This is a genomic window from Gilliamella sp. Pra-s52, assembly GCF_009795805.1.
In the GTDB taxonomy this organism is placed as follows: domain Bacteria; phylum Pseudomonadota; class Gammaproteobacteria; order Enterobacterales; family Orbaceae; genus Gilliamella.
This window is the reverse complement of the sequence record NZ_WTEY01000003.1, coordinates 115344-173014: the sequence shown is the minus strand read 5'-3', so window position 1 is coordinate 173014 and position 57671 is coordinate 115344. Positions and strand designations below refer to the sequence as shown.

43 protein-coding genes and 1 pseudogene (2 of these 44 cut by a window edge) are annotated in these 57671 nt (G+C 35.5%); 30 read left to right on the top strand and 14 right to left on the bottom strand.

All coding sequences use genetic code 11. From position 1 onward, the window contains the following. A protein-coding gene (locus GQ594_RS04555; RefSeq protein ID WP_160411608.1) for a YggT family protein crosses the window boundary here: on the bottom strand, positions 1–27 show its 5' end (the start). It extends 531 nt beyond the left edge of the window; 27 of the gene's 558 nt are visible here — the first part of the coding sequence; the start codon lies at positions 25–27; its stop codon lies off the left edge, out of view. Between the two features lie 36 nt (positions 28–63). After that, on the bottom strand, positions 64–765 hold the full coding sequence (locus GQ594_RS04550) for a YggS family pyridoxal phosphate-dependent enzyme (protein WP_160401202.1): 702 nt from the start codon (positions 763–765) through the stop codon (positions 64–66). Between the two features lie 37 nt (positions 766–802). Here GQ594_RS04550 and GQ594_RS04545 point away from each other — a divergent pair, with 37 nt between their 5' ends. The 4 genes from GQ594_RS04545 (at position 803) to GQ594_RS04530 (ending at position 3646) form a co-directional block, all read left to right on the top strand. After that, positions 803–1744, top strand: coding sequence for a type IV pilus twitching motility protein PilT (locus GQ594_RS04545; RefSeq protein WP_160411609.1), 942 nt, complete (start codon positions 803–805; stop codon positions 1742–1744). Between the two features lie 117 nt (positions 1745–1861). Next, positions 1862–2671 (top strand): pyrroline-5-carboxylate reductase, encoded by an 810-nt coding sequence (gene proC / locus GQ594_RS04540; protein WP_160411610.1) that lies wholly within the window; start codon positions 1862–1864, stop codon positions 2669–2671. 299 nt (positions 2672–2970) lie between these two features. Next, the gene (cspE, locus tag GQ594_RS04535; RefSeq protein WP_034909833.1) at positions 2971–3180 is read left to right on the top strand and encodes a transcription antiterminator/RNA stability regulator CspE; all 210 of its coding nucleotides are present in this window, start codon (positions 2971–2973) and stop codon (positions 3178–3180) included. A 175-nt stretch (positions 3181–3355) separates the two neighbouring features. After that, positions 3356–3646 carry a DUF5339 domain-containing protein gene (locus GQ594_RS04530; RefSeq protein WP_160411611.1) on the top strand — a complete coding sequence of 97 codons (291 nt, stop codon included), beginning with the start codon at positions 3356–3358 and terminating at the stop codon, positions 3644–3646. Positions 3647–3662: 16 nt separating this feature from the next. Here the strand turns inward: GQ594_RS04530 and GQ594_RS04525 are convergent, their stop codons facing one another. From GQ594_RS04525 to GQ594_RS04515, 3 genes are all read right to left on the bottom strand, one after another. Then, a complete protein-coding gene (locus tag GQ594_RS04525; protein ID WP_202112469.1) occupies positions 3663–4145 on the bottom strand; it encodes a thermonuclease family protein in 483 nt (160 codons plus the stop codon). Between the two features lie 190 nt (positions 4146–4335). Further along, a complete protein-coding gene (gene fabA, locus GQ594_RS04520) occupies positions 4336–4857 on the bottom strand; it encodes a bifunctional 3-hydroxydecanoyl-ACP dehydratase/trans-2-decenoyl-ACP isomerase (protein ID WP_034909831.1) in 522 nt (173 codons plus the stop codon). A 107-nt stretch (positions 4858–4964) separates the two neighbouring features. Continuing rightward, positions 4965–6542: an AAA family ATPase gene (locus tag GQ594_RS04515; protein ID WP_442903577.1), complete on the bottom strand. Its 1578-nt coding sequence runs from the start codon at positions 6540–6542 to the stop codon at positions 4965–4967. Positions 6543–6928: 386 nt separating this feature from the next. Here GQ594_RS04515 and GQ594_RS04510 point away from each other — a divergent pair, with 386 nt between their 5' ends. Beyond that, complete coding sequence (locus tag GQ594_RS04510; protein ID WP_160401208.1) at positions 6929–8701, top strand: DUF3413 domain-containing protein; 1773 nt, start codon at positions 6929–6931, stop codon at positions 8699–8701. A gap of 36 nt (positions 8702–8737) precedes the next feature. Here the strand turns inward: GQ594_RS04510 and lipA are convergent, their stop codons facing one another. Both lipA and lipB read right to left on the bottom strand, forming a co-directional pair. Further along, complete coding sequence (lipA, locus tag GQ594_RS04505) at positions 8738–9697, bottom strand: lipoyl synthase (RefSeq protein WP_160411612.1); 960 nt, start codon at positions 9695–9697, stop codon at positions 8738–8740. A gap of 10 nt (positions 9698–9707) precedes the next feature. Then, positions 9708–10328: a lipoyl(octanoyl) transferase LipB gene (gene lipB, locus GQ594_RS04500; protein ID WP_160401210.1), complete on the bottom strand. Its 621-nt coding sequence runs from the start codon at positions 10326–10328 to the stop codon at positions 9708–9710. Positions 10329–10703: 375 nt separating this feature from the next. On the opposite strand from lipB, the gene aceE reads away from it, so the two are divergent. The 8 genes from aceE (at position 10704) to GQ594_RS04460 (ending at position 24171) form a co-directional block, all read left to right on the top strand. Further along, the gene (aceE, locus tag GQ594_RS04495; RefSeq protein WP_160401211.1) at positions 10704–13370 is read left to right on the top strand and encodes a pyruvate dehydrogenase (acetyl-transferring), homodimeric type; all 2667 of its coding nucleotides are present in this window, start codon (positions 10704–10706) and stop codon (positions 13368–13370) included. 12 nt (positions 13371–13382) lie between these two features. After that, entirely contained in the window at positions 13383–14987 is a 1605-nt protein-coding gene (gene aceF / locus GQ594_RS04490) for a pyruvate dehydrogenase complex dihydrolipoyllysine-residue acetyltransferase (protein WP_160411613.1), read from the top strand. A gap of 11 nt (positions 14988–14998) precedes the next feature. After that, positions 14999–16423 (top strand): dihydrolipoyl dehydrogenase, encoded by a 1425-nt coding sequence (gene lpdA, locus GQ594_RS04485; protein WP_160411614.1) that lies wholly within the window; start codon positions 14999–15001, stop codon positions 16421–16423. A gap of 220 nt (positions 16424–16643) precedes the next feature. Further along, positions 16644–17729, top strand: a complete 1086-nt coding sequence (gene prfA / locus GQ594_RS04480; protein WP_160411615.1) for a peptide chain release factor 1 — start codon at positions 16644–16646, stop codon at positions 17727–17729. Beyond that, positions 17726–18562: a peptide chain release factor N(5)-glutamine methyltransferase gene (gene prmC, locus GQ594_RS04475; RefSeq protein WP_160401222.1), complete on the top strand. Its 837-nt coding sequence runs from the start codon at positions 17726–17728 to the stop codon at positions 18560–18562. The genes prfA and prmC overlap by 4 nt, the downstream gene beginning before the upstream one ends. Positions 18563–18578: 16 nt before the next feature. After that, complete coding sequence (gene kdsA, locus GQ594_RS04470) at positions 18579–19433, top strand: 3-deoxy-8-phosphooctulonate synthase (RefSeq protein WP_160411708.1); 855 nt, start codon at positions 18579–18581, stop codon at positions 19431–19433. A gap of 628 nt (positions 19434–20061) precedes the next feature. Further along, complete coding sequence (locus tag GQ594_RS04465) at positions 20062–21483, top strand: OprD family outer membrane porin (RefSeq protein WP_160411616.1); 1422 nt, start codon at positions 20062–20064, stop codon at positions 21481–21483. 9 nt (positions 21484–21492) lie between these two features. Beyond that, on the top strand, positions 21493–24171 hold the full coding sequence (locus GQ594_RS04460) for a beta-N-acetylhexosaminidase (RefSeq protein WP_160411617.1): 2679 nt from the start codon (positions 21493–21495) through the stop codon (positions 24169–24171). A 71-nt stretch (positions 24172–24242) separates the two neighbouring features. Here GQ594_RS04460 and rraB read toward each other — a convergent pair whose 3' ends face one another. Further along, positions 24243–24638, bottom strand: coding sequence for a ribonuclease E inhibitor RraB (gene rraB, locus GQ594_RS04455; protein WP_160411618.1), 396 nt, complete (start codon positions 24636–24638; stop codon positions 24243–24245). Positions 24639–24708: 70 nt separating this feature from the next. On the opposite strand from rraB, the gene rnm reads away from it, so the two are divergent. The 4 genes from rnm to GQ594_RS04435 all read left to right on the top strand — a co-directional run bounded on the left by rnm (position 24709) and on the right by GQ594_RS04435 (position 29003). Next, a complete protein-coding gene (rnm, locus tag GQ594_RS04450) occupies positions 24709–25539 on the top strand; it encodes an RNase RNM (RefSeq protein ID WP_202112471.1) in 831 nt (276 codons plus the stop codon). A 105-nt stretch (positions 25540–25644) separates the two neighbouring features. Continuing rightward, positions 25645–26265, top strand: a complete 621-nt coding sequence (locus tag GQ594_RS04445; RefSeq protein ID WP_160401224.1) for an L-threonylcarbamoyladenylate synthase — start codon at positions 25645–25647, stop codon at positions 26263–26265. An 80-nt stretch (positions 26266–26345) separates the two neighbouring features. Next, positions 26346–27362, top strand: coding sequence for a 23S rRNA pseudouridine(2605) synthase RluB (gene rluB, locus GQ594_RS04440; protein WP_160401225.1), 1017 nt, complete (start codon positions 26346–26348; stop codon positions 27360–27362). 252 nt (positions 27363–27614) lie between these two features. Continuing rightward, positions 27615–29003 (top strand): hypothetical protein, encoded by a 1389-nt coding sequence (locus tag GQ594_RS04435; protein ID WP_160411619.1) that lies wholly within the window; start codon positions 27615–27617, stop codon positions 29001–29003. A 957-nt stretch (positions 29004–29960) separates the two neighbouring features. Here the strand turns inward: GQ594_RS04435 and GQ594_RS04430 are convergent. From GQ594_RS04430 to argS, 3 genes are all read right to left on the bottom strand, one after another. Then, positions 29961–30977 (bottom strand): amidohydrolase family protein, encoded by a 1017-nt coding sequence (locus GQ594_RS04430; protein ID WP_202112472.1) that lies wholly within the window; start codon positions 30975–30977, stop codon positions 29961–29963. 429 nt (positions 30978–31406) lie between these two features. Then, entirely contained in the window at positions 31407–33746 is a 2340-nt protein-coding gene (pbpC, locus tag GQ594_RS04425; protein WP_160411620.1) for a penicillin-binding protein 1C, read from the bottom strand. 103 nt (positions 33747–33849) lie between these two features. Continuing rightward, entirely contained in the window at positions 33850–35583 is a 1734-nt protein-coding gene (argS, locus tag GQ594_RS04420) for an arginine--tRNA ligase (RefSeq protein WP_160401230.1), read from the bottom strand. A gap of 465 nt (positions 35584–36048) precedes the next feature. Here argS and GQ594_RS04415 point away from each other — a divergent pair, with 465 nt between their 5' ends. From GQ594_RS04415 to pmrB, 8 genes are all read left to right on the top strand, one after another. Further along, complete coding sequence (locus GQ594_RS04415; RefSeq protein ID WP_160411621.1) at positions 36049–41205, top strand: alpha-2-macroglobulin family protein; 5157 nt, start codon at positions 36049–36051, stop codon at positions 41203–41205. Positions 41206–41305: 100 nt separating this feature from the next. After that, positions 41306–43603, top strand: coding sequence for a penicillin-binding protein 1C (pbpC, locus tag GQ594_RS04410; RefSeq protein WP_160411622.1), 2298 nt, complete (start codon positions 41306–41308; stop codon positions 43601–43603). A 14-nt stretch (positions 43604–43617) separates the two neighbouring features. After that, on the top strand, positions 43618–44040 hold the full coding sequence (gene ndk / locus GQ594_RS04405) for a nucleoside-diphosphate kinase (protein WP_160400014.1): 423 nt from the start codon (positions 43618–43620) through the stop codon (positions 44038–44040). A gap of 104 nt (positions 44041–44144) precedes the next feature. Beyond that, entirely contained in the window at positions 44145–44978 is an 834-nt protein-coding gene (locus tag GQ594_RS04400) for an ABC transporter substrate-binding protein (protein ID WP_442903526.1), read from the top strand. 5 nt (positions 44979–44983) lie between these two features. After that, positions 44984–45709: an amino acid ABC transporter permease gene (locus GQ594_RS04395; RefSeq protein WP_160411624.1), complete on the top strand. Its 726-nt coding sequence runs from the start codon at positions 44984–44986 to the stop codon at positions 45707–45709. Between the two features lie 6 nt (positions 45710–45715). Further along, the gene (locus GQ594_RS04390) at positions 45716–46399 is read left to right on the top strand and encodes an amino acid ABC transporter permease (RefSeq protein ID WP_160400011.1); all 684 of its coding nucleotides are present in this window, start codon (positions 45716–45718) and stop codon (positions 46397–46399) included. 144 nt (positions 46400–46543) lie between these two features. Beyond that, positions 46544–47206, top strand: coding sequence for a two-component system response regulator PmrA (gene pmrA / locus GQ594_RS04385; RefSeq protein ID WP_160411625.1), 663 nt, complete (start codon positions 46544–46546; stop codon positions 47204–47206). A gap of 116 nt (positions 47207–47322) precedes the next feature. Continuing rightward, complete coding sequence (gene pmrB / locus GQ594_RS04380) at positions 47323–48354, top strand: two-component system sensor histidine kinase PmrB (RefSeq protein ID WP_237398470.1); 1032 nt, start codon at positions 47323–47325, stop codon at positions 48352–48354. Here the strand turns inward: pmrB and GQ594_RS04375 are convergent. Next, entirely contained in the window at positions 48323–48943 is a 621-nt protein-coding gene (locus GQ594_RS04375) for a YrbL family protein (RefSeq protein ID WP_160411626.1), read from the bottom strand. The two genes, pmrB and GQ594_RS04375, sit on opposite strands and share 32 nt — an antisense overlap. Positions 48944–49220: 277 nt before the next feature. Between GQ594_RS04375 and rplM the strand changes: the two genes are divergently transcribed. Next, positions 49221–49649, top strand: a complete 429-nt coding sequence (gene rplM / locus GQ594_RS04370) for a 50S ribosomal protein L13 (RefSeq protein ID WP_065566227.1) — start codon at positions 49221–49223, stop codon at positions 49647–49649. A gap of 11 nt (positions 49650–49660) precedes the next feature. Further along, complete coding sequence (gene rpsI / locus GQ594_RS04365; protein WP_160411627.1) at positions 49661–50053, top strand: 30S ribosomal protein S9; 393 nt, start codon at positions 49661–49663, stop codon at positions 50051–50053. A 1521-nt stretch (positions 50054–51574) separates the two neighbouring features. On the opposite strand, the gene GQ594_RS04360 is transcribed toward rpsI, so the two are convergent. Both GQ594_RS04360 and GQ594_RS04355 read right to left on the bottom strand, forming a co-directional pair. Beyond that, positions 51575–53878 carry a TonB-dependent receptor domain-containing protein gene (locus tag GQ594_RS04360; RefSeq protein ID WP_160411628.1) on the bottom strand — a complete coding sequence of 768 codons (2304 nt, stop codon included), beginning with the start codon at positions 53876–53878 and terminating at the stop codon, positions 51575–51577. A 106-nt stretch (positions 53879–53984) separates the two neighbouring features. Next, the gene (locus GQ594_RS04355; RefSeq protein WP_160411629.1) at positions 53985–54833 is read right to left on the bottom strand and encodes a heme/hemin ABC transporter substrate-binding protein; all 849 of its coding nucleotides are present in this window, start codon (positions 54831–54833) and stop codon (positions 53985–53987) included. A 269-nt stretch (positions 54834–55102) separates the two neighbouring features. On the opposite strand from GQ594_RS04355, the pseudogene hutW reads away from it, so the two are divergent. The 3 genes and pseudogenes from hutW to GQ594_RS04340 form a co-directional block, all read left to right on the top strand. Next, positions 55103–56407 (top strand): annotated as a pseudogene (gene hutW / locus GQ594_RS04350) (heme anaerobic degradation radical SAM methyltransferase ChuW/HutW); the annotation flags it as partial. 134 nt (positions 56408–56541) lie between these two features. Beyond that, entirely contained in the window at positions 56542–57042 is a 501-nt protein-coding gene (hutX, locus tag GQ594_RS04345) for a heme utilization cystosolic carrier protein HutX (RefSeq protein WP_160411631.1), read from the top strand. An 18-nt stretch (positions 57043–57060) separates the two neighbouring features. Next, a protein-coding gene (locus tag GQ594_RS04340; protein ID WP_160411632.1) for an NAD(P)H-binding protein crosses the window boundary here: on the top strand, positions 57061–57671 show its 5' portion. Its footprint extends 28 nt past the window's final position; the window shows 611 of its 639 coding nt (coding positions 1–611); it begins with the start codon at positions 57061–57063; its stop codon lies beyond the right edge, outside the window.

Genomic DNA, 57671 nt, shown 5'->3' with positions numbered 1-57671 from the left:
TTTTCCTAAAAAATAAAGCGATGCCATTTAAGACTCCTTAAAATAAACTATCTAGGCAATATATCACAAATACTGTCTTGCTCCAAAAATTGCCGTGCCAATGCGAACCATTGTGCTACCAGCAATAATCGCTGCTTGCATGTCGTTACTCATGCCCATAGATAATGTGTCCATAAATGGATAATCGGCTTGTAAAGAATGTAGTAGTTCCTGCATTTTAATAAAGACATGTAATTGTTTGTCAAAATCATTTTCAATTTCAGGAATGGCCATTAAACCACGCAAATTCAAATTGGGTAGTGTAAGGATTTGCTTAGCCAAATCTGCTACTTCGTTAGGTAAAATCCCTGATTTACTTGCTTCTTGGCTAATATTGACCTGAATTAATACATTTAATTTAGCCATTGATGTAGGGCGTTGGTCATTTAAGCGTTTAGCAATTTTAAAACGATCAATGGTATGCATCCAATCGAAGTGTTCGGCGACTAATTTACTTTTGTTCGATTGTAATGGACCAATAAAATGCCACGTTAATGGCGTGTTGGGATGGGTTTGTTTAAAGTGCAGGATCTTTTCAACACCTTCTTGAACATAGTTTTCACCAAAAGAAAGTTGACCGGCATCTATTGCTTGTTTGATTAAGGTCACGGGTTTTGTTTTACTGACCGCAATAAGTTCGATTGTATTGGGATCTCTTTCGCATTTTTCGGTTATTTTTTGAATTGTGCTTCTGATAGTAAGTAAATTGTCACGTACTGTATTCATGTTAATTCCCAATTAATAAACCAATAGGTCAAATGTAATGTTAAATTCAATGTTGTCGCTTAGTGTAACGCAAAAAGCGTCCGATTTGCACCTTTCAAGTGGTGAAGTTGCACGCATTCGCATTAATGGACAATTACAGTGTTTATCAAATGAAAAGTTATCACCTTTAGCGTTAGAAACTGAATTATTAACGTTACTCAATCAATCACAAAAAATACAATTACAACAAGAAAAACAAATTGATTTAGCCTATCAATCTCCTGAAATAGGGCGTTTTAGAGTCAATATTTTTTATCAACAACGTGGTATTTCGGCTGTGTTTCGAATCATTAAAAATGATATTCCAGAACTGGCTGAAATAGGTGCTCCTGAGGTTTTCAAAAAGCTAATAATGCATGAAAGTGGTATTATTTTAGTGACAGGCGCCACAGGAAGTGGTAAATCGACGACACTTGCATCATTAATTGAGTACATTAATTTGACTCAATCTAAACACATTATTACTTTAGAAGATCCTATTGAATTTATTTATCACAATCAATATTCACTAATTCAACAAAGGGAACTTACAACTTTTGATCATGCACTTGATAGCCTTTTAAGGCAAGATCCTGACATAATCTTGCTTGGAGAATTACGTAATAAAAAAGCTATTCAAACCGCATTAACAGTAGCTGAAACAGGGCACTTAGTTTTTGCTACTTTACATACAAGTTCTGCCATTCAGACCATTAATCGTATTATTGATGTATTTGAAGAGAGTTCACGAAATTTTGTTCGCACCCAATTATCTCGTAGTTTAAAGGCAATAATAAGTCAAAAACTAGTCACCACTGAAAATGAACGTAAAGCTTTATTTGAAGTGCTTATCAATACTCCAGCTGTAAGTAATTTAATCAATGAAGGTAAAATTAAGCAGATTTTATCCCTTATGCAGACAGGACAGCAATATGGAATGCAAGTGATGCCAGAAAATTAACATAATTTATTATTTTTATAGCACTTGATGTTGAGTTTTTTTAATACAAAATTTTGAGATTTCTATTTAAAATCATTTATAATCTTTTAAATAGTCTTTCTTAAAAGAGGGTAATAAATGGAACAACGAATTGGTTTTATCGGTTTAGGCAATATGGGTAATGCGATATTACAAGGTATTTTAGCAAGTAATATTGTATCTGGAACACAAATGTATGTTTATGACCCTCATCCTGATAAAGGTCAAGTTCTTAATCAAAATTATTCTATTCATAATCTTGATTCTGCAAGAGATGTTGCTCGTGAGTCGGATATTGTTTTTATTGCCGTTAAACCTAATGCGATTGTGGATGTACTTAGTGATATTCAAAAAGAATTAAAAAAGAACACTATCGTTATTTCAATTGCAGCCGGTGTTACTATTAAAACAATTGCAAAATGTGTTGGTTATGAGCAAAAAATTGTTCGTGTTATGCCAAATACCCCCGCGCTTGTTAATGCAGCTATGTGTTCAATTACACCGAATACTGAAGTTAACGATGAGGAATTGTCTGTCGTTCAACAGTTATTAAATTGTATTGGTGAAACAGAAGTTGTGCCTGAGTATTTAATTGATGCTGTTATTGGTGCTAGTGGATCTTCTCCAGCTTTTGTTTTTATGTTTATTGAAGCACTTGCTGATGGTGCAGTAAAAGGGGGATTATCCAGAAAACAAGCTTATAAGTTTGCTGCACAAGCTGTTTTGGGATCGGCAAAACTATTATTAGAAACAGGTAAGCACCCAGGCGAGTTAAAAGATATGGTCTGTTCTCCTGCTGGTACAACTATTGAAGGCGTTCATGCGCTAGAAGAAAATGGATTTAGAGCAGCTGTGATTGATGCAGTTGAAGCTACGATAAAAAAATCGAAACAAATGGCAGAAAGCTAATATAAGTTTATAACGTTATCCCATTGAATAAACAAACTATAATTTTTTTATGTTCGTTTCTTAAATAAATCTTTCAAAAGATTGCTTGCATTAGTGATCTTTTTATGCGTAAATAGTCATAAGCATATGACATGCGGATTTATTTTATAACATTTAGATATATGTAGTTTGTAGTTTACTCGTCTTTGGAATTAGTTTTCTTTAGTATCTTCTTCTTAGTGTTAATAAGTAATCTAGGTTTTATGTTTTTGAATATAGCCCTTAGTGGCTGAGATTAATTTATTTATAGGAAGATTATTATGTCTAAGAAAACTGGTCAAGTTAAATGGTTCAACGAAAGTAAAGGTTTTGGTTTTATTTCTCCTGCTGATGGTAGCAAAGATGTATTTGTACACTTTTCTGCAATTTCAGGCGATGGTTTTAAAACCTTAGGTGAAGGTCAACAAGTAGAATTTTCTATTCAAGATAGTCCACGTGGTCCCGCGGCTGCTGATGTTACCATTATCTAAAATTTAGACTTTATTTGTTGATTAATACCCTATCAGTAAGTAGTTACTGGTAGGGTATTTTTGTATATAGACTTGCCACTTTAAATTTTTTATTATACTTTGGCTATTTTTAGCATTAATTATCATTTTTTATGATATTTCTAATAAATTTATGATGTAAGGAAAGAAAAGTAAAATGAAAAAATTATTATTATCTGTTGTGTTATTAGGTTTCTCTACCATTTCTATGGCGGAGGATTTATCTGAATCATGTAAAACCTATTTTGATAAAGTTGATAGTTTAGTTAAAGCTATTCCTGAAGGTTCTCTAACGAAGCAACAATCTGATATGATAGGTATGATTAAACAAAACTTAGAAATGGGAAAACAACAAATTTCCTCAATGCCTGAAGACAAACAAGAGTCAGCTTGTAAACAAGGTATGGGTTTGCTTAAACAACTTGAAGCTTCAATTCCTAAAAAATAAGTACTTCTGAACGTGATTATTGTTTATTGTGACGATAATCCCATGGGGCTATTGGATGTTTATCTTTCCATAGCCCTTTTTTGTTTTGTTTAGCAATTTCTTCTAGTTTTACCATTGCTTTGTTGTTAGCTGTGTTGTGATAACGATAGGCCCAAGCATAACCATCTTCGACCATCTTGGCATTGATATTGACTTTATTTAAGAAAATAGTACCTAAGGCTCTTTTATAGATATCTTTTTTATTTTCTTTAACGAACACGTTTTTCCCTGCAATGAGTAAGGCTAAGTGTTTTCGCGATGCATTGCCATAAGCTTGACTGCGTTCAGGTGCATCGATATCAAGTAAACGAACGCGGATTTTTTGTTTTGTGAAGGTTAGAATATCGACGGTATCGCCGTCAATGACTTTGACAACTTTACCGCTGAAATCAGCGTAAGCTAATGTGTTTGATAAACAAAATAAAATAATACAAACAAATAGATGTTTTATGTGATTCATTATTAATTAAGGAAAAAATGAAATTTGTAGCATTATACATTGGTTATTGAAATTCAGTAAGCTGCGATGCTCTTTTTAATTGACAATTAATGAGTTATTTCACAATTGTTCATGTTTTGAATATGATAAAAAAATCCATGATATGCAGCTTCACTCATATAGAGTAAAGCTGACAAAAGAGAACGTTAAATTAAAATGCGTTGGTATCTTGGAATAGACCTACTTTTAAATCGGACGCTTGGTAAATGAGTTTGCCATCAACAAAAACCTCACCATCACCAATTCCCATAATTAATTTACGATTAATTACACGTTTAAAATGGATTTTATAAGTCACTTTTTTATTGGTTGGTAATACTTGCCCTGTAAATTTTACTTCACCAACACCTAAAGCACGACCTTTACCTTTACCACCAATCCAGCCTAAATAGAAGCCAACTAGTTGCCACATGGCATCAAGTCCTAGGCAACCAGGCATAACAGGATCATTTTTGAAATGACATTTAAAAAACCATAAATCAGGATTAATATCAAGCTCCGCTTCGACAAATCCTTTACCAAAATTACCACCATTCTCATTCATTTCGATAATACGATCCATCATTAACATTAAATCAGACGGTAATGGTGGTCCATCATGACCAAATAGTTCATTATTTCCTGATTTAATTAAATCTGCTTTATCGTATGATGATTTACGTTCAAATGTCATAAAAAAACCTTTTATTTAATATAAATTAAAACATATTTTAAAAATTGAAAGTTGCCTAGTTATTTTTATTTTTAATAAAATTTGGGTTTAGAGTTTATTGGGTATTGTTACTTTTTGCAATATTTTTGCCATTTACTTAGCCAACTATCTTGTTTTTTATCTTGTAATAATACTGATTGCATACGAGCATGTATTAACTGGTAAAGATTAATACTGCTTTTATCTTTGTAAGGAATGCCTGTCAGTAAATAAAGCGCATCAGCAATATGTTCAACTGTCCATACCGAAAACTTTTCTTGTTTGATTGCTTCAATGACTTCATCACTTAAGCTTAAGTGACGTTGGTTGGTAGCAGGAATGATTACACCTTGTTGTCCCGTTAACCCTTGATACTTACAAACAGCAAAAAATCCTTCAATTTTTTCGTTCACACCACCAATTGATTGAACATGCCCGAACTGATCTACTGAACCAGTAACAGCTAATTGTTGATCGATTGGCTGTTGGGATAATGCACTAATGATAGCGCAAAGTCCTGCAAGTGAAGCACTATCGCCATCAATTTCATTGTAGGATTGTTCAAACACCAAAGAAGTTGAAAAAGGTAATTGGTGATTAATCGCAAATTCAGACATAATAAATGCCTGCATTATCATCATCCCTTTTGAATGAATGTTACCTGCTAGTTCTGTTTTTCGTTCAATATCAATTAGTTCTCCATCACCAAAATGAATAAGACAACTTAACCGTGTTGGTTCTCCAATAGCTTTTGGATACCCTGGATATTCAATGACTGATAATCCATTTATTTGGCCAACAACTTGATCTTTAGTATTAATCATTATTTGATGACTGAAGATTTCATCGAGTAGTCTTTCTTTCAAATAATCTTCATGCCACGATTTTTGTTTTATCGCTTCTTCGACCGCTGATTGGTCAATAGTGTTTTTTTTTGTAAAGTGAGCCGCATTGACTAATAGCGAATTCAACCAATCAACTGAAAGCGGTAAGTAATATTGATCACCGGTATAACGTGTTGCTTCTTTGTGAATTTTTTCAAACGCTAATGTGTCAATATTAGGTAATTGTTGTTTGTTTGCGATAAAGTTTAAATAATTAAACCATTGCTTAATTTGCGATGCTGATGTGACTTGTAATTCATTTTCAAATTCAGCATAAATAGACGTTGAATAAAATTCAGGCTCAAAATCTTGTAATTCAGCTAAACTTAGCCTGTCCCCAACCAATACTATGCGCAAGTCAAGAGGCATTGGTGGAATCGACAAAGGTAAAGGATGAGATTCATCTGTTGAAACCCACTCAAACTCTTGTTTTATTACCATTTGTTTTAGTCTTGTCCATAGTAAAGGTTGGCTCAGTAGAGAGCGAAGACCCAAAATTAAAATGCCACCATTAGCCTGATGAACAAGTCCTGCTTGTAATTTTATAGGGTTACTTTCTGGTTGTCTAACACAGCCAAAAAGCTTTTCAGCATCCACAGAAGATGCAAATAAACAATTGTCTTGAGCAGCAAAATTATCTTGTTTACTTTTTGCTTTGGTAAGTGTAATTTTGTTTTCACTAAAAAAATAACTGTAACCTAATTGTGATGAAGGCAAATTACATTTAATAGCTTGCTGTAATAGATCAAAAAAAAGCTCACTTTCAGGTGCTTTAAGCAACATAAAGCGTGGGCTATAGTATTTTCTTTTGTTGGGGCATAACAGTGACAAGGCAGATGCAACACGTGGTTGCCACATGAGTAAATGTTCTGACTTTTTTTCCTCTAATGTTTTTGAAGTATTAGTTTGGTTTTTCAGTTCAGAAATATATGATAAATCAGGTTGGATCTGTTGTACGTTGAGTTGTGTAATTGCCAAAATTATTGTCTTTTTTGTTAGCTTATTTTCATCTTTAAATTATAACAAGTATCGATTGTATCGCCAACAGATTACCAAAATCTTTATGCTAACGAATAAAAAAATTACAGAAAGATTTTTTAAAATCGGGTAAACTAAGTCACAATTTGCTGTTTGTTTTACTTCATTACGACCATTATCAACAATTAAATATGCTCAAAATCAAAAATACTTACTTCAAAGACGATCGTGCCTCACAAATTGTTAGCTGGGGTCACTGGTTTACGTTGTTTAATATTTTTGTTGTCATTTTACTTGGTAGTCAATATTTACTTATTGCCGATTGGCCTCGTACCTTTATGGGGCGATTTTATGCAATTATTAGTGCTATTGGTCATTTTAGTTATTTAACTTTTGTTGGTTATTTAATTTTAATTTTTCCGTTAAGCTTTTTTATTCATTCTTCTCGATGGCAAAGGATTATTGCGACATTTTTTGCAACAGTAGGGCTTTCGTTACTGATTATTGATATTCAAGTTTTTTCTCATTTTAGGATGCATCTTAATTTATCAATTTGGCAATTGTTTTCATCACAAAAAGTTTCTTATTTGAGTACAGTATTTATTGCTATACCATTTATTTTATTGATTGAGATCTTATTTTCAGCCTGGAGCTGGAAAAAACTACGTAGTTTAAGTAAACGTAAACGCTACGCTAAACCAGTCGTTATAATTTTTATTGTTTGCTTCATTACTTCTCATTTGATTCATATCTGGGCGGATGCTAATTTTTATCGACCAATTACTATGCAGCGTTCAAGCCTTCCGCTTTCTTATCCTTTAACCGCTCGTCACTTTCTTGAGCGTTATGGTTTCATGAAAGAAAATGATTATCACGATCGTATTACTCAAGAAGGAAATCCGTTTGCAATGACAATTGAGTATCCTTTGGGGCGCATTGTTTATGATCAACCACCAATAAAAAATAACGTATTAATGATTGTTATTGATGGATGGAATACTAATTTATTAACTAAACATATGTCGTGGCTTAATGAGTTTTCTCAAGATAACATTGTTTTTATTAATCACTATGGTGCAAGTAATCAATCTTATTTGAATGATTTTTCACTGTTTTATGGATTGGATCCGAATTACTACAACAGTATTCTCGTCGGGCATAAACCGTCTGTATTGTTCGATGTTGTTACTAACCAGCAATATAATTTGGGATTATTTTCAGCAGATGGTTTTGCAGAACCATTATATCGTTCTGCATTATTATCTAATTTTTCAATACCAGAACCTAAAAAACAATCTAATAAAAAAATAACCGAAAACTGGATGGCATGGCATGAAGAACAGAATAAGCTTGATAATCATGCACCTTTGTTTTCTATAATCCAATATTCATTAGGTAATATAAACAAAAAAGTTTCGATATCTGAACTACAATCTGATGCTAAAAAGCTAGATCAGTATATTGAATCATTAATTGCTTATTTAAAATTATCTAATGCTTATAATAATACGGTTATTATTATTACTGGAACGAATGATATTAAAATTGATGAAGCAAAAAAATTAGCATTACGCAATGTAGGTAATGATTTTAATCGAGCATCATTAAAAGTACCTTTAATTATGTCATGGCCAAATAAAGGGAAAGCCCAGATAACAGAAGTAACTTCGCAAACTGATATTATGCGTACATTAATGCAAGATGTATTTTATGTTACTACACCGCCAAAACAGTATAGCCAAGGTAGAAATCTATTTAATCTTAATTCTAGACAATGGTTAGTTGCAGGTAGTGAAAATACTATTGCTGCACTGTATGATGATAAAACAGTAGTTTTAGATGCTTTTGGGCGTTCTAAAATTTATGATCTTAATGGTAAATTACGAAAAGGCGAAAAAATTAGCTTACCGATTTTTTTACAAATCGTTACCGAAAATCGCCGTTTTATGGTAGTAGATAATTGATTTAATTTTTGAACGGAATAATAAAAGAGGTGAAGATTACTTCACCTCTTTGCCCATTGCCTGTAAATCAGCATGATAAGATGAACGCACAAATGGTCCACAAGCGGCATGAGTGAATCCCATATTTAACGCCGTTTGCTTCAATTCTTCAAACTCTTGTGGTGAAACATAACGCTCCACTGGTAAGTGATATTTACTTGGTTGTAAATATTGACCAAGTGTCAACATAGTAACACCATGATTGCGCAGATCTTTTAACACTTGAACTAATTCTTGATTGGTTTCACCAAGTCCTACCATTAAACCAGATTTTGTAGGAATTTCTGGATGTTGTTCTTTAAACGCTGCCAATAATTTAAGTGATCCTTCATAGCTAGCGCCAGGACGGATTCTCTTATATAAGCGAGGTATATTTTCTAAATTATGATTAAATACATCAGGTGGATTATCACTTAAAACTTCAATTGCTTCATGAATACAACCACGGAAGTCAGGCGTTAATGTTTCAACCTTTATATTTGGGTTTAATGCTCTTATTTCTCGAGTACAATTAGCAAAATGGCTAGCTCCACCATCTTTTAAATCATCTCTATCAACCGAGGTAATAACAACATACCGTAATTTCATTTCTTGAATGGTTTGTGCTAGTTTAATTGGTTCTTTGCTGTCTGGTGGTAATGGCCTACCATGTGCGACATCGCAAAAAGGGCAGCGGCGGGTACAAATGTCGCCCAAAATCATAAAAGTAGCTGTACCGTGATTAAAACATTCAGCTAAATTAGGACAAGAAGCTTCTTCACAAACTGAATGTAATCCATGTTTGCGCATAGTATTTTTAATGTGCGCAATATTATCAGAGTGAGCAGATAATTTAATTCGCATCCATTCTGGTTTTTTTAGTGGCGCTGCATCTTCTAATGTTATTGTTGGAATTAAGCGTGTTTTATCTGCATCGCGATATTTTGTGCTTCTGATTATTGTTTCATTATTTTGCATAATTAGTATCTTACCTTTGAGGTAACTGTTTAATAAAGTTATTAGTTAATAGTTGTTTTATCTCTTTATGGTTAATTTTAGAGACATATTCTTTCAGTTGAGTCATTTGTAATCCGGAATAGCCACAAGGGTTAATGTTATTAAAAGGGGAAAGGTCCATATCAACATTAAATGCAAGTCCATGTAAAGTGCAACCTCGACTGATATGCAAACCAAGTGAGCAAATTTTTTTTTGGTTGATATAAACACCCGGTGCATCAGGTTTTGCATGAGCTATAATACCATAATGGAGCAATGTTTGAATGACACTATTTTCTAAATAACTAACTACATCTCGGATACCTATTTTAAGTCTTTTTAAATCAAATAAAATATACATGATTTGTTGACCTGGAGCATGATAAGTAATTTGTCCACCGCGATCGGTTTGAATAACGGGAATATTCGTCTGATTTAATATATGTTCAGCTTTACCAACTTTACCTTGTGTAAATACAGGTTCATGTTCGACTAACCAGATTTCATCAAAGGAATTCTCATTGCGTTGTTTCGTAAAGTTATGCATAGCTTGATAGGTGTACGCATATGGTTTAATTTTTAAGTCTTTGATTATGATATTATTAATGATCATAGTTTTTTTTGTTATCTTCAAGTAGTATTACCGTAATTTTTACAGTTATATAACAGATTTTATAATAACTTGACAACTTGTAGTTATTCTCAGTATAGCTATTAAAAATAATATTTATATTTACTATTAAGTTAAATGTTGTTATTTATCAAATAAATAATGTTAATTTAATTATTAGTATTGAAATAGTTGATTAATTTGATAGGAATTAACATTCTTTTCAAAGAGGCAGTTTGCTTTACTTTTTTTTTATAAATGGCAGACTGATACGAATAAAGCTCCATAATGCAGAGTTTTAGCTTGTTTAGTTATGTTTTTCAATTTAATTAAGGATAGCAAATACTGCATTTTTCTAAACAAAAAAGAGGTTTTTATATGTCAGACATGCAAATGAATGATATCGATCCCATTGAAACTCAAGATTGGCTTAAAAGTGTTGAGTCAATTATTCGCGAAGAGGGAATCGAACGTGCGCAGTATATTATTGAACAAATAGTCAATAAAGCGAGAGATGGTGGTGTGCCACTACTTTTTGGTTCTTCAACAAGTAATTATATAAATACTATCCCAGTAGAAGAACAACCTGCTTATCCTGGCGATTGGGAAATAGAAAGACGCATTCGTTCAATTGTTCGTTGGAATGCAATTATGATGGTACTAAGGGCTTCAAAAAAAGATCTAGAACTTGGTGGGCACATGGCATCGTTCCAGTCTGCTGCTACATTTTATGAAGTTTGTTTTAACCACTTTTTCCGTGCTCGCAATGAAAAAGATGGTGGTGACTTAGTTTACTTCCAAGGGCATATTTCACCGGGTATCTATTCGAGAGCTTTTATTGAAGGTCGTTTAACTGAAGAACAACTCGATAATTTCCGTCAAGAAGTGCATGGCAAAGGGTTATCATCTTATCCTCACCCTAAATTAATGCCTGAATTTTGGCAATTTCCAACTGTTTCTATGGGGTTAGGTCCTGTTAGTGCTATTTACCAAGCACGATTCTTAAAATACTTAAATCATCGTGGTCTTAAAGATACCTCTGAACAAACTGTTTACGCTTTCTTAGGCGATGGCGAGATGGATGAGCCAGAATCAAAAGGGGCAATTACTGTTGCAACACGTGAAAAACTCGATAATTTAGTGTTTGTTATCAACTGTAACTTACAACGATTAGATGGTCCAGTAACCGGTAATGGTAAAATAATTAATGAATTAGAAGGCGTTTTTGGAGGAGCTGGTTGGAATGTCATCAAAGTTCTTTGGGGTGACCGTTGGGATAAACTCCTTCAAAAGGATAAGTCTGGTAAATTAATCCGATTGATGAATGAAACGCTTGATGGTGACTATCAAACCTTAAAATCTAAAGATGGTGCTTATGTTCGTGAGCATTTCTTTGGTAAATATCCTGAAACAGCAGAATTAGTTAAAGACATGTCTGACGAAGAAATCTTTAGATTAAACCGTGGTGGTCAAGATCCTGCTAAAATGTTTGCTGCATTTCAACGTGCAAAAGAAACAAAAGATCGTCCAACAGTTATTTTAGCTCACACCATTAAAGGTTATGGTATGGGTGAAGCTGCTGAAGCGAAAAATATTGCACACCAAGTGAAAAAAATGAATATGGATGGTGTGCGTCATGTGCGTGATTTCTTCAATATTCCAGTAACCGATGAAGCGCTTGAAAAATTGCCTTACATCAAATTTGAAGAGCACACTCCTGAATACAAATATATTCATGAGCGCCGTAATGCCTTACATGGTTATATCCCTTCAAGATTAACTCATTTTTCAGGAAAAGTTTCTATTCCTGAATTAAGCGAATTTGCGCCATTACTTGAAGCTCAATCGAAAGAAATATCAACTACAATTGCGTTTGTTCGTGCACTTAACATTATGCTTAAGGACAAAGAATTAGCGCCAAGATTAGTGCCAATTTTAGCTGATGAAGCTCGTACTTTTGGTATGGAAGGCTTATTCCGCCAAATTGGGATTTATAACCCACATGGTCAACAATATACACCACAAGATAAAGAGCAAGTGGCTTACTATCGTGAAGACGAAAAAGGTCAAATTCTGCAGGAAGGAATCAATGAATGTGGTGCGACTGCTTCATGGTTAGCTGCAGCAACTTCATATAGCACTAACGACTTCCCAATGATCCCATTCTATATTTATTACTCTATGTTTGGTTTCCAACGTATTGGCGATTTAATGTGGGCAGCGGGTGATCAGCAAGCTCGAGGATTCATGATTGGTGGTACTTCTGGTCGTACAACACTAAATGGTGAAGGCTTACAACATCAAGATGGTCACAGCCACATTCAAGCATTAACCATCCCTAATTGTATATCATACGATCCAGCTTATGCGTATGAAGTTGCTGTGATTATGCAAGATGGTTTACGTCGTATGTATGGTGAGCAAGAAAATGTTTATTACTACATTACAACACTTAATGAAAATTATGCACAACCTGCAATGCCACAAGATGCAGAAGAAGGTATTCGTCGTGGTATTTATAAACTTGATACTGTTGAAGGTCAAAAAGGTAAACCGACGGTACAGTTATTAGGTTCTGGTTCAATTTTACGTCATGTACGTGAAGCAGCTGATATCTTAGCGAAAAACTATGGTATTAGCTCTGAAGTTTATAGCGTAACATCATTTACAGAGCTTGCTCGTGATGGACAAGATTGTGAACGTTACAATATGTTACATCCAAGTGAAACACCTAAAGTTCCTTATGTAGCTCAGATTATGAATAACAACCCTGCTGTAGTTTCAACTGATTATATGAAGCTCTTTGCTGAACAAATTCGCGGATTTGTCCCAGCTGAAAGTTACCGAGTACTTGGTACAGACGGTTTTGGTCGCAGTGATAGCCGTGAAAATTTACGTCATCATTTTGAAGTCGATGCATCTTATGTTGTTGTTGCTGCATTGGGTGAACTTGCTAAACGCGGTGATATTGACACAAGTGTTGTTGAAGAAGCGATCAAAAAGTTCGAAATCAATGCTGATAAACTTAACCCAAGAATTGCATAAGAGGTTGTCATAATGAGTATTCAAATTAAATTACCTGATATCGGTGGTGATGAAGTAGAAGTGACCGAAATTCTGGTTAATGTTGGTGATAAAGTTGAAGCAGATCAGTCAATCATGACTGTCGAAGGTGACAAAGCGTCAATGGAAATTCCAGCCCCACAAGCTGGTATTGTCAAATCCATTTCAGTAAAAATTGGTGATAAAGTCAAAACAGGTGTTGACATCATGGTCTTTGATGAAGAGGGCGGAGTTGCATCGGCTGCTCCTGCTCCAGCACAAGAAGCACCAAAATCTGAAGTAGCACCTGCGGTGGCGACAGCTAGCCAAACGGTTGATGTTAATGTACCTGATATCGGTGGTGACGAAGTTGAAGTGACCGAAATCTTGGTAAAAGTAGGTGATACTATATCTGTTGATGATTCGTTAATTACTGTTGAGGGTGATAAAGCGTCAATGGAAATTCCTGCAACTATTGCCGGTACAGTTAAAAGCATTACGGTAAAAGTGGGCGATAAAGTAAAAACAGGTTCCAAAATTATGGAATTTGAAACTGTTGCAAGTAATGCTCCTGCTACAGTTGCTAACGCAGCTCCTGCTGTGGCTGAAAAACCAGCACCAGCAGCACCTGTTACAAGTAGTAGTGCACCAGTGACAGCCGCTGTGGCAGCAACGCCAGCAGGTAACGATTTTGTCGAAAATGATGCCTATGCACATGCAACACCATCGGTTCGACGTTTAGCACGTGAATTTGGTGTTAATCTAGCTAAAGTTACTGCAACGGGGCCTAAACATCGTATCTTACGTGAAGACATTCAAACTTATGTAAAAAATGCGGTAAAACAAATTGAAAGTGGTGCTACTGGTGGTGCATTACCTGGTTTATTACCATGGCCTAAAGTTGATTTCAGTAAATTTGGTGAAGTTGAAAGCTTACCATTAACGAAGATCCAAAAAGTCTCAGGTGCCAATTTACACCGTAACTGGGTAATGATTCCGCATGTGACAGAATTTGATGAAACGGATATTACTGATTTAGAAGCATTCCGTAAGCAACAAAATGCAGAAGCAGACAAGAAGAAACTTGATCTTAAGATCACGCCACTTGTGTTTATCATGAAAGCGGTAGCAAGTGCATTAACAGCCTATCCACGCTTTAATAGCTCATTATCTGAAGATGCCCAAACCTTAATTATCAAAAAATACATTAATATTGGTGTTGCTGTTGATACACCAAATGGTCTTGTCGTGCCAGTATTTAAAGATGTTGATAAAAAGGGTATTGTTGAGCTTTCTCGTGAACTTGCTGCAATTTCTAAAAAAGCACGTGAAGGTAAATTAACTGGTAGCGATATGCAAGGTGGCTGCTTCACTATTTCTAGTCTTGGTGGTATTGGTACAACCTCATTTACACCAATTGTTAATGCGCCAGAAGTCGGTATTTTAGGTGTATCTCGCTCTAGCATGAAACCAGTTTGGAATGGTAAAGAGTTTACACCACGCTTAATGTTACCTTTATCATTATCATTTGATCACCGTGTGATTGATGGCGCTGATGGCGCGCGTTTCTTAAGCCATATTGTTAACGTCTTATCCGACTTACGTCGTTTAGTGATGTAGGAGGAAATATTATGAGTCAAGAAGTTAAAACTCAAGTTGTTGTTTTGGGTGCAGGACCAGCGGGGTATTCCGCTGCGTTCCGTGCAGCCGATCTTGGATTAGAAGTTACTCTTGTTGAACGTTATTCAACACTTGGTGGTGTTTGTTTAAATGTAGGCTGTATTCCATCAAAAGCATTGCTTCATGTTGCTAAAGTAATGGATGAAGCCAAATCATTAACCGAACATGGTATCCACTTTGGTACACCTAGATTGGAACTTGATAAAGTCCGAGGTTGGAAGGAAAAAGTTATAAGCCAGCTAACTAATGGACTTGCCGGTATGGCAAAAATGCGCAAAGTCAATGTGATTCAAGGTGAAGCTCAATTTACAGGTAGTCATACCATGGATGTGACATCTTCAAAAGGAATTACTAAAATCACCTTTGATAATGCAATTATTGCAGCGGGTTCTCGTCCAATTAAGTTGCCTTTTATTCCGCATGATGATCCTCGTATTTGGGATTCTACAGATGCCTTAGCCTTAACCACTATTCCTAAAAAATTATTATTAATGGGTGGTGGAATTATAGGTCTTGAAATGGGGACTGTATACCATGCGCTTGGTTCAGAAGTTGATGTAGTTGAAATGTTTGACCAAGTGATTCCGGCTGCCGATAAAGACGTGATTAAAGTCTTTACTAAACAGATCCAAAAGAAATTCACTTTACGATTGGAAACTAAAGTTACTACCGTTGAAGCAAAACATGATGCTATTTATGTCACCATGGAAAAGAAAGACGGTACCACCGAAACCCATACTTATGATGCGGTATTAGTGGCTATTGGTCGTACACCAAATGGTAAATTAATTAGTGCAGAAAAAGCAGGCGTTAATGTTACCGAACGCGGATTTATTGAAGTCGATAAACAGATGCGTACCAATGTTCCACATATCTATGCAATTGGAGATATTGTTGGTCAACCAATGCTTGCGCACAAAGGCGTACACGAAGGTCATGTGGCTGCCGAAGTGATTGCAGGTAAAAAACACTTCTTTGATCCAAAAACCATTCCTTCTATCGCTTATACTGAGCCCGAAGTTGCTTGGGTTGGTTTAACTGAAAAAGAAGCGAAAGAAAAAGGTATTGATTATGAAGTATCAATCTTCCCATGGGCAGCTTCAGGACGAGCTATCGCTTCTGATTGCTCTGAAGGGATGACAAAACTGATCTTCAATAAAGCAGATAATCGCCTATTAGGTGGTGCAGTTGTTGGCGCAAATGGCGGTGAATTACTTGGTGAAATCACCTTAGCTGTCGAAATGGGTTGTGATGCCGAAGATATTGCATTAACAATTCATGCTCACCCAACATTGCATGAATCAATTGGCTTAGCCTCTGAAATTTATGAAGGCTCTGTCACTGATTTACCAAATGCTAAAGCGAAGAAGAAATAGTAACAATAAATAATTTATTTACTTAATAAAATGCCGTTAGTTTAAACTAACGGCATTTTTATTAGTTATAAAATTTTCATCTTATTCAATCGTTTTATTATTGATTTCTTATGCAATGATTAGAGATAACTTTTTGATAACAAGCCTAAACTATATTTTCAAGGCAATTAAGTATATAATGCCACGCAAATTCAACTAATCTCTATAAAAATATATTTTTATGAAATCTTCAATTATCAGTAAGTTAGAAACGCTACAAGAGCGTTATGAAGAAGTTCAAGCTCTATTGTCTGATGCTTCGGTTATTGCCGATCAAAATCGCTTTCGCACTTTGTCTAAAGAATATTCACAATTAACTGGTGTAGTTAAGTGTTTTACCGATTGGAAGCAAACCCAAGAGGATATTGAAACAGCCAAAATGATGCTGTCTGACCCTGAAATGAGCGAAATGGCACAAGAAGAACTCAACGAAGCACTTAGTCGGGTTGAAGAACAAGAAACACAATTACAAGTACTATTATTACCAAAAGATCCCAATGACGATTATAACTGCTTTGTTGAAGTTAGAGCAGGAACGGGTGGTGATGAAGCGGCTATTTTTGCTGGTGACTTAGCCCGAATGTATACAAGATTTGCCGAATCACGCAATTGGCGTGTTGAAATTATGAGTGCAAATGATGGCGAACATGGCGGTTATAAAGAAGTCATTATGTTAGTAAGTGGTGATGGGGTGTATGGTCATTTGAAATTCGAATCGGGTGGACACCGAGTTCAGCGTGTGCCAGAAACCGAATCACAAGGTCGAATTCATACTTCTGCTTGTACTGTTGCTGTTTTACCAGAAGTCCCTGAAGCAGAAATGCCTGAAATCAACCCAGCTGATTTAAAAATTGATACCTATCGCTCATCTGGAGCCGGTGGTCAGCATGTTAATACAACAGATTCTGCTATTCGTATTACCCACATTCCTACGGGCATCGTTGTTGAATGTCAAGATGAGCGATCGCAACATAAAAACAGAGCTAAAGCGATGTCAGTTTTAGCCGCTCGTATTCAAGATGCGGAACTACGTAAACGCCAACAAGAAGAAGCATCTACAAGACGTAATTTATTAGGTTCGGGTGATCGTTCAGATAGAATCAGAACATATAATTATCCACAAGGTCGTGTTACTGATCATCGAATTAACCTAACGCTTTACCGTTTGGATGAAGTTATGGAAGGGAAGTTAGACATGTTGATCGAACCAATTGTACAAGAATATCAAGCCGATCAATTAGCCGCTTTATCGGAACAAGATGAATGACCTATTTACAATGGCTTAAAAGTGCATCTCAAACCTTAACAGATAGTGAAAGCCCAAAGCGAGATGCTGAAATTTTACTGAGTTTTGTTACGCAAAAAACGCGGACATTTTTAATGGCGTTCAGTGAAACATTGCTAACTGATGAAGAATTGATCGCTTTATCTGAATGTTTAGAACGCAGGAAAAATGGTGAGCCTATTGCTTATATTACTGGCGAAAAAGAGTTTTGGTCTTTGAAATTTAATGTCTCCAGTGCAACGTTAATACCTAGGCCTGATACTGAAAAATTAGTCGAACTAAGTTTAGAATATTTACCTAAAGTACCTTGTGAAGTATTGGATCTTGGTACTGGCACTGGGGCGATAGTGATTGCTATGGCAACTGAACGCCAAGACTGCTTATTTACCGCCATTGAAAAAAGTAAAGATGCTCTAATATTAGCGCAACAAAATGCAGCTCAAATAGGGGTAAATAATGTCTATTTTTTACAAGGTGATTGGTATAAACCAATAAAAAACCGTAAATTTTCAATGATTGTCAGTAATCCACCTTATATCGAACCAACTGATATTCACTTATCACAAGGTGATGTTCGTTATGAACCAAGAAGTGCATTAGTTTCAGAAGATGATGGTTTAGCTGATATAAAACTTATTGTACAAGGCGCAACTAAACACTTAAATCAATATGGTTGGTTACTAATAGAACATGGCTGGAAACAAGGCGAAGCAGTACAAACCATTTTTAAACAACACGGATTTCAATTAGTAGAAACCTTTACCGACTATAGTGGTAATGATAGAGTTACTCTTGGTCGCTGGTTTAAACCCTAACTAGGAAAATTTTATGATGCAGCAAAAAAAAGTCAATGTTGGTAATATTACGGTCGCTAACGATCTCCCATTTGTACTATTTGGTGGTATGAATGTGCTCGAATCTCGTGACTTAGCAATGAAAATCTGTGAACATTACGTGACAGTTACTAATAAACTAAATATCCCCTATATTTTTAAGGCTTCTTTTGATAAAGCTAATCGCTCATCAGTGCATTCTTATCGTGGTCCTGGTTTAGAAGAAGGTCTTAAAATCTTCCAAGAGCTTAAGCAACAGTTTGATATTAAAATTATTACCGATGTCCATACTGAAGCTCAATGTCAGCCTGTTGCTGATGTCGTAGATGTAATTCAATTACCCGCTTTTTTAGCAAGACAAACTGATTTAGTTGTCGCTATGGCTAAAACTGGAGCGGTCATTAATGTTAAAAAACCTCAATTTGTCAGCCCAGGACAAATGGGCAATATTGTCGAAAAATTTGAAGAAGCGGGTAATGATCAAATCATTCTTTGTGATCGTGGTAGTTGTTTTGGTTATGACAATTTAGTTGTGGATATGCTTGGTTTTAACATTATGAAAAAAGCAAGCAAAGGATCACCCGTTATTTTTGATGTTACTCATGCACTGCAATGTCGTGATCCTATGGGAGCCGCCTCAGGTGGCCGCCGTGGTCAAGTAACTGAACTAGCTCGTTCAGGTATGGCTGTTGGAATTGCTGGACTATTTTTAGAATCACATCCAGATCCAAATCATGCAAAATGTGACGGACCATCAGCTTTACCACTAGCAAAACTCGAACCTTTCTTAAAACAGATGAAAGCTATTGATGAGCTAGTAAAAAGCTTTGATGAAATTGATACAGAACATTAAAGCTTTTATTAAGCAATTAGCTAAAAAAATGTTATTTATTATCAATTAAACGGTATTTTTACCATATTAATAAAAAAAGAGAAAACTATATGTGGTTTCTCTTTTTTATTTGATTATGTAATTATTTTGCGTTATTAATCTATAGAAATTATTCATGTTGTTTATAGTGATTTGAGCAACGAAGGTAAAACACCTTATTAGTTTTTAACAGTATTTTAGCCATGACATGTCAAAATTTTATATTTTCCTATCACTTATTATTTTAATCTTATTTATTTTAACTAGAATATTAATATAAATATTTCTCATTTATTTTCCAAAAAGCTTGCTATGTTATTTTTTAAGATGAAAAAAGTTGTGATTTTTATCTAAAAATTTGCATAAAAATCGATTTTTTTAGTGATTTTGATCACGATTTAGATTGTTTAATTTGCTAGATAAAATATGTTTATGCATTATAAAAATGCATATTTATGTTGTATCTGAACTTAAATGTGCCACCCAAATATAGCTTAGGCTTTAAACATTTAAAATAAAAGTTAATTTTAAGTTTAATTTATTAATAAAATCATGTTGTTATGTTTTTTAAAGTTAAACAGCATAATTTCATCATTTTAGGAAAACAAATATGAATACCTATAATGCACAAATAAAACCTTGTCCATTTAATCATTTAACTAAATTGATTTTATCCTTATCCTTATCTATTTTGACTAGTGCCATTCCTGTTTATGCTACCTATGAAAATCATTTTATCGATGATTCTTCATTAACAGGTAAAGTATTTTTTTGGAATCGAGATCGTGAACGCAAAGATATTGATACACATAAGTATGAAAAAAATCTAAGACACACTTCATTCAACACTAATTTAGATTTTAAATCAGGCTATATTGCCGATAAATTAGCTATTGAACTAGGTGGTTATGGTGCTTGGGAGGTCAGTAATGGTGGTAATGGTCACCCGAATGAAATTGGATTTAGTGGCGCACATACTCGTTGGGATGAAGATTGGAAAAAAGATGTCAGTGGACTTAGCTTTTATAAAGCACAAGCTAATTTTAAAATTGATGAACTATTTTGGATAAAAGCGGGTTATATTCAGCCATCAGGACAAACGTTACTTGCTCCTCATTGGAGTTTATTACCAGGTACTTATCGTGGATTTGAAATAGGGTCAACGCTTGATTTTGATAGCTCTGGGTCATTATCAATGTCATATATGTGGAGTGATAAATATAAAGCACCTTGGTATAAACGACTTTATGAATTCAAACAATGGGGAAAAGGTAAAAAAATTGATTTTTTACACTCAGCAGGTTTGAAGTATGACTTTAAAAATAATTTAGTATTAGAAAGTGCATTTGGCCAAGCACAAAATTATATGAATCAATTTTTTGGCAAAGCGTCTTATCAAACGGATGTTTTTGATAATCCGCTAATCATGACTTATCAATTTTATGGCGCTAAAGATCAGTCTCATAAAGGCAAAGATGTGTACGATGGTTTAGCATGGTTACAAGCGGCTACATTAGGTTATCAAGTTGGTCCTGTTGGTCTTCGACTTGAAGGCGTTTCTGTTAAAGCCGAAGGCGAGCAAGGATTTTTTTTACAACGTATGACTCCTGATTATGCCTCATCAAATGGTCGCTTAGATGTGTGGTGGAATTCACGTTCTGACTTTAATGCCAATGGTGAAAAAGCAGTATTTGCTGAAGTAACTTATGATTTAAGTCATTTATCTCGTTATTTAGCAGGTTGGAAAACAGGTGCATCTTATGCATATGGTTGGGATGCAAAACCAAGTACTAATCGACAATTCAATCAAAAACAACGTTTGATTGAATCTGCGTACAATTTTGATTTGGGATATACCGTGCAAGATAGTTGGGCAAAAGATACGGCTTTCCAGTTGCACTATACCAAATATAACAATCATTCAAATATACCAAGTTGGGGCGGTGGATATGGCAATATCTTCCAAGATGAACGTGATATTAAATTCATTGTCACCATTCCATTCACTGCTTTTAGTGCTAAACAAAAATAGGTTAATATTATGAGAAAGTTTAAAATTGCTTTACTTGCCACATCTATTACGTCTTTATTAAGTATTTGTACAACCCAATGTGTATATGCTTCTCAGCAAATTGTTGATTCAATTAGTACGCAACTTAGTGTTAACTATGAAGTGGTCGACAATCAAGCCAGTTCCAACGGTGTTAATTGTTCTGCTCTAGGTGCTGATTGGGCTGCTTGTAATAAAGTCATGATTTCACTTAAAAATATAGGTTCAGCCATTAAAAATAAAGATTGGGCTATCTATTTTGATAATATTCGAATGATTTTAGATGTCAATAATGAACAGTTTAAAATTACCCACATTACTGGAGACTTGCATAAGTTAGAACCAACAGAAAAGTTCACTGGTTTCCCTGCTAATGCAACGGTGAATATTCCTATTATTGGTGAATATTGGATGGTAAGTGAAAGTGATGTTATGCCACGTTGGTATGTCACTTCAAGCGATGCTAAACCCAAAATTATTGTTAATACTAACACGGGTTCAGACAATTTATCGGCTTTTGTCGCCCCCATTAAACAACAATGGAAAAGAACCGCTGATGATCACAATATCTTAATGACCCCGACCAACCGGTTTGAGTATAACGCTGATATTAATAAATTATCTTATTCATCGTTACGAGGGCAAATTTTACCAACACCAACCAAATTCACAATAAATAAAGAAGATGTTACGATTGGTCAGCAGGGTGTCAACTTAATTCTTGATGGTTTAAATCAAGATAGTTTAGCTATTCTAAAGGGACAACTTAAAGCATTAAATATTGCTGTGACGGGAAAAGGTTATCAAATAAAAGCAACCATTGATCCTAAACAATTTGAACAAGGAAAATTTGGTGCTTATCAATTAGATATCAAAAAAGATAAGACATTAATTACTGCTTATGATGAAGCTGGAATTTTTTATGCAGTTCAATCCATTTTATCTGTTATTCCTGTAAATCATGCCAATTCAATACCAATGTTAAATGCTGCCGATTCGCCACGTTTTGCATATCGGGGGATTATGCTTGATATTGGGCGAAATTTTAAATCTAAACAAGCTATATTAAGTTTGTTAGATCAAATGGCAAAATATAAAATGAATAAATTTCATTTTCACCTAAGTGACGATGAAGGTTGGCGAATTGAAATTCCAGGATTACCAGAATTAACCGATATTGGTAGTAAACGTTGTCATGATTTGACAGAGCAAAACTGTTTATTACCGCAATTAGGTTCAGGACCTGAAAGTGATACAACAGGATCGGGTTTTTTAAGTCGTAATGATTATATTGAGATTGTCAAATATGCAAAAGCACGTTTTATTGAAGTCATACCTGAAATTGATATGCCTGCACATGCTAGAGCCGCAATTGTATCAATGGAAGCTCGTTACAAACGTCTAATGAATGAAGGAAAAGAGCAACAAGCTAATGAGTATCGTTTAGTCGATCCCACTGATACCTCCAATACTACAACAGTACAATTTTATAATCGTTTAAGCTATTTGAATCCTTGTCTTAATTCATCTAAACGCTTTGTTAATAAAGTTATCGATGAAATTGCAAAAATGCATATTGAAGCAGAACAACCACTTAATACTTGGCATTTTGGTGGTGATGAAGCTAAAAATATCCGTCTAGGCGCTGGCTATCAAGACCTACAAGCAAAAGAAAAAACCAATATTAAAGGCACGATTGATCAAAGTATTGAAGATCATCCATGGGCCAAATCACAAGCTTGTCAAAACTTTGTAGCAAAAGGCGAGGTAAAAGATATTGAACATCTACCAAGTTATTTTGCACAACAAGTCAGTACGATTATTAAAGATCACGGCATTAATCATATGCAAGCGTGGCAAGATGGCATGAAACATGCCGAAAATGCCAAATCTTTTGCAGTCGATAAAGTCACAGTTAACTTTTGGGACACCTTATATTGGGGGGGATTTGATTCCGTTAATGAATGGACAAATAAAGGTTATCAAGTGATTATCTCTAATCCAGATTATGTCTATTTAGATATGCCATACGAAGTCAATCCAAAAGAAAGCGGTTATTATTGGGCTACACGTTTTAATGATGAGCGTAAAATATTTAGCTTTGCGCCTAACAATCTCCCCCAAAATGCTGAAACATCGGTTGATCGTGATGGTAACCCATTTACGGCTAAAGGTACTATGAACTGGCCTGGTGCTTATGGACTCTCTGCACAAATTTGGACTGAAGATATTCGTAGTGATAACAAAATGCAATATATGGCTTTTCCTCGTTTGCTAGCGGTTGCTGAAAGGGCGTGGCACCAAGCTGATTGGGAAGTTGATTATCAAAAAGATCGCCAATATCAAAAAGGGGAAACACATTATGTGAATAGCAAAGTGTTAGCTGATGATTGGAATCGTTTTGCCAATTTACTTGGACAAAGAGAACTGGCTAAACTTGATCTTGCAAATATAAATTATCGATTACCTGTTCCTGGTGCAAAAATCGAAAACGGTAAATTAATTGCCAATATTGTATTCCCAGGGTTAAATATCGAATATTCAACCAATAACGGGAAAAATTGGAAACGTTATAGTGGGCCAGTAGCCATTAATAAAGGTGATACTATTTCTATTCGCAGTGTTTCGTCAGATCAAAAAAGAACAAGTCGGATAGAACAACTAAATTAAGTCTTGAAACCTTGATATTCTTATCCAGTTACTGGATAAGAATAACGCGTAAGAAAGGGAATTGATGATATTTAATGAAGCGTTTTCATTAGTTCAGTTTCATCAAAATCGTCATCATTCCCATCTTCAAAATAAGTGCCCCAACCATCATAATTGACACCAAATTGAGTAGTAAGTACGATGATTTCTGCAATTTGAGCATTTATTAGTTCAGCATTGAGTGGACTTTCGGTAACAATATCAAAAGCGATAACAACATTGCCTGTATCGTCTATATCTTCATCAGGATCGGTTGCTTCATAACCTAATTTATAGGCTTCTACTGCTACTTTTTCTAATTTATCAAAATCTTGTGATGAAACGTGGTGTTCAATGATATAAAGCGCATGAGGATCGCTACCATCTTCTAATAGTTCTTCGATAATATTGTTAGTATCTTGCTGAGCAAGACGAATTCGATCTTTCATAATATACCTTTTAGTGGTCGAGCAAATTGTATGGTATATTACACGTTTAAAAATAATTTTCGAGAAAAAAGTGATTGTTGATTTACATTCTCATACTACTGCATCCGATGGACTTTTAACGCCCAATGAACTAGTGAAAAGAGCGGTGAATAATCAAATTGAACTTTTAGCTATTACCGATCACGATTCTATTAAAGGTTTAGAAGAAGCACAACAAACCATAAATGATGAAAATCTACCACTTAAGCTAATTTGTGGTGTTGAAATATCAACCTATTGGAAATGTAATGAAATTCATATTGTTGGCTTAAATATTGATATAAAGCAACCTAAACTATTAACGCTTTTGGCATTGCAAGAACAAAAACGACTAGAACGCGCTATTGCAATTGGTCATAAATTGGCTAAAGTCAGTATTGAAAATGCCTATGAACAAGCGCAGCAATATGCTAAAGGTGATATCGTATCACGGGCGCATTTTGCTCGTTTTTTGGTTGATAAAGGCATAGTAAAAGATATCAAACAAGCGTTTAAAAAATATTTAGGCAAAAGTGGTTATGCTTATGTTGCACCTAAACATTGCACCATTGCTGAGGCCGTTGATGTTATTCATCAGGCTGGTGGAATTGCTGTATTAGCTCATCCAACGCGTTACGATTTAACGGCAACTAAGCTTAAATCATTAATTACTGAGTTTAAAAGTTATGGTGGCTCGGCTATTGAAGTATCACAAAGTCGACAAACACAAGATGATTTACGTTTTTTAGCAAAATTAGCCAATGACTTTGAATTATTAGCATCACAAGGATCGGATTTTCATGGTGTTGATACCTATTTAGATTTGGGTAAAACCACCCCTTTGCCAGGTAGTGTTACACCGGTTTGGCATGATTGGGTGTAAGCAAGCGCTTGAACATAAAAATTGCTTTATGTTTAAAGGTAACCAACATTAATAGTCTTATCAAATTGAAACTTAACATATTTTAAAGATAAAATTGAAAACATTATGAGCCAAACTTTTTATATTCATCCCGATAATCCTCAAACCCGATTATTAGAGCAAGTGGTAACCATATTAAAAGACGGAGGTGTTATCGCATTTCCCACCGATTCTGGTTATTCTCTTGGTTGTTTATTAGACAATAAGTCCGGTGTTGAGCGTATTTGTCAAATTCGTCAACTTGATAAACATCACCATTTTACCCTAATGTGCCGTGATCTTTCTGAACTATCTAGTTATGCTTTTGTAGATAACACAACTTTTCGGTTACTAAAAAATAATACTCCAGGAAAATATGTCTTTATTCTACAAGCAAGTAAAGAAGTTCCTCGACGATTAATGAATGAAAAACGTAAAACAATTGGTTTGCGTATACCTGATAATAAAATTGATTTAGCACTACTCGAATTATTAGGTCAGCCATTAATGACAACGACATTGATTTTACCTAGCGATGACCAAGCACAATCTGATCCTGAAGAAATAGAAGATAAAATAGGTCATCAACTTGATGCCATCATACATGGTGGTTATATAGGTGAACAACCGACTAGCGTGATTGACTTAACTAATCACTATCCAGAAATTATTCGTCAGGGCAGTGGAGACATCAAACCATTTGAATAATTAATTGTTTTTATTGTCGATATTTCGACAATAGTGTGAATAGATAAAATGATACCTGAGAAGGTAACAGTGAGGATAATATGAAAAATAGCAGATCGGTATTACCACAACTTGTCAAAAAGACGAATAATGTTAAGTTTAAAGCGAAAGAAAGCAAGCCTAACGAAAAACCGAAAACGCCAATTGCATCAACAGCAACACGAAAAACATCAACGCGTGATAATACCGAAAAACTACAAAAAGTATTAGCTAATTTAGGTAATGGATCACGTCGTGAAATTGAAGCCATGATTATGGCTGGTAAAATCAGTGTAGATGGTAAAATTGCCACATTAGGCGATCGAGTTGATGTTAATGCCAATCCGAAAATTCGTATCAATGGTCATCTGATTCAACTTAGAAGTAAAGAAAAAGAAATTTGTCGAGTACTAGCTTATTACAAACCAGAGGGTGAAATTTGTTCTCGCAATGATCCACAAGGAAGGGCAACTGTTTTTGAACGTTTACCTAGATTAAAAAATGCACGTTGGATTAATATTGGACGGCTTGATATTAATACTTCGGGCTTATTATTATTTACAACCGATGGGGAATTAGCCAACCGCCTAATGCATCCACGCCACGAAATTGAACGTGAATACGCAGTGCGAATATTTGGGAAAGTCACTGATCAACAAATTTTTCAGCTACGTAAAGGGGTACAACTAGAAGATGGTCCTGCATCGTTTAAATCAATAAAAGCGCAAGGGGGAGACGGAATTAATCAGTGGTTTAATGTGGTCATAACCGAAGGTCGCAACCGAGAAGTGCGCCGCATGTGGGAAGCGGTAGACGTACAGGTTAGTCGATTATTACGAATCCGCTATGGCGATATTTCGTTACCTAAAGGATTATCACGAGGTACATGGCTTGAGTTAGATATTGAATCAGTCAATTACCTACGCCAAATCGTAGGTATGCCACAACAAGAAAAAAGCTTTGTCAAAACATCATCTGACAAACGGATGCAGCGCCCTAAACGAGCTAAATTGACCAACTTATCAAAAGCTCAACGTTCAACACGTCAAGCAACTGCTAAAAAAACGACCAGAAAATAGCGTTTTCTACTCTCAATAAAATGGACTTTATTGAGAGTTTTTCGCATCATTATCTAATCTTCTATTATTTCCATAATAATCTATTAATTTTGATTTAATTGTTGTTTAGCAAAAAAAGTTAATAAATTATCTAAAATTTTTTATAAGCTAATCTGCAATCATTGTTGACTAATTTAATTAGTTACAACTAATCAAATAGTTTTATTTGCAATGAATTGGTCATTTAGTTAAAACCAACTGAAAGGAAATATTATGAGGATAGCCATAACAATTTTATTTATTTTTCTTTTAACAGCTTGTCATGTTCGTACCGCTGATGATGCGTATAAAGAAGGAAAATATTTAGAAAGTATAAATTTATTAACAAGTAGCATTGAGGAAAAAGGCGAAGCAAAATTTGATAAAGAGAAAGCTGAAAAATTACGAACGATGGTCAGTAATATTATGGCTCATTACGAAACCAATTTAGCTAGTACACCAAGCAATGATTACAAAAATCGTATTGATATTTATCAATGCTTACTTAAAATGAAAATGATGCTAAGAGATCGTTTTTATAGCCAAACAGTCAGTTTTTTCAATGATAAATACGATATCACAAACCTAGAACAAACCATTGCTAAAGAATATTATGATTATGGTAACTCCATAACTGGCAGAGATAGCCAAAGCTATCAACAAAAAGCAGAATTATATCATAGAGGTTTAGAGCTATATAATTACAAAAATATTGAAGCGTTATACAAAAATGCCAATACCAAATATATGCAACTTGCTGCTAAAGAGTATTATGATCAAGGTAAAATACTAGAAAAGCAAGGTAACTATAAAGCGGCTGCGGACGCATTTAATAATGCTTCGGCTGTATACAAACCTCTTGGTAAGTACAAAGATAGCGACAAACTTTCTATTGATAATGATAGAAAATATTCTGAACAACAAGCAGAAATGGCCTATGACCAAGCTCAACAATTAGCAAAAACAGCAACTCATCGTTATCAATTCCGAGAAGTAGCTCAATACTATGCATCAGCAGCTTCAGCTTATCGACAATATGGTTATTTTCGTGATGCAACTTCACAAGCAGAAAAGTACAAGAAAAAAGGAAAAATTAAAGTTTATTATAATTCTTCTGAATTAAGATCTTATGTATTAGATATATTAAGTAAAGATTTTATAGAATTTATTATTTACGAACCAAGTCAGGCGGATGTCACAATCCGTATCAGGACAAATGTTGAATTTTCAGATCTGGGGCAATCAATTAACAACGAAACCAAAACCGAAAAAGTATTTGATAAATATGTTGAAATTACTGACGAAAACGGCAATAAAAATCAAATCAAGACCTATAAAGATCAACCATTCAATTTAAAAACGGTGACTCACAGCAACAAACTTACCTTGACGACTGAAATTGAGGCTCATGGCGTCTATAGTTACAGTAAATCATTTAATATTGTTAAAACATCTGCAAAGCACGATTATATCTATTCTGGCAATGTACCAGCAAATTTGCGTAATCATAGTGAAGGAACATTACAAAGCAAAGATAGCTTACTTCAAGCGGCAGAAGAACAGCAATTAACAGAATTAAAGGTATATCTTGAAGATATGGTTCGAGATCTTTCATATTTATAATTACTATAAGTGACATAACTCAAACTTAATTGAATAAAAACGACTTACTCATTGACGTTCATTTTAGTCAATGGGTGTTCAATGAGTAAACTGAATTCTTATTTTTTGCTTTTCACTAAATTTGCTAGCGTGTAATGCTGATGACAGAGAGATTATAAAAATTAATAATTAGAATTTAAATCAATTAACTGTTAGGCTAAGCCAAACCAAAACGATTTTAACTGGAAGGTTTGATATGAAAAAAATTATGAATGGATAAATGAATATGTATTTAATCATTCTATATCTTACAATTATTTCAATAAACTTTTAGATTCAAAAAAAGAGAATCAAACCCTATTTGCTGTGGCATATTTAAGCGGTATTGTTAATACACTTAATCTTGAAAACATAGCAAATAAAATGGAAGGTAGACCATTAATATTTTGTTCTAACAGCTTAATTTCCGCTCCTAAGGTAAAATAGCTTGTTCGGCAATATGTAAACTCTTTTAATGGTGAAGCAGTAAAAAATTTGGAGATGATGATTTGTATTATATGGTGAGGTTCTCACTAAGATACTATTATCAATGTCCAACAAACAAAAATTAACTTATTTATAATAAAAAATTTAAGGTACAGAAAATTACGCTGTCTGTTTTTGTGTTTTAATCCTCTTTTCCCTTTTATCATAAAGAATTTTCTACTTTTGAGTAGTATTATTGAGGGGATAGTTATAGGCTATTTGTGATAAACATCTATAACTAACGATTATTTAATTAGTAAAAAGTATTTAAATAGCCTTTTAAATATTTTTCAGAAATTATGCTCAAAAAGCGGTCAGGAAAGGTGTTGATTTTATTGAAGTTTTTGTTGAATTATTAAATAAAACAATGAAATAATCAGTCACTCATCGGCATCATTTTTTCAAATAAATACCGATGAGTAACCTATTTGGTTAAGCTTACTCTAACCAAAATCAATCAATACCCAGTACCATTCGCCCATTTTTAGTTGCTACATTAACCACATTATCTAAATCGGTATAACGGCAGCCTGTCACTAATAATTTAAGTTCTTCCCACATATTACCCGTTGAAAATGGTAGCATGTAATCGCTGACATTATCCGTGCCAATAGCAACAGGAATCCCCGCAGCAGCGAGTTCATCCACTGGCGTTAGTGAGTTACGAGTAGGGCCATGCTCTTCACGGCGAGGGCTATCGATCCAAGCAAACGGACAGGCGATAACCATCATTTTGGCTTCTTGCATTTTTTTGTAAAGTTTTTGGCGGTATTCTAAACTGTGTGCAGTAATTGATATGCTATGAATCGCAACCACACGCCCATGCATACCGTGTTCAAGGGTTTTATCAGTAAGCTGTTCTGTTTCGATTTCATCTTGTGAGTTAAATTGGTCAACATGCACATGCACCATTTTGCCTAATGATTTACCAGTTTGCATTAACACGTCAAGATGTTTAAGTCCCATACCTTCGCCATGATCACGCTCATCACGGCGTGGCAAACCGCCAATAATATCAACCAAATCAGCGCCTTTATCAAACCAATAACGCGCCTCTTTATCAATAACGCCTTTAAGGGTTTGATTGACTAATTTTATGATGATGTCGTTTTTATAGGTTTCTCTAGCCCGCAATGCCCCTTTAATGGCGCGTTCTTCTGCAATGGGGTCAATATCAACAAACGATCCCATAGCGCTAACACCTTGTTCAATCATTCGCTCAACCGCCATACTAAAATGTCGATAATAATCATCTTCGCTCATCGACGCTTTGACTTTATCTAACGTATCCCATTTTTCAATTAATGATTGTTTTTGATAAACATCAAAACTATCAACCGAAATAGTAAAAGCACGATCAGCATGCATATGCGAATTAACCCAACCACCATTTTGCTTAATTTTATTGATTAAATAAGCTTTTAAACTTTGATCTCGACTGGTTAATAACATTTTTTTATTATCGGTCATAATCTGCCTCTACAATTCTGTTTTAAATAAGATGGATAAATCGTATGGTGCAGACAAAAAAAATCCCCCAAAAAAGGAGGACAAAATATAATATCAATAATTTTATTGATTAAAACGATTGATTTACTATTACTCATTGTACAAACGCCATATCGATTCAAAACTGCAGGAATTCTAACCAAAATATTGGTAATAGCAAGTACTATAATTCATAAAATATATAAATAAATGAAATAGTTAAAGTATTATTTTTTAGATTTTTCGCTTTTGAAAAACATTTTTAATCAGTTTAATGTCTATAAAAATAAGATATTTAATACTAACTAATTATTTATTAATAATAATTTATTGTCACAAAAATGAGATTACTCAATAATTTAACATTGAGCAATTAGTAACTATTCATTTATGGTCAGTTAGCATAATTTATTAATTAAACAGCTCGACTTTAATATTACGCGAATCGCTCCGTCCCATATCATCAAGCACTAAAATTTTAAAAGTTCCACTTTCGGTTGGGATCCAACTAATGGCGCTTCTTGGTGAGGTTTGACCTATAAAATTATTATTTACAAACCAATAAAGCGTTTTTACATCGCCATCGCTGTTAGCGGTAAAACTGATTTGCTCATTTTTTTGTTTTGCGGTTCTAAATTGATAAACCACATTCTTGAGTGGTGAGGTTATTTTGGGTGGATCACCAAAATAATTTTGTGATGAACTACAATGTTTTGTTGAAGGGGGGGATTTTTTAGGAATCCCTGCTTTTGCAAAAACAGCCGCTAAATCTGATGGCCAATATTCAAAAACAGCTAAATGAGAAGTTGTAAAATCATAAGGCGGACAAACGGCTTTACCTGTTTGATTATCGATCATAACAGGTCTAAAAATCGTATCGGGATTAATTGGCGATACACCAGGAATAAACCACGTTTTCCCTTTTGCTTTACACCATTGCGTTAGTAAATTACCACTAGTTAGGCAAACATCAATGCGTTTTAAATTGGGTGGTAATGGACGATTGGGTTCACGCAAATTGGGGTAATAGGCATTAATGCTATCAACAATATTAAAAAATAGCGGTGTGGCAGCATCGACACCGACGAAGGCGTTATTACCACTGCCATCAAAGTTACCAAGCCAAACTACCATAGCATAATGACCAAAAGTCCCTGCTGTCCAAGCATCACGAAACCCCCACGAGGTGCCTGTCTTCCAAGCAACCGGTACGACATTTTTTTGCATTTTACTTAGTACATCTTGTGGACGAGTGTTTTGCTTTAACATATCAATAGTCATAAATGCCGCTTGTGGACTTAATAACTTTTGTGGTTCAGGTAAGGTTGTTGATTCAGTAAATTGTAGCGGTTGCCAGCGTCCTTCATTGGCTAACATGGCATATAAACCGACTAACTCTTGCGGACTTACTTCACCACCACCCAACACTAAAGACAAACCATAATGTGCTTCATCGGCAAGTTTTTGAATATGCGCATCGACTAAAAACTGGTAAAAAGTGGGATTATTCAATTTTGATGCAACCCATACGGCAGGAATATTACGGCTATGAATTAATGCATCGGTTGCCGAAATGGGACCACGAAAGTTGCGATCAAAATTTTCAGGTGTGTAGGCCCCAAAATCGGTGGCGACATCCTTTAAAATCGTCCTTGGATGCAACACGCCTTGATCTATTCCAAGCGCGTAGATAAATGGTTTAAGCGTAGATCCAGGCGATCGTTTAGCCATTGTGCCGTTAACTTGACCTTGAATCGAATTATCAAAATAATTCGCTGAGCCGATCAGCGCTTTCACTTTCATGGTTTGCGTATCAACTAAAATCACCGAAGCATTATTAATGCCTTTTAAACGATTGCGCTCGATAAACGCATTGACTTGACGATGGATAATTTTTTGCAGATTACTATCTAACGTGGTTTTGACTTCTTGTGTTTTGTCATGTTGCTCATGAATGATTTGATTCACAAAATGGGGGGCAACAAAGGGCACTCGTTCAGGTTGACGCAAAACTAACTTTTGCGAAAAGAGCGCTGCAATATGGCTATCAACAGGATATTGTGCTTGCCAACGTTCAAATAACTGATTTCTTGCTTTTACCAACGCTTTGCCAGCAAAACCCGTTTTACGATCAACTCGAAAGGTAGGGGATTGTGGTAAAACGACTAACGTTAACGCTTCGGGCAGGTTAACTTGTGACGGCGGTTTATTAAAATAGATAAATGATGCCGCGCCCACGCTTTCAATATTGCGTCCAAAAGGGGCATAATTTAAATAAGCCTCTAAAATATCGTGCTTGGAATACATCAACTCTAACTGTATAGCCCTAGCAATTTGATGCAATTTTCCGCCAATCGTTCGGGTATTTAAACGCCAATGCATGCGAGCTAGTTGCATAGTAATCGTTGAGGCGCCTTGCCGATTACCACCAGTTAAATAGGTTGCACTAAAAGCCCGCATTAAACTAAATGGATTGACGCCAAAATGACAATAAAACCACTGATCTTCGTGCAGTAATAAGCCGTTAACAATATCGGGGGAAATATCTTCCAAAGGTGTCCACAACCGATAACGATCATCGTCAGCTAATGTCATGCGAATTAGCTGATTATTGTTATCATAATAACGTGTCGAAAAGGTTAATGGTTCAGAAAGTGAAGCGTGGGGATAGAGCCGAATGGCAACAAGCGCAATGGTTAACAGCAGTAATGCCATTAACTGATTTTGGTGGCGGATAATAAACCTAATCATCGATAGCTATACATTCACAAAATATTGCATATTAGCAACGCAGCCACTTATGTTGTTATGCCTGTTCGATATTATAAATTCATCAACATGAGTGGCAATTTTGTTACATTTTCTCAACTGTCTTAATACCTAACATATCAAGACCAATTTTGAGGGTTTTTGCTGTTAATGACGCTAATTTCAAACGGCTTTGTTTCAAGCTTTCGTTATCTGCCGTTAAAATAGGGCAGTTTTCATAAAAACTTGAAAACAGCGTCGCAATTTCATAAAGGTAAGCACAAAGTACATGTGGTGTGCCTTCGTTTGCAACGGTTGAAATGGTCTCATCGAATTGAATTAAACGTGTTGCTAAAGCGCGTTCTTTATCGGTGTCTAAACAAATATCACCCGTTAAACTGTCTTTTGCAATATTAGCTTTTTTGAAGATAGATAACACACGCGTATAAGCATATTGCAAATAAGGTGCGGTATTGCCCTCGAATGACAACATATTATCCCAATCGAAAACATAATCAGTAGTACGGTTTTTTGAAAGATCAGCATATTTAACCGCACCAATTGCCACCGCATCGACAATTTTAGCAAGTTCGCTTTCTGATAATTCAGGATTCTTACTACGAATTAACGTTGTCGCACGTTCGCAGGCTTCATCGAGCAAATCATTAAGTTTAACTGTATCGCCTGAACGGGTTTTAAACGGCTTCCCATCTTTGCCGAGCATCATACCGAACATATGGTGCTCAAGTTTTAAAGATTCTGGCACATACTTAGCTTTATGTACAATAGCCCAAACTTGCTCTAAATGCTGATGTTGACGGGAATCGGTATAATAAAGGATACGATCAGCGTGCAACGTTTCGTAACGGTATTTAGCACAAGCAATATCGGTTGTAGCATAAAGGTAACCACCGTCACGTTTTTGGATGATAACACCCATTGGCTCGCCTTCTTTGTTTTTATATTCATCTAAAAACACAACAATAGCGCCGTCGCTTTCAACGGCTAGTTTTTTCTGTTTTAAATCAGCTACGATTGTTGGCAACATACTGTTATAAATACTTTCGCCCATGGTATCTTCAACGGTTAACGTGACATTTAAACGTCGATAAGTGGCAATATTTTGCGTCATGGTAATATCAACTAGCTTGCGCCACATATCACGGCAATACTCATCACCGCCTTGTAGTTTAACAACATAATTACGCGCTTTTTCAGCAAATACGTCGTCTTCGTCATAGTGTTTTTTAGCAGCACGATAGAATGATTCTAAATCTGAAAGCGCCATATCATTGGCGTGTTCATTTTGCACTTTTTCAAGATACGCAATTAACATACCAAATTGAGTTCCCCAATCGCCGACATGGTTGGCTCGAATCACATTATGCCCCAAAAATGATAAAACACGCACACTCGCATCACCAATAATGGTTGAGCGCAAGTGACCAACGTGCATCTCTTTAGCAACATTAGGCGCCGAATAATCGACTACAATGGTTTGTGGTTTGGCAGGGAGGGTGATATTGAGTTTATCACTGTTTAACGCAATTTCATTTTGCTCAGCAATCCAACTATTTTTTAAAAAGATATTAATAAACCCAGGCCCTGCAATCTCAACTTTTTCGGCAACATCATCAATATCTAAATGTTGCAAAACAGCCTGAGCAAGATCGCGAGGTGGCATCCCAAGTTTCTTAGCAACAGCCATAATGCCATTGGCTTGGTAATCACCAAATTGAGCTTTGTTTGATTGCTTAATTAAAGCGTCACAGTTCTTATCTGCACCCGCCATAATCATAGCTTGCGAAACGCGTTGCGTTAATAATTGTTGAATATTCACACTAAACCTAATCGATTATCATAAAATGGCTAATATCATACCGAAAAAGTGATAAATTGTCACTTCGTGGATACGAAGGGGAATTATTCCTCTTTAAAAACAAAATAAAAAACTTTAATAAAATCAATATTTTTCCTGACTAGTTTTGGATAAAAAATAATGTCTTTTTAGCTTTGGTAGACGGGATAGATTCTGAAAAGTCGTTGATGCTGAAACAAAAAAAATATCATTCCGGGTATTTTTTGTGGGGGGGTATTTGTTAAAAAATAGCGCAATCGTCACTTAAAAAATGGTTAGAAAAACAATTGATTTAATTTAAGTTTTTATTTTGTGCTTTTTTTTAAAAACATCAAATTTCATTAAACTCTCTTTGCTAAAAACCTTATGTTAGTGCATAATATATGGACAATAACGAATGCGAATAATCAACAATAACAATTATTATAGATGAGAGGTAAGGATAAAATGGGATTAGTAAAACCTGTAGCGGTGTTGAGTATGCTGTTAGCGTTAGCAGGCTGTGATAATAAAGATGTTAAGCAAAATGCAAATACTGAACAATTAACAACGTCATCAGCATTACAATCTCTTGATGATACCCCTACAGCGGATACCAATGAGAATACGGAAATCGATAACCAATCCAAACCTGTTTTTAAGCCTACCCCTGAATTAGTCGAAAAATACCATAATAAAGCGTTAACGGTTATTGATAGTTCAGAAGTTATTCTTGATGGTTCAAGTACGCTAGTTATTACTTTTTCGGTGCCTTTAAATCCCAATCTTAAGTTTTCTAATTTACTCCGTTTGGTTGATCGCCAATCGGGTAACGTTGATGGGGCTTGGGAGTTGTCTGACAATGGGTTGGAATTACGGCATCGTTACCTTGAACCAAACCGTGATTTGGAACTTACTATCGATAAAATGTTAGCAGGCATTAATGGCAGTAATTTAGCTTCGGTCTATCAAACTCATATTAAAACTCAAGATCGTAAGCCAATGGTTGGGTTTGCTAGTAGTGGCTATTTGTTGCCAAGCAAATCAATGAGCGGTTTGCCTGTGGTTACGCTTAACGTTGATAAGGTTGATGTTAACTTTTTTAGAATTAAGCCTGAAAAACTATCCGATTTTATCGCTGATTATGGTTTTGCTAAGCAATTGTCAAGTTGGGAGTCTAAGAATTTTCAACAGGTTGCTGATTTAGTTTATACGTCTCGATTTGATTTAAATCCAAAACGTAATTCGCAAGAAACAGTATTACTTAATTTATCGTCCATTTCACCATTGCAACAAGAGGGTGCTTATTTTGCGGTGATGAGTAAAGCGGGTAGCTATGATTATTCAAATCCTGCGTCTCTATTTTTTGTCAGTAATATTGGTGTTTCGGTACGTGATTATAATGACGGTTATTTGACGATCATGACGCATGCTTTAGATGATGGTAAACCGCTTTCAGGCATTGATGTATCGGTATTATGTGACAAAGGCGTTCGCGATAGCAATAAGGGTTGTAGAACGATTTCAACAAAAACCGATGAAAATGGTTATGCCGATGTAATGTTGCCAGATGATATGAAATATGTCTTGCTGACAGCAAGCGATGGCAAGCAAATGTCTTTGGTTGATTTGGAACATGGTGCGTTGAATTTAAGCGAATATAATTTAACGGGATCGCCTTTTTATCAAAAACAATTATTTGCTTTTGGTTCTCGTGATTTATATCGTCCAAAAGAGACCGTCTATTTTAATGCACTTTTGCGTGATGCCAATGGTAAGCCATTGCCTGCTCAACCGATTGTGGTTGATGTTATGTCGCCCGATAATTTAGTGGTTGACAATTTTACGGTTAAAGAAAATGCGGATTCGAGTGGTTTGTATCAATGGAAATATGTAATTCCGGCAAGTGCGGCAACGGGTAAATGGGCATTTCGTTTTAATTTAGGCGATGTTAGTTACCGTTATGCTTATTTTAATGTGGAAGAGTTTTTGCCTGAACGTATGGGGATGGAAATTACAACCGTATCAAATAATCCGATTCAGTTTGATAAACGCATCAACTTTGACGTTAAAGGTTGGTATCTTTATGGTGCTCCAGCATCTGGAAATAGTTTAGAAGGTAATATTTATCTTAGAAAAATGGATTCAATTCCTGAACTTGCTGATTATAAAATTGGTGATGAAACTGACAAAAATATTGCTAGACAACTTGATAATGTTGAGACGACTTTAGATAAAAACGGAAGTGTGCAAGTCGCAGTTGATACTAGCAATTGGGGTAAGTTGAGTTCTCCAGTTAATGTGGTTTTACAAGCAAGTTTGCTTGATTCTGGTGGTCGCCCTGTGACACGTTATGCAAGCCAAGCGATTTGGCCAAGCGTTCAAATGCCAGCTGTGCGGGCGTTGTTTTCTCAATCACCTTATTATGATTGGTCAACAGATCGATATGAAAAAAGCCCAACGGTTGATAAAGGCGATAATGCTGAGTTTGAAGTCGCTTATGTTGATGTTGAGGGTAATAAATTAGCAACAAAGGATTTAAAGGCAAGGATTGTTCGTGAGCGTCGTAATTACTATTGGAGCTGGTCTAACGATTCAGGATGGTCTCAAGAGTACAATTCGAGTGAATTTGTTGTGCAAGAGCAACCGCTTTCTATTGCTGAAAATGGTACTGCTAAAGTTTCTTATCAAACCAATGATTATGGTTTTTATCGTATTGAGGTGGTTGATACTAAAAGTAGTGTGATAAGTAGCATGCGTTTTAGAAGTGGTTATAATTGGGAAGATAATACCAACGGTACCAATTCTGTTCGTCCTGATCAGGTTAAATTAAGTCTTGATAAGACGGCTTATGCAGTCGGTGATACCGCAAAAATTCATGTTCAAGCTCCTGTTGCAGGTTCTGGTTATATTTCGCTTGAAACTAATGACGGTATATTGTGGAAGAAAGATATTACCGTTGATGATAATGGTCTTGATGTTGATATTCCTATTGAAGATTGGGAACGTCATGATGTTTATATTAATGCGATGATTATTCGTCCATCAACCGATGCTGCTGTGCAGACAATTAAACGAGCTATTGGTTTACTTTATTTACCAATTGATACTTCTGATCGTCAATTAAATGTCAATATCGAAGCACCGAAAAAGACAGAGCCTGAAAAAACCATTCCAATAAAAATTAAATTGGATAAAAAATCAATCCAGCAAGATCGTAAGGTAACGGTGTTGGTTTCGGCTGTGGATTCTGGCGTGTTGAATATTACCAATTTTGTTACCCCCGATCCTTATAGTGCGTTTTTAGGGCGTAAACGTTATAACATCGATATTTATGATGTTTATGGTAAGTTGATTGAAGGTAAAGGCCGTAATGTTAATATGAGCTTTGGTGGTGATGCAATGCTTGAGGCTAGCGCCGGCGGTAAAAAACCATCAAATGATGTCAATATTGTGGCTCAGCAATTGCAAACCATTAAGTTAAATGATGATGGTGAGGGCGTTGTTGATCTTGCTTTGCCTGATTTTAATGGTGAATTGCGCATAATGGCACAAGCTTGGGATGATACACGTTTTGGTAAGGCTGAACAAACTATGCTAGTTGCATCACCAGTTGTTGTTGAACTATCAACACCGCGTTTTTTATCGGGTGGAGATCAGGCTGACTTGGCATTGGATTTGAATAATTTAACCGAAAAAACACAAACGATGCAGATCGATGTGTCTACTGATGGTTTAGTTCATCAAGATTCAGCTAAGGCGACAACCTTAACGATAGATAGTAAGCAAAGACAAATTATTCAAGTACCGATTATGGCCGATTATGGCTATGGGCAAGGTTCAGTCACCATTAATGTTAAAGGTATTTTGTTAGAAGATGGTTCTGAGTATCAAATCAAACGATCTTGGAATATTGGCGTTAGGCCTGCTTATGCCGCAACCACACGGTATTATGCTGTAGCAATCAATGGCGGTGAAAGTTGGTCATTACCAGAGGGTAGTCTTGTTGACATGATTGATAATACCGTTGATGGTAAATTAATTGTATCAAATCAGCCTCCACTTAATATTGCTCAGTATATTAAAGAGTTATTTGCTTATCCATATGGTTGTTTAGAACAAACTGTTAGTGGTTTAATGCCATCGTTATATGCAAACCAAGAGCAGCTTTCTGCATTGGGAATTAAAACTGAATCGGATGCCAAACGACGTGAAAAAGTGCAATTAGGTATTTCACGCATTTTATCAATGCAACGTAATAATGGTAGTTTTGGTTTGTGGAGTAACGATAGTGCTGAAGAGTATTGGTTAACTGTGTATGCAACTGACTTTTTATTGCAAGCCAAAGAGCGTGGTTATAATGTGAATAATGGCGCACTTGATGCGGCAATTTCGCGTATTAATCAATATGTTTACGATGCTAATGCGTTTAATAGTTTGCAAAATTATTATGATAATTCACAAGTAAGTGATTATACGAAATTTGCAACTAAAGCTTATGCGTTAGTTGTGCTAGCAAAACAAAATAAAATCACGGTATCTGTGCGTAATGAAATTAATCGCATGTATCAACAGATCACCGAGGGTAATATTAAGGTGTTTTCACCATTGCCAGTTGCTCAGTTAGCGTTATCAGCTAAATTGGCTGGTTTTGATAATATCTATGACAGCTTAATGCCACAGGTATTTACCACAAGTTATGACAAACGATATTCTTGGTTGGGCGAATATGGCAGTGCTATTCGTGATAATGCATTGGTACTATCATTATTAATTGAAAATAGATTAAATGCTGATAAACAAGCGGATTATTTAATTCACTTATCTGATTTACTCAATGATACGCGTTATTTTTCAACGCAGGAGCTCAATGCTTTATTTATGGCGGGTTGGTCGTTAGATCAACATAAATCTTCACAAAAATTTGATGTTGTGATTAATCAACAAGCAAATAATGTCAATTCAGCATTATCGCGCTCTTTGATTTTTGACGATTTGGCTCATGGCTTGACTATTTCAAATCCAGAAAACGCACAGCCGATTTATGTTAAATTTACGGTTTCAGGTTATGGTAAAAGGTCTCCTACGCCAACAAGTGATAATAATGAATTAACCATTAAACGTACTTACTACGATTTGAAAGGTAATAAAATCCAACCAAATCATATGAAAGTAGGAGATTTGATGGTGGTTTTATTAGAAGTTAATGCGCATAAAGAAACTGTTCACGATGCATTAATTGTTGACTTTTTACCAGCTGGTCTTGAGTTAGAAAATCAAAATCTAACTAATAGTAGCGTGAGTTTGCAGGCAATTCCTGAATTAGCGAATTTGTTGAAAGATGAAGACAGCAATGATGTTAAATATCAAGAGTTTCGTGATGATCGATATGTTGCTGCTGTTGATATTAATCACTATGTAAGCAATGGTACTTATCGTACTCGTGTTGCTTATTTAGCTAGAGCGGTAACGGCAGGGAATTATATGATTCCATATCCTTATGTTGAATCAATGTATCGTCCTGATCGATTTGCTATTGGTCAATCCATTGATGTCATGTCGGTTGAGCGTAATAGCAAATCAAATACTCCAGATACGGCCAATACATCAAATCAGCAACAATAGATCTTAATTGGGTTTGTTGGTTAAAAATATAAGTAAATAGCTACCGCTAATGTTTGTTAGTGGTAGCTGTTTTGTACTCAACTATTTGAATTTTAATAAAATGAAAAAGCGCCTGCGTAATATTCTGGCTTTCTTGTTTTTTTGCATCCTTTTATTATTAGGTGGCTTTTTTGTTGCCGATCATTTTTTTCCGCTTTCTATCACAAACACTAAAACCACTCAAACCATTCTTGCCGAAGATGGTACACCTCTTTGGCGTTTTGCTGATGAAAATGGTGTTTGGCGGTATCCTATCAAATTAGATGAAGTTCCTAATGATTATCTTGATGTATTGTTAAATTATGAAGACCGTCATTTTTATGAGCACTTTGGTATTAATCCAGCTTCTTTATTGAGAGCCGCTTGGCAAAATATTACCAATAGGCGGATTATTTCGGGAGGGAGCACTATTTCGATGCAAGTTGCAAGGTTGCTCTATCCGCATGATCGTACGGTAATAGGTAAGTTAAAGCAGATATTTCGAACGTTGCAACTTGAGTTGCATTTTACGAAAGATGAAATTTTAACTTTATATATTAATCGTGCCCCATTCGGTGGCACTATCGAGGGCTTAGGTGCGGCGAGTTGGTCGTATTTTGGTAAAGAACCAAAAGCATTAACGCGTAGCGAGGCTGTGTTATTGGCTGTATTGCCACAAGCACCAAGCCGTTTGCGTCCAGATAGATATCCTCAACGAGCTAAACAGGCTCGAGATAAGGTTTTAGCAAGGTTAGCTCAATATCAAGTTTGGTCACCCGATATTATAGAGCAAGTTCAAAAAGAAGATGTTTGGGTTTATCCTCGTAAAAAGCCACAACTTGCTCCATTGTTAGCTCGACGTTTAAGTCAGCAATACCCAAATGAAGATATTATTCATTCAAATATCGATCTATCTTTGCAATATAGTCTTGAAGATATTGCTAGTAATCGTAAAAATCAGTTACCACCCAAAACGTCATTGGCTATTTTGGTTGTGGATCATACCGATATGTCGGTAAAAGGGTATGTTGGTTCGGTTGATTTTAATAATAAGGAGCGATTTGGTCAGGTTGATATGATAAGCGCACTGCGATCGCCTGGGTCAACGTTAAAGCCTTTTATGTATGCACTCGCGATTGATGAAGGTATGATTCATTCTGAGTCGTTATTGCAAGATACGCCACGAATTAGTTCTGATTATCGACCTACAAATTTTGATGAAGATTTTTATGGACCAATCAGTGCTTCAGAGGCATTAAAAAACTCATTAAATTTACCCGCGGTTCAGTTAATTGAACTTTATGGCTCTAAACGATTTGCCGGCAAACTTGCCGGCATTGGTTTACCGCTTGAGTCTAACGGTAATACACCTAATATATCGTATATATTAGGCGGTGCGTCGTTGAGAATGGATAACTTGGTTAGTGCCTATAGTGCTTTTGCTCGCCATGGGCAAGTTAGTCCTTTACGTTTTGTACAAAACGAACCTCTGTTAAGTAAACCATTTATTAGTGATGGTAGTGCATGGATCACAAGACAGATGCTTGTTAATAGTCATCAACTTGTTTATAAAACAGGAACTAGCTATGGTTATCGTGATGCTTGGGCGGTTGGCATGAACCCTCGTTATTTAATTGGTGTTTGGGTGGGACGTCCAGATGGCACACCTGTTGTTGGTCAATATGGTAGTATTACCGCCGTGCCAATTTTGCAACAAGTTAGTTCGTTATTATTAAATAAAGAGCGACGAATGAACCGCCCATTACCTGTTATAACTAAACCAGCTAGTGTTACTTTACAAAAAATCTGTTGGCCATCAGGACAAATTCTGCCAGCAAATGATGAAAACTGTCACCGCCAGAAAAATGCTTGGATATTTAATAAAATGGTTCCCCCTACGCTTGATACACTTACAGCGCTTAATAACAATGTCTATCGGTCAGGGTGGATCACTATTTGGGTTAATGATGCAGGAAAACGTGTATCGGCTGATTGTAATAATGCGCATAAAAAACTGATTGCGTTGTGGCCCATCGCGTTAGAAAATTGGTTGTTACCAAAAGAGCGCAGGCAATCTTTACTTCCTGAGGTTGATAAGTATTGCCCTGTTTTTGGTAAAGATGCTTTTTCGCCACTCGATATTATTGGTTTGCGAGATAAACAATGGGTAAAACGATTATCCGGGCAACAAGATGTTACTATTGATTTAACCCCACAAGGGGGAATAGGTGAAAAATGGTGGTTTTTAGATGGTAAGCTTTTTGAGCACAGCGATGATGATCAAAAAGTTGCCCTAACAGTAAGCCAAAAGGGTATACACCATTTATTGTTATTAGATCAAAGTGGGCAAATTTTACGAATGACATTTACCCTTGATTAGTTAGGAGCAAGTATATGGCTATTGAACGAACATTATCTATCATCAAACCCAATGCGGTTAAGAAGCAGTTGATTGGTGAAATAATCATGCGTATCAAACAAGCAAAACTTAATATTGTTGCGCTAAAAATGCTTACATTAACGCCAAAACAAGCAGGAGGCTTTTATGCCGAGCATCAAGAAAAACCGTTTTTTGAAAAATTGGTTAATTTTATGATATCTGGTCCTATTGTTGTTTTGGTTCTTGAAGGTGACAATGCTGTTAAGCGTTATCGGGAGCTAATGGGGTCTTCTGATTTGTCTAAAGCCACTGTTGGCACTTTGCGGGCTGATTTTGCAGATAACGCAACCGAAAATTCCGTACATGGTTCAGACTCTCTACAATCAGCAGAAAGGGAAATCGCTTACTTTTTTGTAGATAGTGAGATAACGGAATAATCTATATAACTTTAAGTTATAAGTATGTGAGTATTTGTTATTTATTCATTTGATTCTTTGTTGTTAGACTTTAACTGAAAATAACATAACCTTTATTAGGGAGAATCAGGATGAAATTGTTGACTAAATCACTAACAGTGGTCGCATTAATAAGTAGTTTGTTAGGGGTAAATTCTGCTTATGCAGATCGCCTTGATGACATTGAAAAACGAGGCGAAATCAAAATAGCCGTGTTTGATAGTAACCCACCATTTGGTTATGTTGACGAAAAAACCAATAAAGTTGTTGGTCTTGATGTCGATTATGCAAATGAAATCGGCAAAGCCCTCAACGTTAAAGTTGACTTAGTTCCAACCAATCCAGCCAATCGAATCCCATTATTAACATCTCAAAAAGCCGATTTAATTGTCGCCAATTTTACTGTTACAGATGAAAGAGCAAAAACCGTTGATTTTAGTTTGCCTTATTTTGCAACTGGTCAAAAATTTATCGCAAAAAAAGGCGTTTTAAAATCACCGGATGATTTAAAAAAACTCCGTATAGGTGCTGACAAAGGTACGGTTATGGAAATTACACTACGTGAAAAATACCCAACAGCAAAAGTGATTTCTTATGATGATACACCATTTGCCTTTGCGGCATTACGTAATGGTGTTGTGCAAGCAATTACTCAAGATGATGCTAAATTAATTGGTTTATTGGCTAATGTGCCAGAAGAACAACGTGCCGCATTTGAAATTTCGCCATTTAGTATTACCCAAGAATATCAAGCCGTGGGTATCCCAAAAGGGGAGGTTCGCTTAAAAGAAAAGGTGAATCAGATTTTATTAACGCTTGAAGAAAAGGGTGATGCATTAACCATTTATAACCGTTGGTTTGGACCTGATACTACATCGGCAATGCCTCGTGGTGATTTTAAAATAGGTAAAGGTCAGTAAGCGTTATGTACGAGCAATTACTTGAGCCCCGTTACCTGTGGTGGTTATGGGATGGTTTTTTAGTTACGTTAGCTATCTCATTACTTACTATTATTTTTTCAACATTATTGGGTTTTTTACTGGTTATTGCTCAACAAAGTAAAATTAAAATTATTAAAATCATCGTAATGGGGTATAACGCAATTTTTCGTTATTCTCCATTATTGCCACAGCTCTTTTTTTGGTATTTTGGCGTGGGTAATTTATTACCTGTTGAATTTAAATTATGGTTATTCGATGAACCGCAAATTTGGTTGTTCTTTTTTTCACTGAAAATGCCATCGTTTGAGTTTATTATTGGTTTAGTTGGATTGACGTGTTATTCAAGTGCGTTTATTGCTGAAGAGTTTAAAGCTGGCATTGCTGGCGTTAGGCGAGGGCAAGAACATGCATCATTAGCTTTAGGTTTAACTTGGTGGCAAAGTATGCGATTTGTTATTTTACCGCAAAGCTTTCGTATTGCCTTTCCGCCTTTAATTGGTCAGTACATGAATATCATCAAAAATTCGTCATTAACAATGGCTATTGGTGTGTTAGAGCTTTCTTATGTATCGCGTCAAGTTGAAACCGAATCATTAAAAACTTTTCAAGACTTTGCCATTGCTACTTTATTGTATATTTTAGCCATTATTATTGTTGGTACTTTAGGTAATATTTATCAAGCAAAACGATTACAAATAGGTAAGGTGTAACCACTTATGGAGCTTAAAGGGTTAGAAGTTATTTATAATAATTTAAGTTATATGATGTGGGGTAACTTTCCGGGTGGCATGTTTTTAACATTGTTAATGAGTCTTATTGCCATTCTATTTTCAACCTTTTTAGGTATTTTAGCCGGAGTGGGGCTAACGGTTTTTAAAGGGGGAATGCATCATTTGTTAGTAGCTGTGCTTGGTTTTTTAAGAGCAATTCCCGTTGTTATGCTTATTTTTTGGACTTATTTTCTTTTGCCTGTATTACTCAATATTGATGTCCCCGCTATTGCAACTGTAGTTTTTGCATTATCACTTATTGGTGCTGCTTATATTGGTCATTCAGTTCATGCTGGCATGATTGCTGTGGCTAAAGGACAGTGGCAAGCAGCGTTTTCATTGGGGTTGACTAAAAAACAAGTTATTTTATTTATCATTTTACCTCAAGCTCTTAAAATGATGTTGCCTTCTTTTGTTAATCAATGGGTTTCAATCATTAAAGATACGTCGTTAGCCTATATTGTTGGAGTGGCAGAATTTACTTTTATTGCAACACAAATTAATAATCGTAGTATGGTTTATCCAACGGAGATATTTTTGTTTGTGATTGTTGTTTATTTTATTATCTGTGCATCACTTGATTTTGCGGTTTCGATTTTACCAAAATTAAAGTTATTTCATTTTAAATAACATATACAAAAATGTCTTATTAGTTTTTAATAGATCATTTTAATCATTGAAGGATAAGCAATTCACTGCTTTTCTACACTTTAGATATATAAAGTATATAATAGGTAACGAAAGTTTTAACATCCACATTAGGGTGGCTGAACAATGAAGATATTAATTGTCGAAGATGATAGCTTGCTACAAAAAGGGTTGTATGATGGTATCACATCAAGCGGTTATGTCTGTGAAGTTGCTTCAAATGGCAAGCAGGCTGAAGAATATATTCAATTTGGGAAATTTAGTTTAATTATTTTAGATTTAGGTTTACCAGATTGTGATGGACTGGAACTGTTAATCCGCTGGCGAAAAAATAACATATCAACTCCTGTACTGGTTTTAACTGCTCGCGATACGATTGAAGATAGAGTAGATGGTTTAGATAATGGTGCCGATGATTATTTAATTAAACCTTTTGTTTTAGCCGAATTATTAGCTAGAGTAAGAGCATTAATTCGTCGAGATCAAGGTACTGCTGATAATCTTATTAGCTATGGCCCGATTACTATTGACATTAAACATCAAAACGTAATGCTTAATAATCAAAAAGTAGTATTGACTCCCAAAGAGTTTATTGTATTGTCTCGATTAATGCTAAAAGCTGGCGAAAAGGTACACCGAGATTTATTACAAAATGATCTTTATGATTGGCAAAGTGATCCAAGTTCGAATGTTTTAGAAGTTTATATTCATGGATTACGTAATAAATTAGGTAAAAATTTTATTCGTACAGTACGAGGATATGGTTATCAACTTAATGATGGATGTTGATAAGCCGATTAATTTAAAATTAGTTTAAATTAGACAATTAGATTATGATTTCAAAATCACTCAATAATATACGTCATAGCATTCGTTGGAACCTCTTTTTTACTTTAGGTTTTATTATGTTGGTTTGTCAGATTATTACTGTTTTTTGGCTATGGCATGAAAGTAAAGAACAAATTGATGCATTGGTTAATTTAACTCTAAGTCAAAATAAAATTGATGAAGTTGTTGAACAAGAAGAGCTAGAAGCCATTTTTGTTTTATTTTGCTCTGCGTTTTCAATGATGTTAGTAACACTCTTTTTAGCATACCAAGCCATCAAACGAATAACAAAACCTCTCGAAATTTTAGAAAAAGATCTTAATCAGCGTACCGAACAAAACCTAAACCCCATTGCACCAATTAGTGATATGCGTGAGATTAAATCGATTACGTCAGTATTAAATAACCTTTTTGTTAGATTGAATAATACATTATCTCAAGAACGTCTTTTTACCGCTGATGTGGCTCACGAAATGCGAACACCTTTAGCGGGTATCCGTTTGCATTTAGAATTATTAGAAAATAAACATAATATTGATTGTTGTGAATTAATTAGTCGTATAGATCGTTTAGTTAATACTGTCGAACAACTATTAATGCTTGCACGAGCTAGTCAAAAATTTACAATAGGACAATATCAACATATTAATTTTTATAATGATATTATGATTCCGTTATCCGACGAGCTAACAGAATTAACCTCAAAAAAACAGCAACGCCTTGAATGGTATATGGTTAATAAAAATCTTGTTTTTAATGGTGATGTGACTTTGATAAGGCTATTAGTGCGTAATTTAGTCGAAAATAGTTATCGTTACAGTCCAGATAACACCAAAATTATGGTAAGTTGTTATCAAGACAAAAAAGACATTGTTATTACGGTCGAAGATGATGGTAAAGGGATCGATGAATCTAAAAGCGAACAATTGACCCAAGCCTTCTTTCGTATGGATCGTAAGCATAATGGTATCGGGCTTGGCTTAAGTATTGTTAATCGTATTGCCAAATTGCATCATGGCCTATTTACCTTAAAAAATAGGCCTGATAAAGCGAACGGTGTTATTGCACAATTTCGAATTATTGATTCAGATCGTCAACTAAACGTGTGATCAATTGGTTGTCGCTATTTTCTTTAATTATTGATATTAAAAAACGTTGCCAAGTTCGTTCAATTTTAGCTTTAGCAAAAAATGGAATGTAATTGGCAATTGGAATTAAGGTTGAGTTACCAATATTATCGATAATAACTAATCGGCTTTTTTGAGTACTTAAGTGTTGAAATAAAATATTTTTGCTTTTTATTGTCATTGTAATAATGCGGTCTTTTAATAAAGCTGATTTTAGCGTTTTTAAAGCAAGCACTAAACCATCATAATATTGCATAGTTAATTTTTCATCAGCGAGGTATCTTTCAAGCGGTATAGCTATTTCACCATTATAATCCCGAATAAGTTCAAAAGCATGACCTTTACCATAACTCGTTGAAACTGGACCGTAATATTTTGCTAGCGCATCAAATGAAACGTTTCGTCTAATTAGATGTTTATAATAGGAAATTTCTCGATTTGTTTCCTCGTCGGCACCAACATTATAATTTACTTTGATACACTTACTTGGATCATTCGGATAATGATAACATTTTCGATGCAATCCTCTGCTAATATAATCTTCTTCTGAAAGTTGAATTGTATTGTTCATTTATTAAAATATTCTGTCATTCAATATTATTTTTTAGTTTATCAGCAAGCGTCCCTTCTCGCTATGATTTTTTCTTTTTTACTCTAGCGCTTTTATATTATTTCTGTATAATATCGCAACCCACGTTACGACAATGTTTTTCCCAACGTTGTTTGCGGTTGTCGATATTAATATAACCACTCGAAGGGGTGAGTTGGTTAATAGATACAATCAAAAAGTGTAAATAAATCAAAATGATTTATTAACGTGAGATTAATTTAAAATTGGATAATTACGAATGAGTACTTTTTCAGCTAAACCAGAAACAGTTAAACGCGACTGGTATGTTGTTGATGCAGCAGGTAAAACGTTAGGTCGTTTAGCTACTGAAATCGCAAGCCGTTTGCGTGGTAAACACAAAGCAGAATATACACCACATGTTGATACAGGTGATTATATTATCGTTATCAATGCAGAAAAAGTTGCTGTAACAGGCAAAAAACGCACTGATAAAATTTATTATCGTCATACTGGTTACATTGGTGGACTTAAAGAAGCGACTTTTAAAGAAATGATTGAACGTCATCCTGAACAAGTCATCGAAATTGCTGTAAAAGGCATGTTACCGAAAGGTCCTCTTGGTCGTGCAATGTACCGTAAACTAAAAGTTTATGCTGGTAATGAGCACAATCATGCGGCACAACAACCGCAAGTATTAGATATTTAAGGGGATAGAAGATGGCTGATAATCAATATTACGGTACAGGTCGCCGCAAAAGTTCCGCTGCTCGTGTGTTTATCAAACCAGGTAGTGGTAACATCGTTATTAACAAACGTTCATTAGAGCAATACTTTGGTCGTGATACTGCTCGTATGGTTGTTATGCAACCATTAGAGTTAGTAGAAATGACTGACAAACTTGATCTTTACATCACTGTTAAAGGTGGTGGTATTTCAGGTCAAGCTGGTGCTATTCGTCACGGTATTACTCGTGCGTTAATGGAATATGACGAAACCTTACGCTCAGTATTGCGTCAAGCAGGCTTCGTTACTCGTGATGCACGTCAAGTTGAACGTAAAAAAGTGGGTCTACGAAAAGCTCGTCGTCGTCCACAGTTCAGCAAACGATAAGTGCGACAAGGGTCGTGCTTACCACACCTAACTTATTGATTTTTATCAATATTTTAGGTGGATACTTAGGGTCAAAAGCCCTAAGTGTCTCTACACAGTATCTAAGTAGGACATTATATATAGTGTCCGAAAGGATACTGTGTATATAACCCTCCAAAGGTACAGTTGGTAATATAATCTAGTTGAGATACCTCAACTATTATAGAGAACTAACTCTCTTTTTACAATTCAATTTAAACACATCTGATAAATTCTGGTACTTTCCAACAGGATGCAATAGATATTATTGTAATCGTGGAAGGAGAGGAGAGAATTCCAATCAGCATATAGTTTAAGCTGAAATTGATGAAGTGTGTGTAGTGATAAGTGCAAAAGCTATTATTATCATTGTTGAATCAGGATTGTAGCAACATTATACAAGAATGAGAGTTCAACCTGTTATATGGCTAACAGTAGTCTAGGGATAGTGCGAGACTGGCAACGGTCTGGTGCGGAGCTTCCTGACAATGTACCCCCTTGAGGAATAGCAAGGTTAATGCGTACTGTGAGGTAACATTAAGTAATGGCAAGTAGTATGTCATGAGGGGCTAGACTGAGTAGAAAGATGAACGTAAGTGAATAGATAATAAACGTCGTAATGCTGAAAAAGCCAAAACTACTGATAGGCTTTGACCAAAAGGTAATATAGTCGGATATTCCTGTTTATCGTGGGAATACGTCATCAAAAAGACTATCGGCGAACAGTCTACATCTTAACTACTCGTGTGATAATAATGGAACTTGGTAAGCCTGTACGTTTGCCGTCCACAATTCAGCAATCGATATTATATATAGAGTGCAAAGATTGAGGTTGGCAGGCAAAGCGTAAGTGATGCTGATGAATGTGCAGGTAAGGGAGGTTAGAGAAAGCGAATGATTGGCTGTAATGGTCAATATAGGGTATGAAACATGACCTAACTCGAAAGGGTGCAGACTTCTAACTGGTCTTTCGTCGCAAGATGTTAGGCTAATCCTTTGGTGGGTAATTTCCAATGAAATTATGTTAGGCGAGGGATGAGCTAGCGAATGCTGAGCAGTTGTGGATTATCGGGAAAAATAGTCCACCTGTGAACATTCGCCAAGCTCAAAACTCAATCATTAACCGTGTTACAAAGTGGTAGAGTATTTGATTTACTGAATAACTACCACATGTAGCGTGGGTAGTTACGTTGGCGGTTATTCATACCGTCGGGAAAGCAAAACGGGTAGGATGGCATCAATGATTTGGTTTGAGTGAGTTTTTTGTAAAAAACATTAAAATAAAAACTTTAATAAAATCAATGCCTTTCCTGACTGATTTTTAGGGTAAAATTAAAATGTCTGAAATTATAGTGTCGATCTTATTTATTGTTCTGATAAAATTTTGGATGAGGATTGATTTTATTGATGTTTTTTATAGCTGTTAATCCCTAGCTTCTTTTTATAAAAAATAACCCGCTTAAGCGGGTTAGTCTCAAAAAATACCGTGTCTTTAATTTGCGATTAAAAATCAATATCCATCCCTAATTGGAATGTCCTACCTGGTGCGGTAAACATTTCTAGGTATTTATAATTTGATGTTTTGTATAATTTATTATTGCTCAGGTAATCCCAGTATTTTTGATCGGTAAGGTTATAAATACCACCACTTAATTTTACGTTTTTAGTGATATTAACATAACCCGTTAAATCAATAATTCCATGGCCTGCAATTCTAAAATAATCATCAGTTGAGTCTTTAATTGGTTTACCATCGTTGTTATATGTTTCACGAGTTGTACCGTCAGTTTTTTTGCCTTTTTGGAATGTTGTTGTCAATGCAAAACCGTAGTATTGGTTAGGGTCATCCCATGCGAGTCCAATAGTGCTTTTTAATGGCGCTATGGTGTCCATTTCAATGTATTTGTCGCCCAAATAACTTGATTTTGATTTGCCTTGGTTGTAGCCGATGGCAAATCTTGCACTTAAGCCATTGACTGATTCAAACCACGTTCCGATGTTAAATTCGCTACTTAGTTCTGCACCGTAAATGTAGGCTTTATCTCGGTTTTCAGATTGGTAGACGATTCGGTTACCGACTCCTACAAAGTTTTTTTTGTAACGAGAATAAGCAATAAAGTTTTTGTATTTATTATAAAAAGCCGCTGTCGATAATGTAATGCCCGCTGTCGGTTGTCCTTTTAGGCCTAGTTCAAAGTTATCGCTGGTTTCAGTTTTTAGATTTGAATCCCCCACAAGTACATACATTTGGCTATGTGCTAAATATGAGCCATATAATTGGTTTTGATTTGGCATTTGTGCACCACGTTTGTATTGTAAGTAAGTGGTGAAGTTGGGGGTAATGTCGTACATGAATGACAGCGATGGTAGGATTTTGAAGTCACTGTTGCTGCTGTACTGTTTGCCAAGTTGGTTTGCGTTGATATTAGTTACGCTCATGTTTTCAAGATGTTGAGGTTTTGTGTTTTGGTATATTGCTCTTGCACTCGGAACTAAATAAAAGTTGTTGCTGCTGTTGATATTAAAACTAATACGGTCTTCAATAAATCCACCTAGTTGATAACTACGGCTGTCTGCTTGTGGTTTTGTGTAATCACCATCAGGGAAGAAATTTCCATATTGTGATTTTGCTGATGTATAAAATGGTGATTCGTCTTTGCCCCATTTTGCATTTAAGCCTGCGCTGATTTTTTGGTTGTCATAGCTTTTTAGTAAGGTGGTGATGAAGTTGTAGGTTTTTGTGTTGTAGTGTGTTTGTGTGTTGAAATTGCCTCTAGATATATGTTTTAGGTCTGTGTTATCGTAAACGTGAGTTTGTTGGTAGTTGATTTGAGTCGTTAGGGTATCAATCCAGCTAATGTTAGTTGGTTTCCATTGATCTTTGAAGGCTAGATTAAAGCGATTATTTTTGCTTTTTTGGTGATCAAGAGATTCAATTTTTTTGCCGTATTTATCCCATGTGTTGTAATGAGCATTTTTTGTTTTTGTGTTGTAATCAATAGTAGTATTGAAAAGGTGTTCACTATTTATTTGCCAACCAAAACCCGCTAATAGTGAATTTGAGTGCCAGTTTTCTGGGTAGTTGTTGATTGAGTCGCCATGATTACGGCCTTGTTGACCATCGCGTCGGCTTAATACTAAGATACCATTTAAGTCGTCATCACCACCAGCCATAGTTAGTCCTTGATGGTAACTTCTATCAGTACTGTCATAATTGTTTTGGTAACCAAAGTAACTTGTTTTACCTGGATATAGATAGTAGCTAGCAGTTTTTGTTTGGAATGATACCGAACCACCTAATGCATTATTGGCGTTACTAACCGATGTTGCACCTGATTGGATATCAACGTTGTTGTACATGTAGGTATCTATATAATCGCGACCAATACCATAAGTCCCAAAACCAGCTCTACCCACTGAGTTGACGCGTCCTTGTGCGATGGGTAAAGGCATGCCATCAATGTCAATAGAAACTCGGTTGGCGTCTAATCCACGGATGTTATAACCTGTAAACCCTCCACGATCCCAACTACTTTTGCCACTGCCTGAGCCAGAAATGTTGCCCGGTGCCGAAATGAGTGGTTGATAACGCATGAGTGTGCCAAAATTAGTGCCACCATCGCGTCTGATATCTTGTTCTGATATTTCCGTTTTGCTGCCGGGCTTTTTTGTTGCTTCGTGCGCAGTAACTGTCATGACGTCATTGTATTTTTCATTGTCATTATTTTCTGCTGCAATTGTTGGCATGGCAAAGGATAAACTAAAAGCTAATGCACTAGTTTTTTTTAAATGAGTAAAGTTAAGCATTTTATTCCTTTCAAACATAATAAATTAAATAATACGCTTCAATTGCTTCGCTTAAAATTGTTATAAATCAAATATAATTATTATGTTATAAACCATTTCACCAATATTATTTAGGGTAAAAATGTTGGTAAAATATTTGCGCTACTTCGTCAACTCTTGGTCCTATACCAAATAGGTAGCTGTCATCGATGGTAATGATGCGATTATTTTTAAATGCTGATGTTTCGGTAATTCCCGCAATGGTATTTAGTTTTTCGATCCCGCCTAATTGTTCAATTGAATATTTATTTAATACGATAATTTCAGGATTCATAGCAATTAAAGATTCTGCGGTATAAGTTTTGTAGCTGGTATGTTTGGCAAGATTTTCCCCTCCTGCGATGGTGATTAGGGCATCAGCTGTGGTATTTTTACCGGCGACTGAATTAGTCCCCCCCATGCTCATTAAAAAAAGCACTTTTGCTTTATTAGGATGGTTGTTGGTTTTTTCTTGAATTTTAGTTATGTTAGTTTTGATTTTATTGATTAGTTGTTGCCCTTGAGTTTGTTTATTTAGTTTGTCAGCAATTTTTTCAATATTAGTATAGAGTAAATCAAGTGTACCTGGTACACGCTGTAACGATAGTACATCAACTTTAGCTTGATTGACTTGGCTGATTATGTTATCCGGTTCGACATCGCTTAATGTAATAAATAATGTAGGTTTTAGAGATAAGATCCCTTCAATATTGAGTAATTTCCAATAGCCAATTTGTGGGAGTTTTTTTACTGAATCAGGGTAACTACTTGTTTTGTCAACCCCCACAATCTGATCACCTGCACCAAGGGCAAAGACGATTTCAGTTAATGCCCCCCCTGCAATTACAATTCGTTCATTGGCAAAACTGTTATTAAAGCTGTTAAGGGCGAATATGAATAAAAATAGCCCGATTTTTAATATAAAATTTTTTTTCATTGGTTAATCTCTATCCTTGTGTTTTTGAAAAAAACACCAATCACTATAATTAAAATGATAATCATTATCAATAAAAAATATGGTGTTTATTTACATTTTGTTACTTTATTAAGAACAATTAAATTGATCTTTAAAGATTTTTTTTATTTTTATAAGACATTTATCAATATAAATATCAAATGGTTATAAAAATAACTAATAAAAAATGTTGCTAAATGATAATAATTATTATTTAATTTATGGAGATTATTTGTTCAAGAAATGTTGTTATGAGATCATTAGATGTTAGTGCGTTTTATGCAGAAAACGCCGCGTTACCTTTTAAAAATCGTTGGGCAGTCATGCCTTTACAAGCCAGTTTACCTTTATCTCCACAAGATGTTGTGCCTCAATGGGAAGTTATCCAAAATACTGCTTTAGTCGGTAAAAAAAGATTAATTTATATTCATATTCCTTTTTGTGATATTCACTGTCAATTTTGTGGTTTTTATCAAAATCCGTTAAGGAAGTTTAATACCGAAACTTATATTGATTATCTATTGAAAGAAATATCACTAGAAATCCATAGTAAAGCGATGCAATCAGCTCCTATTCATGCTATCTATTTTGGCGGTGGTACGCCATCGGCTTTAGCCGCTGGGCAAATTGCACGAGTGATTCGTTATTTTAAACAACATGCTCCTTTGGCTCCCGATTGTGAAATTACAGTAGAAGGGCGCATTTCTGATTTTGATGATGAGCGGGTTGATAGTTATATTGAAGCTGGTGCAAATCGGTTTTCAATAGGAGTGCAAACGTTTAATTCTGAAATTAGGCAGCGGTTAGGTCGTGAATCAAACGAAGCTCAAATTATTAAACGCTTTGAGCGCATTGCATTGCGCGATAGTGTTGCTTTGGTATGTGATTTAATGTTTGGTTTACCCAATCAAACCACGCAAACTTGGCAGCGAGATTTAGATATTGCAAACGATTTGCCATTAGACGGTGTTGATCTTTATTCGCTAAATTTGTTACCGACAACGCCATTAGCTAAGGGCGTTGAGAATAAACGTATCGAGATCCCGTCTGTCACTGATAAGTGTGACTTTTACCATCAAGGCGCTGAGTTTCTTGCTAAGCAAGGTTGGGTTCATTTGACTAATGCGCATTGGGCAAAAAATAGTCGCGAACGTAATTTGTATAATTTTTTAATTAAGCAAGGTTCAAATTTTTTTGCTTTTGGATCTTGTGCTGGTGGGCGCTTAGGCGGGCAATCGTTTATGATACAACGTGATTTGAACACCTACTATGCGCAGCTCGATCAAGGAAGAAAACCCATAATGATGCTAACGGGGAAACCGTTGGTAGGTGAATGGTTGTATCAATTACAAGCCGGTATTGAAAAAGGGCGTATTGATTTAACTCAGCTAACTGAACATTTTCAATTGTTTGATCCTTTGATTCATCAATGGTATCAAGTTGGGCTTTTGCAAAATAAAAGCTATTGTATGCTTTTGACGTTATCGGGTCGTTTTTGGTCAAGCAATATTTTGCAAGCCTTGCAACAATTATTGTTACAACTTAATAACCCTGAATATATCCAATTACAACAAAAAATAGCACAAGCAAAACAATCAAAACAATCAAAACATGGTCAAGTTGTAATGCCTCATTCTGCTGTTAAAACAGTAAAAAATCCACATAACATTTAGTCATTAAAGGAATTATTATGGTAGATAAACAATCACTTTTAGCCAACTTAGCAGCTTATATGCAAACCAACCCTGAAGAGTTATTAGAAAAAATTGCTCAGGATCATCATGTTACTTTGACACAAGTTATTCAAGCATTGCCAGATGCAAAAATCGTTGAAGGTTGTCATTTTGATACAATTTGGAATGAAGTGACAACTTGGGGAGAAGTGCTGTTTTTAGTGCATACCGGTGATGTCATCGCTGAAATTTCGGGCGAATTGCCACCGGGATCGTATAGCCAAAAATATTTTAATTTACGTCATCAGACAGGGTTAAGTGGTCATATCAAAGCAGATCATTGTCAATATATTGCTTTTATTGAACGCAAATTTATGAAAATGTCTACAGCGTCAATGATATTCCTTAATCATAAGGGGCAAGCAATGTTTAAAATTTTTGTTGGCCGTGATGAAAAACATCAATTAAAAGCTGACCAACTAGAAAAATTCAGAGCATTATCTAAAATAATTGATTGATTTTAAGAAGTTAATACTATGAAAACATTATTGATTTTTGGGGTAAGCTCAAAACTTGGAACGGGCTATCAAGTTTTACAGTTAGCAAAGCAAATTTATCCTAATTGGCGCTATATTGTTTTAGTTCGAGATAATGATTTTGCCAAGCAATTATCAAGTCAAGGTGTTGAAAGCTATGTCGGCGATGCAACCGATGTTTCACTTGTAAAGCAGTTATGTGAGTTAGCAAGAGCGGATGCTACGATTGTGTCAACCTTGGGTGGCGAAACAGGAAACTATCAAGCACAACGCGTCATTATTGATTGTGCCGAGCAAGTTGGTATTAAGCAGATGGTTTTAGTTACTTCGTTAGGGTGCGGCGATTCGTGGTCTACTTTATCAGATAAAGCTAAACAGGCTTTTGGTAATGCTGTAAGGGAAAAGTCATTAGCTGAACTATGGTTGCAAACCAGTACGTTAAATTTTGTTATTTTAAGACCAGGTGGTTTGCGAGATGGTGAAATGACACAACATGCCGAGTGTTATTATCAACAAGAAGTTCATGGATTTGTTTATCGTATTGATTTAGCGAAAATAATTATTGACAAAATCGCCACAAATCAGTTTGAACAACGTGCTTATAGTGTTGT

Bases quoted from the DNA above. Each gene is read 5' to 3' on its own strand.
- GQ594_RS04510 (WP_160401208.1), top strand. From the start codon at position 6,929: ATGCTCAAAATCAAAAATACTTACTTCAAAGACGATCGTGCCTCACAA.
- kdsA (WP_160411708.1), top strand. From the start codon at position 18,579: ATGCAGCAAAAAAAAGTCAATGTTGGTAATATTACGGTCGCTAACGAT.
- aceF (WP_160411613.1), top strand. From the start codon at position 13,383: ATGAGTATTCAAATTAAATTACCTGATATCGGTGGTGATGAAGTAGAA.
- GQ594_RS04525 (WP_202112469.1), bottom strand. From the start codon at position 4,145: ATGAATCACATAAAACATCTATTTGTTTGTATTATTTTATTTTGTTTA.
- prfA (WP_160411615.1), top strand. From the start codon at position 16,644: ATGAAATCTTCAATTATCAGTAAGTTAGAAACGCTACAAGAGCGTTAT.
- GQ594_RS04430 (WP_202112472.1), bottom strand. From the start codon at position 30,977: ATGACCGATAATAAAAAAATGTTATTAACCAGTCGAGATCAAAGTTTA.
- GQ594_RS04445 (WP_160401224.1), top strand. From the start codon at position 25,645: ATGAGCCAAACTTTTTATATTCATCCCGATAATCCTCAAACCCGATTA.
- lpdA (WP_160411614.1), top strand. From the start codon at position 14,999: ATGAGTCAAGAAGTTAAAACTCAAGTTGTTGTTTTGGGTGCAGGACCA.
- GQ594_RS04435 (WP_160411619.1), top strand. From the start codon at position 27,615: ATGAGGATAGCCATAACAATTTTATTTATTTTTCTTTTAACAGCTTGT.
- proC (WP_160411610.1), top strand. From the start codon at position 1,862: ATGGAACAACGAATTGGTTTTATCGGTTTAGGCAATATGGGTAATGCG.
- aceE (WP_160401211.1), top strand. From the start codon at position 10,704: ATGTCAGACATGCAAATGAATGATATCGATCCCATTGAAACTCAAGAT.
- GQ594_RS04460 (WP_160411617.1), top strand. From the start codon at position 21,493: ATGAGAAAGTTTAAAATTGCTTTACTTGCCACATCTATTACGTCTTTA.
- GQ594_RS04390 (WP_160400011.1), top strand. From the start codon at position 45,716: ATGGAGCTTAAAGGGTTAGAAGTTATTTATAATAATTTAAGTTATATG.
- pmrA (WP_160411625.1), top strand. From the start codon at position 46,544: ATGAAGATATTAATTGTCGAAGATGATAGCTTGCTACAAAAAGGGTTG.
- cspE (WP_034909833.1), top strand. From the start codon at position 2,971: ATGTCTAAGAAAACTGGTCAAGTTAAATGGTTCAACGAAAGTAAAGGT.
- GQ594_RS04465 (WP_160411616.1), top strand. From the start codon at position 20,062: ATGAATACCTATAATGCACAAATAAAACCTTGTCCATTTAATCATTTA.
- hutX (WP_160411631.1), top strand. From the start codon at position 56,542: ATGGTAGATAAACAATCACTTTTAGCCAACTTAGCAGCTTATATGCAA.
- GQ594_RS04415 (WP_160411621.1), top strand. From the start codon at position 36,049: ATGGGATTAGTAAAACCTGTAGCGGTGTTGAGTATGCTGTTAGCGTTA.
- rplM (WP_065566227.1), top strand. From the start codon at position 49,221: ATGAGTACTTTTTCAGCTAAACCAGAAACAGTTAAACGCGACTGGTAT.
- fabA (WP_034909831.1), bottom strand. From the start codon at position 4,857: ATGACATTTGAACGTAAATCATCATACGATAAAGCAGATTTAATTAAA.
- GQ594_RS04530 (WP_160411611.1), top strand. From the start codon at position 3,356: ATGAAAAAATTATTATTATCTGTTGTGTTATTAGGTTTCTCTACCATT.
- pmrB (WP_237398470.1), top strand. From the start codon at position 47,323: ATGTTGGTTTGTCAGATTATTACTGTTTTTTGGCTATGGCATGAAAGT.
- GQ594_RS04375 (WP_160411626.1), bottom strand. From the start codon at position 48,943: ATGAACAATACAATTCAACTTTCAGAAGAAGATTATATTAGCAGAGGA.
- GQ594_RS04395 (WP_160411624.1), top strand. From the start codon at position 44,984: ATGTACGAGCAATTACTTGAGCCCCGTTACCTGTGGTGGTTATGGGAT.
- rpsI (WP_160411627.1), top strand. From the start codon at position 49,661: ATGGCTGATAATCAATATTACGGTACAGGTCGCCGCAAAAGTTCCGCT.
- ndk (WP_160400014.1), top strand. From the start codon at position 43,618: ATGGCTATTGAACGAACATTATCTATCATCAAACCCAATGCGGTTAAG.
- GQ594_RS04360 (WP_160411628.1), bottom strand. From the start codon at position 53,878: ATGCTTAACTTTACTCATTTAAAAAAAACTAGTGCATTAGCTTTTAGT.
- rraB (WP_160411618.1), bottom strand. From the start codon at position 24,638: ATGAAAGATCGAATTCGTCTTGCTCAGCAAGATACTAACAATATTATC.
- GQ594_RS04550 (WP_160401202.1), bottom strand. From the start codon at position 765: ATGAATACAGTACGTGACAATTTACTTACTATCAGAAGCACAATTCAA.
- lipB (WP_160401210.1), bottom strand. From the start codon at position 10,328: ATGATCATTAATAATATCATAATCAAAGACTTAAAAATTAAACCATAT.
- pbpC (WP_160411620.1), bottom strand. From the start codon at position 33,746: ATGATTAGGTTTATTATCCGCCACCAAAATCAGTTAATGGCATTACTG.
- pbpC (WP_160411622.1), top strand. From the start codon at position 41,306: ATGAAAAAGCGCCTGCGTAATATTCTGGCTTTCTTGTTTTTTTGCATC.
- GQ594_RS04545 (WP_160411609.1), top strand. From the start codon at position 803: ATGTTAAATTCAATGTTGTCGCTTAGTGTAACGCAAAAAGCGTCCGAT.
- GQ594_RS04355 (WP_160411629.1), bottom strand. From the start codon at position 54,833: ATGAAAAAAAATTTTATATTAAAAATCGGGCTATTTTTATTCATATTC.
- prmC (WP_160401222.1), top strand. From the start codon at position 17,726: ATGACCTATTTACAATGGCTTAAAAGTGCATCTCAAACCTTAACAGAT.
- rluB (WP_160401225.1), top strand. From the start codon at position 26,346: ATGAAAAATAGCAGATCGGTATTACCACAACTTGTCAAAAAGACGAAT.
- lipA (WP_160411612.1), bottom strand. From the start codon at position 9,697: ATGCAAAATAATGAAACAATAATCAGAAGCACAAAATATCGCGATGCA.
- GQ594_RS04515 (WP_442903577.1), bottom strand. From the start codon at position 6,542: ATGTTGCTTAAAGCACCTGAAAGTGAGCTTTTTTTTGATCTATTACAG.